Below are 57,671 nucleotides of genomic sequence, written 5' to 3' on the forward strand. Positions count from 1 at the left end.
ACGGGGGCCCGACGCATGCATTGGCAGCGCTCGGGCCCGTGGTGAACACGGCGTTGATGGCCGGTCTGCCGGCCAGTCCCGGTACCGCCAGCTACACCGCCTTCCAGCACGCCGCGCGTCGTACGTTCAAACGACTGCGCGAAATACGGTCCAGCCCAACATAATCCGCTGCGCCCGTCGTTGTTGGGCTCGGCGGGTCAGCGGCTGAAACTCACGGCGGATCAGCGCCAGTTCGGGTCCCACGGGCCGTTGTGCCAGTGCCCCTGGTCGTGGACTTCACCGTCATACCAGTGGTCACCGTGGCAACGACCCGCGTCCCAGTTACCGCCCCAGCCCGGATCCCACCATTGGCCAGGGCACCAGTGGTACTCCGGTGAGGGCGCGGGATGCGCGTGTGCGATGGCGGACGCCCCCGAACCGGCGAGCCCCAAACCGGCGGTCAATGCGACCACCGATGCTGCGATGCGCACGATCTTTTTCATGACAGGCAGTTACCCGCTCCGGCACTGCCTAATCCAGCTCGACGGCCATACTTGGCACGGCACCGCCCGGCTTGCCACATCCGCCGAGCGGGAACGGATTTGGCAGGAGGGCGCCGAGCTCCATCCCGGCCTCATCAAGGAGCGGGCGGGGGCCGGCAACCTGTGCTCCTGAAAGCCTGCTGAGAACCAGCTGCGACGCAGTTTGCGCAGCACGACCCGGGGTACACAGCCGTTGCGCTTCGGTCGCGACGCGTCGTCGAGACCACTTCGGTTGAAAGACACAGCTGGGCGCTTTCAGTTCTCTGGGCAGCTTTGGCAACCAGTGTTGTAGTGACAGCGCCGGGACCGAAGCCCGCCGGAGCGTGGTTTCAGCCGAAGGCGAGGTCGTTCATGGACACGACGACAGAATTCGTCGGCGGACCCAGCACCGAAAGCGTCAGCGGGTTCCCGCGGTCACCGAATGACGGCGCCGTCGGCGCACCGAACGCGGCCAATCTCCCCACCACAGAAACCAGCCGGCACGGGTAAACCCCGGTCCGGGCAAACGCGCGCGAGAAAGGACGACACATGTTGTTGCTGGGCGACGGCGGACGGCGAAAAGGCCGCACCGCCGGCAGCGACGGACTCGGCGAGGTACAGCATCTGGCCGGAAGGGCGTTGTACGACGTCGCGCACGGCCGTTTCGAACGCTCGCTGTCTGGGCTCACCGCCGTCGCGGCACTCGTCACGACGGCCGAAATCTACTTCGAGCACTACAAAGCCAGCTTCGGCAACAAGTGGATGTGGAGCCCGATCGTGGTGACCCCGCCGGTGGTCGTCGCCGGAGTCGGTGGGGTGTTCTCGCGGCGCTGGGCCAAAGTCTGGCTGCCGATCACCGCGGGCATCTACACGGCCAACGGGCTGCTGGGTGAATACCTGCACGCGCGCGGGGTTGCCCGCAAGCCGGGCGGGTGGAAGAACGCGTCGTACAACGTGCCGATGGGGCCGCCGATCGCGGCACCGGGACTGATGTGCATGGTCGGCGGGATGGGATTGCTGGCGTCGATCCTGCGCCGCGAGCGGTTCCGGGATTAGGGGCGCTGGGATTCCCGAGATGGCCAACACCTCACGCCCCGACCACCTGCCCAACCTGCGTCCCGATGGCAAGCCGCCGCACCCGTCCTGGCTGCCCAAGCAACGTCGCGGCACCACGCCGCAGATGATCGGGCGCTACCCCGATTACGACGTGCTCGAAACCGCCGACAACTGGGACGCTGCCACCAGGAAGGTGGTGCTGGCCCGGCTGGAACCGCCCGGGCCGCTACGGTTTTTCACTCCAGAAGAGGAGCCCTGCCTGCGCGCGTTCTGCGACACGGTGCTGGCGCAGGACGTCGAGCCGCGGGTTCCGGTGGCTGAGTCCGTCGACTCCAAGCTCGCCGACGGGCGCCTCGACGGCTACCAGTACGTCGACATGCCCGACGACCGCGACACCTGGCGGCTGGTGCTGCGCGGGCTCGACGAGACGGCGTCGGCCAAGCACGGCAAGCCCTCGTTCGCCGAAGCCGATCCCGCCACCCGCGAAGCGATCATCGACAAGTTCTCGCAAGGGGATCTGCAGGGCGGGGCGTGGGAGAGCCTGAACGTCAAGCGCGCGTGGTCGGTGTGCATGCGAGCGACGTTGTCCGGCTTCTACTCTCACCCCTGGGCGTGGAACGAGATCGGCTTCGGCGGGCCGGCCTACCCGCGTGGGTTCATGCGCCTCGGTGGTGCCACCGGGCCGGCCGCCGCGCGGGAACCGTACGAGACCCCCGGCGCCACCGACGAGGATCCGGTGCAGATCGTGAACAACGGGGAGCTGTGATGGGCGATCTGCTGCGCGGCCTCTTGAAAGGCGCGGTCGAACCGAAGGACAACGATTCGCGCTTCCTGCTCGACGTGCACTCGCGCGATCTGCCCGGTGAGAAGACCATGCGCCGCTACGCCGACGACGACGAGGTCGACCTGGTGGTAGTCGGGGCCGGGGCCGGCGGCTCGGTGCTGGCGCAGCGGCTGGCGCGGGAGGGCTGGCGGGTCGTGATTTTGGAGGCCGGCCCGTTCTGGCACCCGGACGAGGACTGGGTGTCCGACGAGGCCGGGTCCCATGCGCTGTACTGGACGCAAAAGCGCATCCTCGGCGGCGATGACCCGATCGAGCTGGGCAAGAACAACTCCGGGCGCGGAGTCGGCGGCTCCATGGTGCATTACGCCGGGTACACCCCGCGGTTTCACCCCAGCGACTTCGAGACGTACACCCGTGACGGCGTCGGGGCGGACTGGCCGATCCGCTACGAGGACATTCGCCGCCACTACGAACAGGTCGAACTCGAGCTGCCCGTGGCGGGCCAGAACTGGCCCTGGGGCGACCCGCATCGCTATCCGTTCGCACCGCACCCTATTTCGGGTGCCGCCGCCAAGATCTGGCGCGGAGCGCTCAAGCTCGGAATCGAGATGCGTGTCGGGCCGGTCGGCATCGTCAACGGCACGTTCGGCAATCGGCCGCATTGCATCTACCGCGGTTACTGCCTGCAGGGCTGCAAGGTCAACGCCAAGGCCAGCCCGTACGTCACGCATCTGCCCGACGCGCTGGCCCACGCCGTGGAGATCCGCGCCAACTGCATGGCCTCGCGGGTCGAGCTCGACGAGAACGGCGCGGCGCGCGGCGTGGTGTACTACGACGAGATCGGCGGCAAGGAGCGGCTGCAGCGCGCCAAAGTCGTTGCCATTGCCGGTTATTCGATCGAGACGCCGCGCCTGCTGTTGAATTCGGCCAGCAACCGCTTCCCGAACGGGTTGGGCAACAACGACGATCAGGTCGGGCGCTACGTCATGGTGCAGGGCGCCACCCAGTCCGCCGGCCGGTGGTCCGAGGAGGTCCGCATGTACAAGGCGCCTCCGCCGGAGGTGACCTCCGAACAGTTCTACGAGACCGACGTCTCTCGCGGCTTCGCCCGTGGCTTCGCCATCCAGACCGTGTCTCCGCTGCCCATCGGATGGGCCGAACACGTTCTTGCCGAAGGACACTGGGGCCGCGCGATGCGGGAATACATGCGCGACTACAACCACTGGGCGACCGTCGGCGTGCTCAACGAGCTGCTGCCGCTACCCGACAACCGCGTGACCCTGGCCGACGAGAAAGATCCGTACGGCATTCCGGTGGCCCGGTTCGACTACACGCTGTGCGACAACGACAAGGCCAACATGGCCTACTCCACCAAGGTGATCGGCGACATCCTGCACGCGGCCGACGCCCAGGATGTGCTCACCATCGAGCGCTTCGCCCACCTGATCGGCGGCGCCCGCATGGGCACCAGCCCGCAGCAGTCGGTCGTCGACTCCGATCAACGCGTGTGGGGGGTGCCGAACCTGTTTCTCGCCGACGGCTCGGTGTGCCCGACCCAGGGATCGGCGAACCCCGCGCTGACCATCATGGCGCTGGCCTCGCGGCTCGCCGAACGGCTGGCCGGTGGGAAGATCGATACCACCGCGGGACGGAGGTCGGAGGCGAGAGCCCGTGGCTGACCAGACAATGGACGTCGAGACTACCTTCGCGCCGCGGGTGCTGCGCGAGTACGCGCTGCTGGCGGACGGCGAGCGCGGCGCGCTGGTCGGGCCGCAGGGGGACGTGGCCTGGATGTGCGCGCCGCACTGGGACTCCGACGCCGTCTTTTCCAATCTCATTGGTGGCGGCGGAATTTACGCGATCACGCCGACGGACATCCGGCACGTGTGGGGCGGTTATTACGAGCCTGGCACCCTGATCTGGCGCAACCGCTGGATTACCCGCGACGGTACCGTGGAATGCCGTGAGGCGCTGGCCTTTCCGGGCGATCCCGACCGGGTGGTGCTGCTGCGGCGCCTCATGGTCTGCCGCGGCACGGCGCGGGTGCGGGTGCTGCTGGCGCCGAGTGCGGGATTCGGCCGGCACGGTCTGGGCCGGCCGAGTTGCGACGGTGGGGTGTGGAGCGGCCGGTCGGGCCGGTTGCGCTGGCGGTGGCAGGCCGGCTGCGACGCGCGCACCATCAAAGCCTCGCACGACAAATCCGAACTGCTCACCTGCGAGATCACCCTCGAGGAGGGCAGGCAGCACGACCTGGTGCTGGAGTTGTCCGAACGCGCCCTGCCCGATCAACCGCCCGACCCGGACCTGGCCTGGGACGCCACCGCGGCCGCCTGGCGGCGGAGCGTGCCCCAGCTCGACTGCACCATCGCCCCCCGCGACGGTCGCCACTCCTACGCGGTGCTGCGCGGGCTGACCAGCAGTGGCGGCGGCATGGTGGCCGCCGCCACGATGAGCCTGCCCGAACGCGCGCACACCAATCAGAACTACGACTACCGGTATGCCTGGATCCGGGACCAGGTCTATGCCGGGATGGCCGCAGCCACCGTCGGCACTATCGAACTGCTGGACCGGGCTGTCGAATTCGTCGGCGCCCGGTTGCTCGACGACGGCCCGAACCTCAAACCCGCCTACACCGTCACCGGCTGTGCGGTGCCCAGCGAAGAAACGCTCGACCTACCGGGCTATCCGGGCGGCACGGACAAGGTCGGCAACTGGGTCAATCAACAGTTCCAGCTCGATGTGTTCGGCGAGGCCCTGCAGCTGCTGGCCAAGGCGGGTGACGCCGACCGGCTCGACGCCGACGGGTGGCGAGCCGCGCAGACGGCCATCAAGGCCATCGAAAAGCGTTGGCGCGAACCGGACGCCGGGGTCTGGGAGATCGACGATGAGCACTGGGCGCAGTCGCGGCTGGCCTGTGTAGCGGGGTTGCGTGCCATCGCCAAGGTGGCCGGCGCCGGCCCCGAGGTGGCAGCCTGCGCTTCCCTGGCCGACGCGATCCTGGCCGAGACCGCCTCGAGCAGCCTGCACCCGCACGGCTACTGGCAGCGCAGTCCGCGGCGGACGGGGGTCGACGCGTCGCTGCTGCTTCCGCCGGTGCGCGGCGCCGTTCCCGCCGAGGATCCCCGCACCCGGGCCACCCTGGACGCCGTGCGGCGGGAACTCACGCAAGACGGGTTCGTGTACCGGTTCCGGCACGACGAGCGCGAACTCGGCGACGCGGAGGGCGCCTTTTTGCTCTGCGGATTCATGATGGCGCTGGCCGAAAACCAACTGGGACACGGCGATTGCGCGATGCGCTGGTTCGAACGCAACCGGGCCGCGTGCGGCCCGCCGGGACTGTTCTGCGAGGAATACGACGTGCGCCAGCGCCAGCTCCGCGGCAACCTGCCGCAAGCGTTCGCGCACGCGCTGATGCTCGAATGCACGGCAACTCTCACCGACGACGACGCCCACCATGACTGATTACTCGGACCGAGCGAAAGGCAGTACTGCGATGACACAGACAGTGGTGATCACCGGAGCCAGCGCGGGCATCGGCCGCGCGACCGCGAAGGCGTTCGGGCAGCGCGGCGACAACGTGGTCCTGCTCGCCCGCGGCGCCGCGGGGCTCGACGGCGCCGCTCGCGATGTCGAAGCCGGCGGCGGCAAGGCGCTGACGATTCCGACCGATGTGGCCGACCACTCGGCCGTCGAGGCCGCGGCCGATGAGGCCGAATCCGCCTTCGGTCCCATCGACGTCTGGGTCAACGTCGCGTTCACGTCGGTGTTCGCGCCGTTCAGTGAGATCAGCGCCGAGGAGTTCAAACGCGTGACCGAGGTGTCTTACCTCGGGTACGTGCACGGCACCATGGCGGCGCTGGGCAAGATGCGACCCCGCGACCGCGGCACCATCGTGCAGGTCGGCTCGGCGCTGAGCCAGCGATCGATCCCGCTGCAGTCGGCCTACTGCGGCGCCAAACACGCCATCAACGGGTTCACCGAGTCGGTACGCTGCGAGCTGTTCCACGAGGGTTCGAACGTGCGGATCACCGTCGCTCAGATGCCGGCGGTCAACACCCCACAATTCTCCTGGGTGCTGTCGCGGCTCCCCCGCCATCCGCAGCCCGTGCCGCCGATCTACCAGCCCGAGGTGGCCGCGCGCGGCGTCCTGTACGCCGCCGATCATCCAGGGCGCAAACAATATTGGGTCGGTGATTCCACCGCCGTTACGCTGCTTGGGCAGAAGTTCGTCGCGCCGCTGCTGGACCGCTACCTCGGCCGCACCGGATACGACTCGCAGCAGACCTCCGAACACGTCAGCCCCGACCGGCCCAACAACCTGTGGCAGCCGCTGGATCAAGAGCCGGGCACCGACCACGGCCCGCACGGCCAATTCGACAACCAGTCGCACACGCACAGCCCGCAGCTGTGGGCTTCCCAGCACCCGGTCGTCAGCGGCACCGGCGCGCTGAGCGCCACCGGGGTGGGTGCCTGGCTCGTGGCGCGGGCGGGACGACGGTGGGCGCGATGACGCCCGACGCGCAGATCGAAGAGGTCACCGCGCAGGTCTACGAAATCCCCACCGACGCACCGGAAGCCGATGGCACCCTGGCCTGGTCGTCGACCACGCTGGTGCTCGCCGAGGTTGCGGCCGGCGGCCGGCGCGGGGTCGGCTACACCTATGCCGACGGGGCCTGCGCCAAGCTGATCGGCGGCAAGCTCGGCAAAGCGCTCACGGGACACAGCGCCGTGGATATCCCGGCGCGGTGGGGGTCGATGGTCAGGGCGATGCGCAACAACGGGCGGCCCGGGCTGGCGTCGTGCGCGATCTCGGCGGTCGACACCGCGTTGTGGGATCTCAAGGGCAAACTGCTGGACCTACCGGTATGCCGGCTGATCGGCATGGCGCACCCCGAAGTACCCATCTACGGCAGCGGCGGCTTCACCACCTACGACGAGTCCACCACCCGCGCCCAACTCGAGCGCTGGGTCGACGAATGGAAGATCCCGCGCGTCAAAATCAAGATCGGTGAGTCATGGGGCTCCGACGTCAGCCGGGACCTGGATCGGATTGCATTGGCGCGCAAGGTGATCGGCCCCGATGTCGAACTGTACGTGGACGCCAACGGGGGTTACCGTCGCAAACAGGCGATCCGGGTGGCCCACGCCATGGCCGACCACGGGGTCACCTGGTTCGAAGAACCTGTGTCCTCCGACGACCTGGCCGGGCTGCGCGAAGTGCGCGACCAGGTCAGCCCGGACGTCACGGCCGGTGAGTACGGTTACGACCTGGCCTACTTCAAGCGGATGCTCGCCGCCGACGCGGTCGACTGCCTGCAGATCGACGTCACGCGCTGCGGGGGCATCACCGACTGGGTGCGCGCCGCGGCCGTGGCCGCCTCCTACAACGTGGACGTCTCGGGGCACTGCGCTCCCAACCTGCACGCCCACGTCGCCAGCACCATCGAAAACCTGCGGCATTTGGAGTACTTCCACGACCACCACCGCATCGAACACATGCTCTTCGATGGCGCGCTCTCGCCCGAGGGCGGCGCGCTACGACCCGATCAGCATCGCCCCGGGTTCGGCCTGGAGTTCAAACACCAGGATGCCGAGCGCTATCGGGTGGCCTGATCGTCGAGCAGCTTTCCAAATCCCCTGGCCGGGGCAGGAATGGACGCGCTCAAAAACGGGAATGATATGCCAAGGTTTTCACAGCGGGAATTGGGGAAACGGCGATGACGGTGAACTCCAACGACGAGACTGTTGAGCGCCGCGAGGCGCCGGCGTCCGACGTCGTCGAACACGACGACCTGAGCGCGGTCGACGAGGTGCTGGGTCTGGGCGATCCGCAGCGTGTCGGCCGGTTCCGGTTTTTTCTGGACGGCCATCGCTGGGAATGGTCGGACGCGGTGGCGCGCATGCACGGCTACAAGCCGGGACGGGTGCAGCCCACCACGGAACTCTTGCTGCAACACAAGCACCCCGAGGACCGCGAACGGGTGGCGGCCGTGCTCGAACGGGTGATGAAGGGAAAGCCGTTCAGCAGCCGGCACCGCATCATCGATACCGCCGGGCGCACCCACTGCGTCGTCGTCGCCGGCGATCGGATGGTCGACGACACCGGCGCGCTGGCCGGCACCTCCGGCTTTTACGTCGACGTCACCGACTCGCTGCACTCCGACATCACCAATGTGCTGTCGGCGGTCGCCGACGCCCGGGCCCGCATCGAGCAGGCCAAGGGCGTGCTGATGATCGCCTACGGCATTTCCGCCGAGCGTGCGTTCGACATCCTGGTGTGGCGTTCCCAGGAGACCAACCTCAAGGTGCGAGACGTCGCGAGCCGTTTCCTGGACGCCGTGGCCAGCAAGGCGTCAGCGGAAACGCAAAGCCACGTGGACCAGGCGCTGCTGACGCTCATGTAGCGCCAGTAGGGTCGGGCCGGTGGCGCACCTACTCGGAGCCGAGGCCGTACACCTCGAATACCCGACCCAGGTGGTGTTCGGGTCGATCACGGTCGGCGTCAACGACGGCGCGCGCATCGGCATCGTCGGGCGCAACGGCGACGGCAAATCCAGCCTGCTGCGGCTGCTCACCGGCCAGCAACGGCCCGATTCGGGCCGGGTCACCCGGCGCGGCGGGTTGCGGGTCGGCGCGCTGAGCCAGGCCGACACCCTGGACCCGGACCACACCGTGGGCTGGACCCTGGTCGGTGCGGCGGCCGAACACCAGTGGGCCGGTGACGCGCGGGTCCGCGACGTGGTCGCCGGGCTGGTCTCCGACATCGCCTGGGAGGCAACGGTTGCCACGCTGTCCGGCGGTCAGCGCCGCCGGGTGCAGCTGGCCAGGTTGCTGGTTGGCGAGTGGGACGTCATCGCGCTCGACGAGCCCACCAATCACCTGGACATCGAGGGCATCACCTGGCTGGCCGGCCACCTGCGCCAACGCTGGGCACGCAACACCGGCGGCCTGCTGCTGGTGACCCATGACCGCTGGTTCCTCGACGAAGTCGCCACCACCACGTGGGAGGTGCACGACGGCGTCGTCGAACCGTTCGACGGCGGATACGCGGCCTACGTCCTGCAACGCGTCGAACGGGACCGGATGGCCGCCGTCGCCGAGGCCAAGCGGCAAAACCTGATGCGTAAGGAGTTGGCGTGGCTGCGCCGCGGGGCCCCGGCGCGCACCTCCAAGCCCAAATTCCGGATCGAGGCGGCCAACCAGCTGATCGCCGACGTGCCGCCGCTGCGCAACACCGTCGAGCTGGCCAAGCTGGCCACCGCCCGGCTGGGCAAGGACGTGGTCGACCTGCTCGACGTGTCGGTCTCCTACCCACCTCTCAGTGGCCGCCCGGTGCTGCGCGACATCGAGTGGCGGATCGCGCCCGGCGAGCGGACCGGCATCGTCGGGGCCAACGGCGCCGGCAAGTCGACGCTGCTGGGCTTGATCGACGGCACCGTCACGCCGGACGCGGGGCGCGTCAAACGCGGCAAGACGGTGCGGCTGGCGGTGCTCGACCAGCAGGGCGATGCGCTGGCCGGCGTGGGCGGCGACCGGATCGCCGATGTGCTGGGCAGGCTGCAGGGCGGTTATCAGGTCGACGGACGCGAGGCCACCCCGGCGCAGCTGCTGGAGCGGCTCGGGTTCGCGCGCGGCCAGCTGTCCGCCCGCGTCGAGGATCTCTCCGGCGGTGAGCGGCGGCGGCTGCAGCTGATGCTGACGCTGTTGGCCGAGCCCAATGTGTTGCTGCTCGACGAGCCGACCAACGACGTCGACACCGACACCTTGGCCGCGATGGAGGATCTGCTGGACTCGTGGGCGGGCACCCTGATCGTCGTCTCGCACGACCGCTACCTGCTGGAGCGGGTCACCGATCAGCAGTACGCGGTGCTCGACGGCCGGCTGCGCCATCTGCCCGGCGGCGTCGACGAGTATCTGCAACTGGCCGGCCGGCGCACCGTTGCGGCGCCGGAACCCACGCCGGAACGCGCGCCGGCCGGTTCGTCGGAAATGTCCGGCGCGCAACGCCGCGCCGCGGAAAAAGAGGTGGCCTCCCTCGATCGCCAACTTGCGCGGTTGGCGGGCCGGATCGAGGACAAGCACACGGAACTCGCCGCGCACGACCAATCCGACCATGTCGGCATCACCCGGCTCACAGGCGAGTTGCGCGCGCTCCACGACGAGGTCGCCGAGACGGAGACCCGCTGGCTGGAGCTCTCCGAGCTACTCGAATGACAGTGATGCGCAGGGGATTTCGCGAGTCGATTAGCGAATTCAGTGCCAGCGCAGCAACACCAGTTCGGAGCCGAAGCCGGGACCCATCGCGAGCATGAGCCCGGGGCTGCCGCCGGGCGGCGGCTTGGCCATGGTGTCGCGCAGGATGTGCAGCACCGAGGCCGAGGACAGGTTGGCGACTTCCCCGAGCGAGCGCCAGGTCAATTCCTGCGCGTCGGGGGGCAGTTCGAGGCTCTTGGCGATCGTGGTGATCACCTTGGGGCCGCCCGGGTGGGTCACCCAGGCGCCGATGTCGTCCTTGGTCAGGCCATGTTGGGCGAGGAAACCGTTCACGTCGTCGGCCAGGTAACGGTCGATGATGTCCGGCAGTTCGGGCGACATCGTCAGTTGCATGCCGTCCGCGCCGATGTTCCAGCCCATGATGTGCAGCGATTCGGGGTATAGACGGCTGCGCGAATCCACGACGTCCGGCCCTGCGGAATTCAGCCGCTCGGCGCGACGGTCGCCGACGGCGACCACGGCCGCGGCGCCGTCACCGAACATGGCCGTCCCGACCAGTCCGGACACGGTCGGCCTGACCGTCGGAAAGGTGAGCGAACACAGCTCGACCGACAGCAGGGCGGCGACGCCGTCGGGCGCACCCCGCAGGTAATCGTGCAGCCGTCCGACGCCCGCCGCGCCGGCCGCGCAGCCCAGCCCGAACAGCGGGGCCCGGCGCACGTCCGGCCGCAGCCCGAGCCGCCCGACGATCCGGGCGTCGAGCGACGGGACCGCGATGCCGGTGACCGTCGTGGTGGCGATCATGTCGATGTCGTGCGGTTGTAGCCCGGCCTCGTCGAGAGCGCCCAGCAGTGCGTCGCAGCCCAAATCCACGGCTTTGTCGATGAAGATCTCGTTGGTCGCGTCGAAATCGGTCAACTCGCCGTACCGCTCGAGGGGCAGCACGAAGTGGCGCCCGTTGACCCTGGCGGCCGCGTGCAGGCGCCGGACGACGCCTTCATGCTCCTTCAATGCGGGCAATTCGACTAGCGCGTCGGTGATTTCACGTTGGCTATACCGATGTGGCGGCAACGCGCCGAATACACCCGCGATGACGCTCATCTTCTACCCTCATGATTGCCCAACAGAAAAGGTCCTCGTAATGCGAGGAAGTTTATGCGGTTCCGTTTGGTGGCGCAAAGACTCGCGTATTCAACACGTGTCTGATCACGCTGATCTGGGGTTCACGTAATCATATCCGCCAGAGCAGAATTCGTCATTCGGCGTCATCCTCGTCCGCCGGGCTGAGCGCCATCGCGATTAATGCCTCGGGGCTCAATGAGTCGATCTCGTCGGCACTGACATTTTCGTCGGGGACGGCAGTTTCCGGGGCGCCGGCGAGCAATAGCAGTTTCTCGAGCAATCCGGTTCTGCGAAGCTCGCGCACCGGAATCCTGCGCAGCGCCGACCAGATCTTCTCCTCCTCCGATTCGCCCGCCTCGTCATGCAGCAGCTGCCGGCGAAGATGGTCGGCCAGCGCTGCCGGCGTCGGGTAATCGAAGATCAGCGTTCGCGACAAAGCCAGGCCGGTATGGCCGGTGAGGCGGTTGCGCAGCTCGACCCCGACCATCGAATCGAAGCCGAGGTCGCCGAATGCGCGATCGGAGTCGATGGCGTCGCCGCCCGGATGCCCCGACACCGCCGCCGCATGCTCGCAGACCAGCTCCACCAGCAGCCGGTGCTGGTCGTCGGGCGCCAGTCCGTGCAGCCGGTGCGCCAGGTCGGGTGTTCGGGTGGACGGGGCCGGCGAACTCCCCGCCGCATCGGCGCCCAGCCAAAAACTATGCCGCGCAAAGCCATACGTCGGCAACTCGACCCGTCGCGCGTTGCGCCCGGCGAACAGGGCCGCCCAGTTCGGATCGAGGCCGCGGGTGAACAACTGGCCGACCGCGCGCATCAGCGATTCCGTCTCGGGCCGGTCCTTGGCCATCGTGGGCAGCGACAGGGCGCGCTCGGCGCTCAGCGATTGGTCCACCGCCGCGGTGAGCGAGGCGCCTGGACCCAGTTCCACGAAGAGTTCGGCGCCGGCCGCCTCGGCGGCGCGTACGCCCTCGAAAAAGCGCACCGGCTGACCGACATGCGCCGCCCAGTACTGCGGCGACCCATACCCGGCGTCCGCCAGCCGCCCGGTCACGTTGGACACCAACCCGATTCGCGGCGCCGCCACCTCGATGCCGGCCACCGCCGCGGAGAATTCCGCCATCATGGGCCGCATCAGGGCCGAATGAAACGCGTGCGACACGGCCAGCCGATGCACGCGCCGGCCCTCGCGGGCGAGCCGGTCCGCCACCGTTTCCACCGGCGCCTGCGCGCCCGAAAGCACCACCGCGTTGGGACCGTTGACCGCGGCGATGCTCACCTCGTCGGTCAGCAACCCAGCCACCTCGGCCTCACCGGCGCCGACGGCCACCATCACCCCGCCGGCGGGTAGCCCCGCCATCAACCGTCCCCGCGCCGCCACCATGCTCGCGGCATCCGCGAGCGACAGCACGCCGGCCACACATGCCGCGGCGATCTCGCCGACCGAGTGGCCCATCACCACATCCGGCGCTATGCCGACCGACCGCCACAACGCCGTCAGCGCGATTCCGAGCACGAACAACGCCGGCTGGGCAAACTCGGTGCTGCGCAACAACTCCGGGTCCGCTCCCCACATCACCTCACGAAGCGGCAGCCGCAGATGGGCGTCCACCGCGGCGACAGCCTCGTCGAAGGCCCGGGCGAACACGTCGAACCGGTCATAGAGCTGTCGTCCCATTCCCAACCACTGCGACCCCTGGCCCGGGAACACGAAGACGGTCTTGCCCGACGGCGTCTCCCGGCCCACCGCCACATCCGGCGATGACTCGCCCACCGCGAGGGCCGCCAAACCCCTTGCCAGCGTGGGGTGGTCGCCGCCGACTACCACCGCGCGGTGCTCGAAGGCCGTCCGGGTGCTGACCAACGACCAGGCGATGTCGAGGGGGCTCAGATCAGGCCGTTCGGCGGCATGGGCCGACAACCGTTGCGCCTGGTTGGCCAGCGCCTGCTCGGAGCGGGCCGACAGCACCCACGGCAATGCCCCGCCTGCGTCCGCCGGCGTTTCGGGTCGGCCCGATTTCTGCTGGACGGGAGGCTGCTCGAGGACGAGGTGCGCGTTGGTGCCGCCCATTCCGAACGAGGACACCCCGGCTCGCCGTGGATGGTCCGCCGGCGGCCACGGCGTCAGCGCGGTGTTGACCTGCAGCCCAAGGCTATTGAGGTCACCCTGGGACTCGGCGTAGTTGAGGCTGGGGGGGATGGCGCCATGTTCGATCGCCAGTACGGCCTTGAGCAGGCCCGCGATTCCCGCGGCGGCTCCGGCGTGGCCGGTGTTGGTCTTCACCGATCCCACCGGCACCCGATCGTGGGCGCGCTCGGCGAAGATCTCCCCCAGCGCCTGAGCTTCGACCGCGTCGCCGACCTTCGTCCCCGTGCCGTGGGCCTCGATGTAGTCGATGTCGCTGCCGCGCAGGCCGGCATCCGCGAGCGCGCGCCGGATCACGTCGGCTTCGCTGCGCGCCGACGGCACGGTCTGGGCGGTCGCGCTGTGTCCGGCATTGACGACGGCGCTGCCGCGAATGACCGCGCGGATGCGGTCACCGTCCTGCAGCGCAGACGGCAAGGGCTTCAGCAGCACCAGCCCGCCGCCTTCACCCCGCACGTAGCCGTCGGCGCGCCGATCGAACGCATAGGTGCGGCCCGACGCCGACACCGCGCCGAATTCCCGTTCCAGCATCGTGATTTCGTCGGCCAGGTTGAGCTGGACCCCGCCCGCGATCGCCAGCGTCGACTGACCGGAGGCCACGCTTTCGCAGCCGAGGTGCACCGCCACCAGAGATGACGACTGGCCGGAATCGACGGTCATGCTGGGCCCCTGCAGCCCGAAGGCATACGAGATACGGTTGGCGATCATCGCCCGGCTGATCCCGGTGAAGGTGTGGTGGTCCAGGTTGTCGGCGAGGTCGCGCAGCGTCAGCGCGGCATAGTCATCCGTCATCGCCCCGAGGTACACCGAAACCGGCTCTCCCCGAACCAGTTCCGGCAGCAGGAAGGCGTCCTCGAACAGCTCCCAGCTCAGTTCGAGGGCCAGGCGTTGGCGGGGATCCATCGCGCACGCCTCGCGCGGTGACACATTGAAGAAGTCGGCGTCGAATCCGCCGGGGTCACCGCTGAATTCAGTGGCCTCCCGCCCGTCGCGGATCAGGCGCCAGAACGCGCCGGGGCTCGCCGCGGCGGGGAACCTGCATGCCAGCCCGATGATCGCTACGTCTGTCGATGGCAAGATCAGGGGCCGACTTCATCGTCGAGGATTGCGAAAAGCTGGCTCTCGGTGGCGGTGGAGATGTCGTCGTCGAACGCGTCCTCGGGGGCCGGCAGGAGCGGCGCGGGTGACGCCACCGCCACGCCGCCTAACAGGCCTTCCAGCCGGGCGATGACCTGCGCCTTGTCGCCGGGACTCAGATCGGCCTGGTTGAGCAGCGCCTGCAGCTCTCGGGCGATGTCGTTGAAGCGGGTCATGCGATCGGGCGTCGTGACAGTCGCCCCTTCCGGGGCACTGGTGGCCAGCTGGGTCTCGAGGTGTTCGGCAAGCGCGCCCGGCGTGGGCTGGTCGAAGATCAGCGTGGGCGAAAGGGTAAGGCCGGTGGCGATTTTCAGCCGGTTGCGCAGTTCGACGGCGGTCAGCGAGTCGAAGCCGAGGTCGCCGAACGCATCGTCGGCGTTGACGTCCGCGGTGCTGTGGCCCAGTACCGCGGCCGCGTTGCTGCAGACCAGTTCGACCAATTCGCTGTGCCGCTGTTCGGGGGTCATGCCCTCCAGGCGCGCCCGCAGGCCCGTCAGGGACACCATGTCGGTGTGTTCCAGGACGCGACGCGCCGGCCGGGCGGCCAACTGGCTCAGCAACGGCGGCAGCGTGTCGCTGTGGTGGGCCAGCGCTCCCCTGTCCAGTCGGGTGCCCACCACCATGGGGTGTTCGGTCAGCAGCGCAGCGTCCAGCAGGTCCAGCGCCTGCCGAGTGGACAACGCGCTCAGACCGGCCCGGGTCATCCTGGCCTTGTCACGCTCACCGAGGTGTCGGGTCATCGTGGAGGTCTCCTCCCACATCCCCCACGCCACCGACAGGCCCGGCAGGCCGTGGGCGCGGCGATGCGCCGCCAGCGCGTCGAGGAAGCTGTTGGCCGCGGCGTAATTGGCTTGGCCCGGCGCGCCCACGATGCCCGCCATCGACGAAAACGCCACGAACGCAGACAAATCCAGCTCTTTGGTGAGCTCGTGCAGGTTCCAGGCGCCATCCACTTTGGCCCGCAACACCGTGTCGATGCGCGCGGGCGTCAGCGACGCGATCACCGCGTCGTCGAGCACGCCGGCCGCGTGGAACACCGACCGCAGCGGGTATCGTTCCGGCACTTGTGCCAGCAACGCCGCGACGGCGTCGCGGTCGCCGACATCGCACGCCACTACCGCCACCGAGGCTCCCGCCTCGCGCAATTCGGCGGCGAGCCCGGAGATGCCGTCGGCGCGTTCACCGCTGCGGCTGACCAGCATCACGTGGGGCACCCGGTGCCGCCCGACGAGGTGCCGCGCCACCGCAGAACCCGCCATGCCGGTGCCGCCGGTGATCAGCGCGGTGCCGCCGGCCAGCCCGGCGGGCCCGTCCGGCATGGTGAGCACGACCTTGCCGATGTGGCGGGCCTGGCTGACGAACCGGTAGGCGTCGGCGGCGCTGCGGGCGTCGAAAACTTTGACGGGCAACGGCGCCAGGACACCCGCCGCGAACAGCCCCATCAATTCCGCCAGCATCTCGGCGATGCGGTCCGGGCCGGCCTCCATGAGATCGAACGCGCGATACATCACCCCGGGGTGCGCCGATGCGACGGCATCCGGGTCACGCAGATCGGTTTTGCCCATCTCGATGAAGCGCCCGTCGGGCCCCAGCAGGCGCAGCGACGCGTCGTTGAACTCCCCGGCAAGGGAGTTGAGCACCACGTCCACGCCGGCGGCGAATTTCTGTTCGAAATCCAGCGTCCGGGAATCGGCGATGTGCGCATCGTCGAATCCCATGGCGCGCAACGTGTCCCACTTGCCCTGGCTGGCGGTCGCGAACACCTCCGCGCCCCAGTGCCGGGCCAGCTGCACCGCCGCCATGCCCACGCCGCCGGTGGCGGCGTGCACCAGCACTCGCTGCCCGGCCCGCAGGCCCGCCAGCACCCACAGCCCGTAATAGGCCGTCAAGAACACCACCGGCACGGCCGCGGCCTGAGCCGTCGACCAGCCCTGCGGCGCCCGGGTCACCAACCGGCGATCCACCACTGCCTCGGAGCCGGCCAGCCCGAAGATCCCCATGACCGCGTCCCCGACGGCCACATCGGTCACGCCCGCGCCGAGTTCGGTGACGATTCCCGCGCCCTCGGCGCCCAGCTGCGCGGCCCCCGGGTACATGTTCAGCGCCACCAGCACGTCGCGGAAGTTCACCCCGGCCGCGCCGACCGCCACCCGCACCTGACCGGCCTGCAACGGCGCCGGCCCGGTCTCCTGCACCGCCAGATCCTCGAGCGTTCCGGCGTCGCCGGCGGCCAGCCGCCACACCGACGGCGGGTCGGGCAGCTGCAGCAGGGGTCGCCGGTCGGCCGGTTTCAGCCGGGCGCTGTAGGCCACACCCGCGCGCACCACCAATTGCGGCTCGCCACAACCGATCACCGTTGCGACATCGAGTGTGCCGTCGGTGTCGACCAACACGACGCGGCCCGGGTTTTCGGCCTGGGCGGACCGCGTCAGCCCCCATACCGCGGCACCGGCCAGGTCCGCGACGTCCTCGCCCGTCAGGCTCACCGCCCCGCGGGTCACCACCGCCAGGACGCCGGCCGCCTCACCCGTCAGCCACGATTGCAGCGCACCCAGGGCCTGGTGGGTCGCGGCGTAGACGGAGCGCACGGTGCCCGAGCCCGTGGCCGGTGGCTCCCAGACGGTGAACTTCTCGCCAAGGTCGTCGCCGGGCAGCGGGACCGGCGACCACACCACCTCGAGCAGTTCCCCGCTGCCGGAGCGGGCCGCCGCGGCCGCGGTCAGCTGATCGGCCGACACGGGGCGCGTCACCAGCGCGCCCACCGACAAGACGGGCAGCCCGGACGAGTCGGCCAGCTCGACCGACACGGCACCCGAACCGACCTGCGCCAGCCTGACCCGGACCCGCGATGCGCCGGCCGCATACAAACTCACTTGCTGCCACGAAAACGGCAACACGGTCTCGACCTGCGCGTCGGCCACTCCCAGCGCATGCAGCGCCGCATCCAGCACCACCGGATGGATGCCGAAGCCAGCGGTCGACACTCCGGCCTTCTGCGGCAGCTCCACCTCGGCGAAAGTCTCGGTCCCCCTTCGCCAGACGGCCCGCAACCCCCGAAAGGCCGGTCCATATCCGTAGCCCCGGGCCGCCAGGCCGTCGTACGCACCGGTCACATCCACCGGGTCCGCACCCGGCGGCGGCCACACCGACAGGTCGGCGCCCGGCGCGGGTGCACCGTCGCTCAGCACGCCTTCGGCGTGCAGCACCCAATCAGATTGCGCGGCACGCGAATACACCGCGACCGAACGCATTCCGGCCTCGCCGGCGGCGGCAACGACCACCTGGAGGTGCACCACACCGGCCGCCGGCACCGACAGCGGCGCGGACAGCGTCAACTCCTCGACCACCGAGCAGCCGACCTCGTCGCCGGCCCGCAACGCCAACTCGACGAAGCCGGCCCCCGGAAACAGCACCGTGCCGGCGACCGCGTGGTCGGCCAGCCACGGCTGAGCGGCCAGCGAAAGCCGGCCCGTCAACACCACACCGCCGGAATCCGGGCGGTCCACCACCGCGCCCAACAGCGCGTGTTCGGCCTCGGCCAAACCCAGGCTGGCGATGTTGGCCGAGCCCACCGAATCGCTGGATAGCCAAAAGTGGCGCCGCACAAAGGCATACGTCGGCAGCTCGACGCGCTGGGCGTTGGAGTCGGCGAAGGCCGCGGCCCACCGCACCTCGGTCCCGGCCGTGAACAGCTGGCCGGCCGCCCGCAGCAGCGACTCCACTTCGGGGCGCCCCTTGGCCATGGTCACCACCGAGGCCGCGCGGTCGGTCGTCAGGGATTGCTCCACCGCGGACGTCAACGCCGCGCCCGGACCCACCTCCAGGAAGACACCGGCACCCAGGGATTCGGCCACCCGCACCCCGTCGACGAATCGCACCGGCTGGCGCACGTGGTCGACCCAGTACCCGGTGGACCCGTAGCCGGGGCCGGCCAGCTGCCCGGTCAGGTTGGACACCAACCCGATTCGCGGCTCGCCCGCCGCCACGCCGTCGGCCACCGCCGCGAAGTCCCGCGTCATCGGCTCCATCAGCGGCGAGTGAAACGCGTGCGAGACCGCCAGCCGGTGCACCCTGGCGCCGGCGGCCGCCAGCCGGTCCGCGATCGCCGTCACCGCGGATTTTTCGCCGGAGAGCACCAGCGATCGCGGGCCGTTCACCGCGGCGATGCTCACCGCGCCGTTGAGCAACGGGGCCACCTCCGCTTCCGTCGCGGTCACGGCGACCATCACGCCGCCGGCGGGCAGCGCGGCCATCAACCGGCCGCGCGCCGCCACCAGCCGTGCCGCATCGGGCAGCGACAGCGCCCCGGCCACGTGCGCCGCGGCGATCTCGCCGACCGAATGGCCGATCACCACGTCCGGTGTCACACCGAAGGACTGCCACAACGCGGCCAACGCGACTTCCAGGACGAACAACGCCGGCTGGGCAAACTCGGTGCTCTGCAACAACTCCGGGTCGCTGCCCCACATCACCTCGCGCAGAGGTAACCGCGCATGGGCGTCGACCGCCGCGACGGCTTCGTCGAAAGCGCGGGCGAATACGGGAAATCGCCCGTACAGCTCGGCGCCCATCCCGAGCGACTGCGAGCCCTGGCCCGGGAACACGAACACCCGCTGGCCCACCGACCGAGTCCGGCCGACCAGCGCGCCCGCGTCCGGCCGCCCGGACGCCAGCCCCGCCAACCCCGCCGCCAGGGCCTCGCGGTCGGCGCCCAGCAGCACCGCCCGATGCTCGAAGGCCGCCCGGGTGGTCGCCAGCGACACACCCACGTCGACCGGCCGCACGCCCGCATCGGCGTCGAGCCGATCCAGCAGTCGCTGCGCCTGACCGGCAAGGGCTTCGGGCGAGCGCGCCGAAATCACCCACGGGATAACCGGATTCGCATCGTCAGGCGCAGGCTCCGGGACCGGTTCGGAAGGCGCTTGCTCGACGATCACGTGCGCGTTGGTGCCGCTGATCCCGAACGACGACACGCCCGCCCGCCGTATCCCGCTGTGCTGCGGCCACGGCCGCGGCTCGGTCAACAGCGACACCGCCCCGGCCGACCAATCCACGTGCGGTGACGGGATATCCACGTGCAGCGTCTTGGGCAGCACCCCGTGCCGGATCGCCTGCACCATCTTGATCACCCCGGCCACACCCGCCGCGGCCGAGGTGTGCCCGATGTTGGATTTGATCGAGCCCAACCACAGCGGCCGGTCCGCGGGACGTTCCTGCCCGTAGGTCGCCAGCAGGGCCTGGGCCTCGATGGGGTCCCCGAGCACCGTTCCGGTTCCGTGGCCCTCGACCACATCCACGTCCGCCGCCGCCAGTCCGGCGTTGGCCAGCGCCGCCCGGATCACCCGCTGCTGTGAGGGCCCGTTGGGAGCGGTCAACCCGTTGGACGCGCCGTCCTGGTTCACCGCCGTGCCGCGCAGCACCGCCAAGACGGGATGGCCCAGGCGCCGCGCGTCGGCCAGCCGCTCAAGCACCAGCACACCCGCGCCCTCCGACCACGAAGTCCCGTCCGCCGCACCGGCGTACACCTTGCAGCGACCGTCGGGGGCCAGCGCGCGCTGGCGGCTGAACTCGACGAAGGCCGCGGGCGTGGCCATGACGGTCACCCCGCCGGCCAGCGCCAAATCGCACTCCCCGGACCGCAGCGACTGCGCGGCCAGATGCATGGAGACCAACGACGACGAACACGCGGTGTCCACCGACACGGCCGGGCCTTCCAGGCCCAACACATAGGACACCCGGCCCGAGGTCACGCTCAGCGTCGAACCGGTCAGCCCGTAGCCCTCGAGCTCTCCCTTGACCTCGCCGCCATAGCCGGCGTGAATGACCCCCGCGAACACCCCGGTCGCCGAGCCCCGCAACGCGAACGGGTCAATGCCCGCGCGCTCCAACGCTTCCCAGCAGATCTCCAGCATCACCCGCTGCTGGGGATCCATGGCGAGCGCCTCGCTGGGCCCGATGCCGAAGAAACCGGCGTCGAAGTCGCCCGCGCCCTGCAGGAAGCTGCCCTGGCGGGTGTACATCTTTCCCTTGCTATCGGGGTCGGGGTCGTACAACCCCTCGACGTCCCAGCCACGGTCGGCGGGGAAATCCGACACCGTGTCGCGGCCCTCGATCACCAGTTGCCACAAGTCTTCTGGCGACTGGACACCACCGGCGTAGCGGCACGCCATGCCCACCACGGCGACGGGCTCGGAAAGCCGGTCTTCCAATTCCGCGACGCGCCGCCGGGTCCGCCTGAGATCCGCGGTGAGGCGTTTCAGGTAGTCGACGTGCTGCGTGGTGCCCGGCATCGTTGCTCCTTGTGGGGTGTCAGCGGCCGAGTTCTTCATCGAGGATCGCAAAGAGTTGGCTTTCGGTGGCGGCGTCGAGGTCGTCGTCGAGGTGTTCGGCGTCGGAATGATCGTCCGGGCCGAGCGCGGCGAGCAGGTTGTGAATGCGGGCGCGCAGCACCGACTTGTCGTCGGCGGTCCAGTTCGGGGCGCCGAGCAGCGCCTGCAGTTCCCGGGTTATGTCGTTGAAGCGACTCAGGCTCGGCTGATCGACGGCGCCGGCGCTGCCGGCCAGTTGGGTGTCCAGCTGCGTCGCCAGCACGGCCGGCGTCGGGTAGTCGAATATCAAAGTCGGTGAAAGGGTAAGGCCCGTCGCGTTTTTGAGGCGGTTCCGCAGTTCGACCGCGGTCAGTGAATCAAACCCCAGCTCCTGGAAGGCGCGGCCGGCGTCGATGTCCGCCGGATTGGGCACGCCCAGCACCATCGCCGCGTTGCCGCAAACCAGGTCGACCAGCTCGCGCTGCCGCGCCTCGGGAGTCAGGCCGTGCAGACGCGCCGATAGCCCGCTCGTCGAGGCGGCGACGTCCGTGTCGTCGATGACGCGCCGGGCCGGCGCGGCCACGAGTTCCCGCAGCAGCCCAGGCAGCGCGGCGGCGTTCTCGGCCAGGGCGGCCCGGTCCACCCGGGCGGCAACCAGCACCGGCCTGTCGACCAGCATCGCGGCGTCGAAGGCCGCCAGCGCCTGTTCGGTGGACAGCGGTGCCAACCCGATCCTGCTCATCCGGGCCTTGTCGCGATCGCCGAGGTGCGCGGTCATCGCCGAGGCCTGCTCCCACAGGCCCCAGGCCAGCGACAGTCCCGGAAGTCCGTGGGCGCGCCGGTAGGCGGCCAGCCCGTCGAGGAAACTGTTGGCCGCCGCGTAGTTGGCCTGGCCCGGGGTCCCCACGATCCCGGCCATCGACGAAAACACCACGAACGCCGAGAGATCCAGGTGCCGGGTGAGCTCGTGCAGGTTCCAGGCCCCGTCGACCTTGGCGCGCAGCACCGCGTCCACCCGATCCGGGGTCAGCGACGAGATCAACCCATCGTCGAGAATGCCCGCGGCATGCACGATTCCGCGCAGCGGATACTGCGCCGGTATCTCGGCCAGCATCGCCGACGCCGCTTCGCGGTCCGCGACATCGCAGGCCACCACCGACACCTGCGCGCCGGCCTCCTCCAGTTCCGCCACCAGGTCGGCGACCCCGGCGGCCCCGGTGCCGGCGCGGCTGACCAGCACCACGTGGGCCACTGCGTAGCGGTCAACGAGGTGGCGGGCCAGCGCCGAACCGGCCATCCCGGTGCCACCGGTGATCACCACGCTGGCCCCCGCCAGCCCGCCACCGCAGCCGCTGAGCGCTCCGCCCGGCCCGGACGGGACGGTCAGCGCGACCTTGCCGATGTGACGCGCCTGGCTGACATACCGATAGGCCGCCGAGGCGCAGCGAACGTCAAAGGTCTTCAACGGCAACGGTTTCACGACGCCTTCGCCCAACAGTGCCACGATCTCGGCCAGCATGGCCGCCGTGCGCTCGGGGCCGGCCTCCATCAGGTCGAACGCCCGATACCGCGCGCCCCGAAATTGGGCGGCGACGGCGTGCGGATCGCGCACGTCGGTCTTACCCATCTCGATGAATCGGCCGCCGGGAGCCAACAGCCGCAACGACGCGTCGGTGAGCTCGCCGGCCAGGGAGTTGAGCACGACGTCGAACCCGGCGCCGCCGGTGGCCGACGCGAATTTCGCCTCGAAATCCGTCGTGCGCGAATCTCCGACGTGATCGTCCTCGAAACCCATCGCGCGCAGGGTGTCCCACTTGCCGCGGCTGGCGGTGACGAACACCTCGGCGCCCCAGTGCCTTGCGAGCTGTACCGCGGCCATGCCCACCCCGCCGGTGGCGGTGTGCACCAGGACCCGTTCGCCGGCGCGCAGCCCGCCCAGGACCGACAGCCCGTACAGCGCCGTCAGGAAGACCACCGGCACCCCCGCGGCCGCGACCAGCGACAGTCCCGGCGGCACCGGTGTCACCACCCGCTGATCCACCACCGCCTCGGAACCGACGACCCCCAGCAAGCCCATCACCGCGTCGCCGACGGCCAGACCGGTCACGCCGGGCCCCACCTCGACGACCACGCCGGAGCCCTCGGCCCCCAGCTGCCCGCCCCCCGGGTACATGCCCAGAGCCACCAGGACATCCCGGAAGTTGACCCCGACCGCGGCCACCGCCACCCGCACCTGCCCGCCGGTCAATTCGGTTCGCGGGCAAGAGCTTACGACCAGATCCTCCAGCGTTCCCTCCCGGCCGGCATCCAGCCGCCAGCCCGCGTCGGGCAGCCCGACGGCGGCGTGAACCGGGCGCAACCGCGCCGCATACGCCACACCCTGCCGGATCACGACTTGCGGCTCGCCACAATCGATCACCGCGCGGGGATCGATCGAGCCGTCGGAGTCGATCAGCACCATCCGCCCCGGGTGCTCGGCTTGCGCGGAGCGCACCAGGCCCCACACCGCGGCGCCGGCCAGGTCCGAAACATCCTCCCCGGCAAGGGCGACCGCGCCGCGCGTCCGCACGGCCAGCATCGCGCCGCTTTCGTCACGCATATGGGACTGCAGCGCCGCCAATATCTCGGTGGCCGCGGCGTGCACCGCCTTCACGACGTCGCCCCCGTGATCACCGAGTTCCCACACCGAGGCCTCGGCGCCGCCGGCGCCGCCGCCCAGCGCGATCGGCGACCACGTCACGTCGAGCAATCCCTCGAAGCGCTGCGCGGGAGCCGCCGTCAACTGCTCGGCCGAGACCGGACGCATCGCCAGCGATCGCACCGTCAGCACCGGGAGCCCTGTCCCGTCGGCCAATTCCACCGAGACCGAGCCGGCGCCGGCCGGTGCGATGCGGACCCGCGCGCGCGACGCACCCGATGCGTGCAACGACACACCCTGCCACGAGAACGGCAACACGGTCTGATCCTGCTCGGTGGCGACGCCGACCGCATGCAGCGCGGCATCCAGGAGCACGGGGTGCACTCCGAAGCCGCCGTCCTGGGCGCCGGCCTCGGGCACCGCGACCTCGGCGAAGACCTCGTCGCCGCGCCGCCACACGGCCCGCAGACCCTTGAAGGCGTCACCGTATTCGTAGCCCCGCTGCGCCAGCCGCGCATAGGCCCCGGCGACGTCCACCGCGGTCGCCCCGGCGGGCGGCCATACCGAAAGGTCCGCGGCCGGCGTCACCGCGCCGGGCCGCAACGCCCCCTGGGCATGCAACACCCAGTCCGAATCCGGCTGGGCGCCAGCGGAATACACCGACAACCGCCGCGCGCCCGACTCGTCGGCCGCGCCGACCACCAGTTGTACCCGCACACCCTCGGCGGCCGGCAACAGCAGCGGAGCCGACAGGGTCAGCTCGTCGAGCACCGCGGCGCCGACCTCGTCGCCCGCGCGGATGGCCAACTCGACGAATCCGGCCCCCGGGAACAACACGGTCGCGCCCACCGCGTGATCGGCCAGCCACGGATGGTCCGCCGTCGACAAGCGGCCCGTCAGCACCACACCGCCGGAATCGGGCCGCGGTACCACCGCGCCGAGCAATCCGTGCTCGGCGGCGGCCAGCCCCAAGGTGGTGACGTCTTGCGAGCCCGTCGCACCACCGGGAAGCCAAAAGTGTTGGCGGACAAACCCGTACGTCGGCAGGTCGACGACCCGGCCACCCAGGCCGGCCATCGCGGCGCGCCAGTCCACGGCCACGCCCGCGACGTGGGCTTGGGCGACCGAGAGCCAGAAGCGGTCCAGGCCACCGTCATCGCGGCCGAGCGAGGGGATGACGCACCCCCGCTCGCCGTCGGGCATGGTTTCTTCGATGGCGGCCATCAGCACCGGATGCGGGCTGCATTCGATGAACGTGCTATTGCCCGCGTCGCACGCGCTGCGTACCGCGCGCTCGAATTGCACGGTGCGCCTGATGCTTTGGAACCAGTAGTCGGCGTCCAGGCGCGCGGTGTCCATCGGTTCGCCGGTGACCGTGGAGAAGAAGGCGACCGTGGCGGACCGCGGCTCGAGGCCGTGCAGCGCCTCGGCGAGGGGCTCGCGAATCGCGTCCACCTGCGCGGAATGCGATGCGTAGTCGACGTCGATCCGGCGGGCACGGAGATTCTCGGCTTCGCACCGTTGCATCAGTTCGCCCAGTGCATCCACCTCGCCGGACACCACCACCGCCGCAACACCGTTGACTGTCGCGATATTCAGTCGTTCGCCCCAACCGGCGATCAGCTGCTCGGCGCGCGCCAGACTGCACGCCAACGAGACCATGCCGCCGCGGCCCGACAACCGCACCAGCAGCCGGCTGCGCAGCGCGACCACCCGGGCGGCGTCCTGAAGCGACAGCGCCCCCGCCACATAAGCCGCCGCGATCTCGCCCTGCGAATGGCCGATCACCGCATCGGGGACCACTCCCACCGAGCGCCACAGTTCGGCCAGCGACACCATCACCGCCCACAGCGCCGGCTGCACCACGTCCACCCGGTCCAATCCGGGTGCGCCCGGGGCGCCGCGGATCACGTCGATCAGCGACCAGTCGACGTAGTCGGACAGCGCGTCAGCGCAGCGCTGCAGGTGCTCGGCGAACACCGTTGAACTGTCCAGCAATTGAGCGCCCATGCCGGCCCACTGCGACCCCTGGCCGGGGAACACGAACACCGTCTTGCCCACCGGCTGCGCCCGGCCCGTCACCAGGCCCGCACCCTGCTCACCGCCCGCCAGCGCCGTCAGCCCACGCAGCAACTGCGCGCCGTCGGCGCCCACGACGACCGCGCGGTGCTCGAAGCTCGACCGCGTCGCGATCAGCGACCAGCCCACGTCCAACACCCGCACCCCGGGATCGGCCTTCACCCGGGCCAGCAGGCGCGCGGCCTGATTCGCCAGCGCCTCGCCCGAGCGGGCCGAGAGCACCCACGGCACCACCACGTCATCATTTGGGCGCGTGCCGATTTCCGGCTCCGGGACATACTGCTCCACGATGACGTGCGCATTGGTGCCGCTGATGCCGAACGAGGAGACACCCGCGCGGCGCGGCCGGTCCACCGCCGGCCAGGGCAGCTGCTCCGTCAGCAGCGACACCGCCCCGGCGGTCCAATCCACGTGCGGCGTCGGCTCATCCACGTGCAGCGTCTTGGGCATCACGCCGTGGCGGATCGCCTGCACCATCTTGATCACCCCGCCGGCACCCGCGGCCGCCGAGGTATGGCCCATGTTCGATTTGATCGATCCCAGCCGCAGCGGCCGATCCGCCGGACGGTCCTGCCCGTAGGTCGCCAGCACCGCTTGGGCCTCAATGGGATCGCCGAGCGTGGTGCCGGTGCCGTGGCCCTCGACCAGATCGACGTCGGCCGTGCCCAGCCGCGCATCGGCCAGCGCCGCCCGGATCACCCGTTGCTGCGACGGCCCGTTGGGAGTCGCCAGGCCGTTGGACGCGCCGTCCTGATTCACCGCGGACCCGCGTATGACGGCCAGTACCGGATGCCCGTGCCGCCGGGCGTCGGACAGCCGCTCCAGCACCAGCACACCGACGCCTTCGGAGAACCCGGTGCCGTCGGCGGCACCCGCATAGGCCTTGCACCGGCCGTCGGCGGCCAGGGCGCGTTGCCGGCTGAACTCGATGAACATCGCCGGTGTGGCCATCACCGTCACTCCGCCGGCCAGCGCCAGATCGCATTCGCCGCCACGCAACGACTGCGCCGCCAAATGCAGGGCCACCAGCGACGACGAACACGCCGTGTCCACCGAGACGGCCGGCCCTTCGAACCCCAGCGAATAGGCCACCCGGCCCGAGGCCACGCTCAAAGTCGAGCCGCGCAGGCCGTATCGCTCCAGGTGTCCCGGGACCCGTCCCTGCCCCCCGTAGGAGCCGTGGAATATCCCGGCGAACACACCGGTCGCCGACCCGCGCAGGGTGGCGGGGTCGATCCCGGCCCGCTCCAGCGCCTCCCAGGACACCTCGAGCAGCAGCCGCTGTTGCGGGTCCATGGCCAGCGCCTCGCTGGGGGCTATCCCGAAGAACGCCGCGTCGAAATCCGCGACATCCGAGAGGAACCCGCCGCACCGCGCGTAGGACTTGCCCACGGCGTCGGGATCCGCATCGAACAAACCCGTCAAGTTCCAGCCACGGTCCGCCGGGAACTCCGAGACCACATCGCGGCCGTCGACCACCATCTGCCACAACGCCTCCGGCGAGTCCACGCCGCCCGGGTACCGGCAGCCCATGCCGACCACCGCCACCGGTTCGGTCGCTCGTTCGGCTAACAAGCCAAGGTATTCGCGGTTCTCGCGCTTGAGCCGCTCGGTTTCTTTCAGCGATTGGCGAAGAGCCTTGATCAGCTCTTCGGTGTTGCCGTTCATCGAAGGCGGCCTCTCGTGTCACTCACAGCGATACTCCCGCGACGGGCCTGTCCCACGCCGGCCCGCATCCCCTCGCCAAACTTTCAAGCCCAAGAAGCGACGCCTTGCGGTAGAAGTGCACGGGCCAAAATCAGTGCCAACGCAACAACACCAATTCGGAACAGAACCCTGGACCCATCGCGAGCATCAGGCCGGGGCTTCCACTCGCCGGCGGCTTGGCCATGGTGTCGCGCAGCACATGCAACACCGACGCCGACGAGAGGTTGCCGATCTCGCCGAGCGAACGCCAGGTCAGTTCGAGTGCCTCCGGCGGGAGGCCGAGTGCGGAGTTGATGGCCTCGATGACCTTGGGGCCGCCGGGGTGGCTCACGAAGGCGCCGATGTCCGCCGTGGTCAAGCCGTGCGCGGCGAGGAACTGCGTGACATCGGCTTCGATGTACTGCTCGACGACGGCCGCGACGTCCTTGGACAGCACCAGCTCGAAGCCGGTGGCGCCCACGTCGAAGCCCATGGTGCGCAGCGAGTCGGGATACAGGTGGCTGCGCGAGTCGAGGATGGTGGGCCCGCTCGGCGCCAGTTGTTCGGCACGCCGCTCGCCGACGGCCACCACCGCCGCGGCGCCGTCGGCGAACAGGGCGCTGCCGACCAGGCCGGCCAGCGACGGGGTGTAGCCGGGATAGGTCAGCGAGCAGAGCTCGACGGAGATCAGGGCGGCCACGGCGTCGGGTGCGCCGCGCAGATAGTCGTTCACGCGGGCCACGCCCGCGGCGCCGGCGACACACCCGAGGCCGAACAGCGGCACCCGGCGCACGTCGTCGCGCAAGCCGAGTTGCGCGGCGATCCGGGCGTCCACGGAGGGCACGCTGAGGCCGGTGACGGTGGTGGTGATGAGCACGTCGACGTCCCGCGGCCGCAGCCCCGCCTCGTCGAGGGCGCCGGACAGCGCTTCGCAGCCCAGTTTCACGGCGTGCTCGGTGAAGATCCGGTTCGCCATGCCGAAGTCGGTCAGCGCGGGGTACTGCTCCAGCGGCAGCACCAGGTGGCGGCTGCCGACCTTGGAGCTGGCATGCAGCTGCCGGACGATGTCTTCGTAGCCCTCGAACTCCGGGATGCTCACGAAGAAGTCGGTGAGCTCGCGCTGCGAGTATCGGTGCGGCGGCAACGCACCGAAGACGCCGGCGACGACGCTCATCGTTCTTCCACCCCTTGATGACGAGGACCCGGCCCCAAATGTTCAAGCCGATCGCTGTGAGGCCGAAGTCTAGTCTGCCTGTCACGGCCCGTCAGGGAAAACAAGCCCATCTCAATCGTCGTCGCGCAGCTGGCTTTTGAGCCTATCGGCGCTGGCCAGGACGGTTTTGATCTGCTCGGCGACCCGATCCGGCGCGGTGCCGCCTCGCGCGTCGCGCGACGACACCGAGCCCTCGATCGTCAGCACCTCACGGACCTGTGGCGTGAGATCAGGGCTGATGGCGGCCAATTCGTCGTCGGTCAGTTCGTCGAGTCCGACGGCCCGCCGCTCCGCGGCGCGCACCGCGGCCCCGGCGGCCTCGTGCGCGGAGCGGAACGGCACCCCCTGTCGCACCAGCCACTCGGCGATGTCGGTGGCCAGCGTGTAGCCGGCCGGGGCCAGGGCGGCCATCCGCTCGACGTCGAAGGTCAGGCTGCGCAGCAGCCCGGCCATCGCCGGCAACACCAGTTCCAGCTGGGCGACGGAATCGAACACCGGTTCCTTGTCTTCCTGCAGGTCGCGGTTGTAGGCGAGCGGCTGGGCCTTCAGCGTGGCCAGCAGGCCGGTCAGGTTCCCGATCAGGCGGCCGGACTTGCCGCGCGCCAGCTCGGCGATGTCGGGGTTCTTCTTCTGCGGCATGATCGAGCTGCCGGTCGACCACGAATCGTGCAGGGTGACGTAGCCGAATTCCGTCGAGCTCCACAGGATGACGTCCTCGGCCAGACGGGACAGGTCGACACCGATCATGGCGAACACGAACGCGGCCTCCGCGGCGAAATCCCGGGCGGCCGTCGCGTCGATCGAGTTGTCGGCCGCGGCGGTGAAACCGAGCTCCGCGGCGATCGCGTCGGGATCCAGGCCCAGCGACGAGCCGGCCAGCGCGCCCGAGCCGTACGGGGACACTCCGGCGCGCCTGTCGAAGTCGACGATCCGGTCGACGTCGCGCAGCAGGGGGTGGGCGTGCGCCAGCAGGTGGTGGGCCAACAGCACCGGTTGCGCGGACTGCAGATGGGTCTTACCCGGCATGATGGCACCGGGGTGGGCGGCGGCCTGGGCGGCCAGCGCGGCAACGACGTCCAGCGCCCCGGCGGCGACCCGGCGCACCGCGTCGCGCAGCCACATCCGGAACAGCGTGGCCACCTGGTCGTTGCGCGACCGGCCGGCGCGCAGGCGGCCGCCGAGGTCGGGTCCGACCCGGTCGATCAGCCCGCGTTCCAGCGCCCCGTGCACGTCTTCGTCGGTGACCAGGGGCGCGAAGCTGCCGTCGGCGACGTCCGAGGCGAGCTGGTCCAGGCCGGCCAGTAACCCGTCGCGCTGTTCTTCGTTCAGCAGCCCGGCCCGGAACAGGATCACGGTGTGCGCCCGCGAGGCGACGATGTCGTAGGGGGCCAGCACCCAGTCGAAGTGGGTGGACTTGCTCAGCGCGGCCAGCGCATCCGCCGGGCCGTCGGCGAACCGCCCGCCCCACAGCGACCCCTCGCGAGTGCTCACGCGTCGGCCGGGCCCGTTGCGGTCTGGTCCCGGCGGGAGGCGATCTTCGACGACAGCCCGTGCACGTAGACGAAACCCTTTGCGGCCGACTGGTCGAAGCTGTCGCCCTCGTCGTAGGTGGCCAGGTTGAAGTCGTACAGAGATTCCGCGCTGCGGCGGCCGTTGACCGCGATGTGGCCGCCGTGCAACACCATGCGCACTTCACCCGACACGTGCTCCTGGGTCCTGGCGACGAAGGCCTCCAGGGCGTCCTTGAGCGGTGAATACCACAGCCCGTCATAGACCAGCTCGGCCCAACGCTGATCAGTGTGCCGCTTGAACCGGCCCAGTTCCCGCTCCAGCGTGACGTGTTCGAGTTCGGTGTGCGCGGTGATGAGCACCATGGCGCCGGGCGCCTCGTAGATCTCGCGGCTCTTGATTCCCACCAGCCGGTCCTCGACCACGTCGAGGCGGCCGACGCCCTGGGCGCCCGCGCGGGTGTTGAGTTCCTCGATGGCGCCCAGCACCGAGACGCGCTTGCCGTCGATCGTCACCGGCACGCCGCGCTCGAACCCGACGATCACCTCGTCGGGCGTGCTCCAGTTCAGCGTGGGGTCCTCGGTGTAGGCGTACACGTCCTTGGTCGGCGCGTTCCAAAGATGTTCCAGGAAACCGGTTTCCACCGCACGACCCCACACGTTCTGGTCGATGGAGAACGGCGAGCGCTTGGTCACGTTGATCGGGATGGCGTTCTCTTCGGCGAACGCGATCGCCTTCTCCCGCGTCCACGCGTAATCGCGAACCGGCGCCAGCACCTCGAGATCCGGTGCCAGCGAACCGAATCCGACCTCGAACCGGACCTGGTCGTTGCCCTTGCCGGTGCAGCCGTGGGCGACGATGCTGCCGCCGTGCTCGCGCGCCGCCGCCACCAGGTGCTTGACGATCAGCGGCCGGCTGATCGCCGACACCAGCGGGTAGCGGTCCATGTAGAGGGCGTTGGACAGGATCGTGGGCAGGCAGTATTCGTCGGCGAACTCGTCGCGGGCGTCGACCACGACGGCTTCCACCGCGCCGCAGTCCAGGGCCCGCTGGCGAATGACCTCCATGTCTTCGCCGCCCTGGCCGAGGTCGATCGCCACCGCTACGACCTCACGGCCGGTCTCCTTGCCGATCCAGCTGATGGCCACCGAGGTGTCCAGACCGCCGGAATACGCCAGGATGACGCGTTCTGACATAAATCTCCTTAGGTTGAAACGCTTTACGTGAGTTTTTCCAGGGTGGCGGCCAGCTCGGCGCCGGTCATCGGCTCTCGAGCGGCCACGAAGACGGTGTCATCGCCGGCGATGGTGCCGACGACGTACGGGAGCGCCGCGCGGTCGATCGCGCTGGCCAGGTAGTCGGCGGCGCCGGGCGGGGTGCGCAGCACCGCGAGGTTGGCGCTGGCGTCGGCCGACACCAGCAGTTCGCTCAGCAGCCGGGACAGCCGTGCGGTGCCGCCGGATACCCCGCGCACCGGGTTGCCGTCCTCGGGAACCATGTAGACGCCGACGCCGCCGTCGGCGCCGCGCAGCTTCACCGCGCCCAGCTCTTCCAGGTCCCGCGACAGGGTGGCCTGGGTGACGTCGATGCCCTCGTCGGCCAGCAGCGCGGCCAGTTCGTTCTGGCTGCGCACCTCGGCCGACGACAGGATGGCCACGATGCGCGCCTGCCGGCCGGCCCGGGTGGTTTCGGGCGTGGTCTTCGAGCGGGTCACGAGTGGCGCTCCAAAAGCCATGCCAGCAAGGCCTTTTGGGCGTGCAGCCGGTTTTCGGCCTCGTCCCAGACCACGCTGGCCGGGCCGTCCATCACCTCGTCGGTGATCTCGTCGCCGCGGTGAGCCGGAAGGCAGTGCAGCACAATCGCTTCCGGGTCTGCCAGGGACAGCAGCCGGGCGTTGATCTGGTAGGGCCAAAACGGTGTGCGGCGGTCCAGCCCGTCGTCCTCCTGCCCCATCGACGTCCAGGTGTCGGTGACCAGGACGTCGGCGCCGCGCGCGGCCGCGTCGGCGTCGGGGGTGACGGTGACCGAGGCGCCGGTGTCTTCGGCGCGCCGCCGGGCCGCTGTCACGAACGCCGGGTCTGGGGCGAAGCCGTCCGGCGCGGCAATGGTGACGTGCAGGCCGGCCGTGACGCCACCGAGCATCAGCGAGTGGGCCATGTTGTTGGCGCCGTCACCGAAATAGGTCATCCGCAACCCGGTGAGCGCGCCCTTGCGCTCGGCGATGGTCTGCAGATCGGCGAGCACCTGGCACGGATGGAATTCGTCGGAGAGCGCGTTGACCACCGGCACCGTCGCGGTCGCGGCCATGGCCTCGAGGCGCTCCTGGCCGAACGTCCGCCAGACGATGGCCTCGACGTAGCGCGACAGCACCCGCGCGGTGTCCTCCAGGGTTTCGTCGCGGCCCAGCTGGGTGCTGCGGGCGTCGACGACGACGGCGTGCCCGCCGAGCTGGGCGATGCCCATCTCGAACGAGAACCGGGTGCGGGTGGAGTTCTTGTCGAACAGGACCGCGACCCCGCGCGGGCCGTCCAGCGGGCGGGCGCTGAAGGGATCCTTTTTCAGTTCGGCGGCCAGTTGCAACACCTCGGCCTGCTCGGTGGGCGACAGGTCGTCGTCGCGAAGGAAGTGCCTCGTCATGCGGCGGCTCCGGCGGATTCATCGAGGATGCCCGGCAGCGCCGCGACGAAGCCGTCGATCTGCGCCTCGGTGATGATCAGCGGCGGCGCCAGCCGCAGGACATCGGGTGCGGCCGCGTTCACCAGGAACCCGGCCCGGCGTGCGGCCGCTTCGGCGTCTTTGGCGCGCGGCGCGGTGAGCGCCACCCCGCAGAGCAGGCCGCGGCCGCGCACGTGGTCGATCAGCGGGTGGGCATGCGCCTCGATGCCGTGGCGCAACGACTTGCCCAGCGTCTCGGCGTGCCGGACGAGGTCCTGCTCGGCCAGCACCCGCAGCACCGCGAGCGCCGCCGCCGCGCAGATCGGATTGCCGCCGAAGGTGCTGCCGTGCAGCCCGGGGGTCATCAGGTCGGCGGCCGGGCCGACGGCCAGGCAGGCCCCGATGGGCAGGCCGCCGCCGAGCCCCTTGGCCAGCGTCACCACGTCCGGGGTGATGCCGTCGTGCTGGTGGGCGAAAAACGTTCCGGTGCGGCCCATCCCGGTCTGCACCTCGTCGAGCACCAGCAGCGCCCCGTGCCGCGCGGTGATGTCGCGCGCGGCGACGAGGTATCCCTCGGGCGGGACGACGACACCGCTCTCCCCCATGATCGGCTCCAAGAACACGGCGGCGGTGGCGTCGTCGACCGCGGCGGCCAGCGCGTCCGCGTCGCCGTAGGGCACGTGCGTGACGTCGCCGGGCAGCGGCGCGAACGGCGCCTGCTTGCTCGGCTGGCCGGTCAGCGCCAGCGATCCCATGGTTCGGCCGTGGAAAGCCTCTTGTGCGGCAATCAGTTTCGTGCGCCCGGTGAGTCGCGACAGCTTGAACGCCACCTCGTTGGCCTCGGCCCCGGAGTTGCAGAAGAACACCCGCGCGGGCACCTCGGTCCCGAGCAGCGCGACCAGTTGCTCGGCCAGCGCGACACCGGGTTCGGTGGCATACAGGTTGGAGGTGTGCCCCAGCGTCGACATCTGGTGGGTGACGGCCTCGATGATCGCGGGGTGGCGATGGCCCAGGACGTTGACCGCGATCCCGCCGAGCAGGTCGAGGTAGGTCTTGCCGTCCACGTCGGTGACCACGGCGCCGTCCCCCCTGGCCAGGGCCATCGGCGGGGTGCCGTAGTTGTTCATCATCACGGCTTCCCACCGCTGTTTGATGGCGTCGGTATGGCTCACAGGCGCACCACCTTGGTGCCGGTGCCCGCATCGGTGAACAGCTCGACCAGCACGCAGTGTTCGACGCGTCCGTCGATGACGTGCGCGCTGGGCACGCCCGCGGTCACCGCCCGCAGGCAGGCCTCGACTTTGGGAATCATGCCCGCCTCCAGCGTGGGTAGCAGTTGCGACAAAGTGCCGGCGTCGATTTCGCTGACCAGCGAACCGCGGTCCGGCCAGCTGGTGTACAGGCCTTCGACATCGGTGAGCATCAACAGCTTTTCGGCGCGCAGCGCTTCGGCCAGCGCCGCCGCGGCGGTGTCGGCGTTGATGTTGTGCACCACGCCTTCGGCATCCGGGGCCAGCGTCGAGACCACCGGAATACGCCGTGCGGCAATCAGATCCAGCACCGCGGCGGTGTTGACCCGTTCGACATCGCCGACCAGGCCGATGTCGGTGGCCACGCCGTCCACGGTGACGCTGCGCCGCACGGCGGTGAAGAGCTGGGCGTCCTCGCCGGTGATGCCGACGGCATACGGTCCGTGGGCGTTGATCAGGTTGACCAGTTCGCGGCCGACCTGGCCGAACAAGACCATCCGCGCCACGTCGAGCACTTCCGGTGTGGTGACCCGGAATCCACCCTTGAAGTCCCCGGGGATGGCGAGCCGGCGCAGCATCGCGCTGATCTGGGGGCCGCCGCCGTGCACCACCACGGGGTGAACGCCACAGTTGCGCAGGAAAGCCATGTCAGCGGCGAAGGCGTGCCGCAGCGTGTCGTCGGTCATGGCGTTGCCGCCGTACTTGATGACGACGACCTTGCCGTGCAGTTGCTTGAGCCAGGGCAGGGCTTCGGCGAGCACCTGCGCCTTGACCGCGGTAGGTAGGGCTTCCGTTGAGGCGCTCATGAGCTGTAGGCCGAATTCTCTTCGACGTAGCCGTGGGACAGGTCGGTGGTCCGGATGGTGACCCCACCGTCGCCGAGCGCCAGATCGACCGTGATGTCGATGTCGGGTCCCGAGAGGTCCACCGCACGCGCGCCCGGGGCCCCGGCCCCCTCGGCGAAGACCTCGAAGCCGTTGAACGACACGGTGATCCGGTCGGGGTCCAGGGCGACGGGCGCCATGCCGACGGCGGCGAGCACCCGGCCCCAGTTGGGATCCGAGCCGAACACCGCCGTCTTGACCAGGGAGTCGCGGGCGATCGTCCGGGCCGCGACCAGCGCGTCGTCCTCGGAGGCGGCCCCCTGCACGGTGACATTGACCCGCTTGGTGACGCCTTCGGCGTCGGCCTGCAGCTGGGCGCACAGGTCATCGCACACCCGCAGCACCGCCTCGTCGAGATCGGCCTGGCTGGGAGCGATTTCGCTGGCGCCCGACGCGAGCAGCAGCACCGTGTCGTTGGTCGAGCACGCGCCGTCGATGTCGAGCCGGTCGAAGGTGCGGGCGCTGGCGTTCCGCAGAGCGGAGTCCAGGGCCGCGGCGTCGACGGCCGCGTCGGTGGTCAGCACACAGAGCATCGTGGCCAGCGACGGCGCGAGCATGCCGGCGCCCTTGGCCATCCCGCCGACCGTCCAGTTGCCCGGATGGTGCAGCGCAACCTGTTTGGGCACCGTGTCGGTGGTCATGATCGCCTGGGCCGCCTCGTCGCCGCCGGACAGCCCACCGGCCATCTCCTGCACGATCGCGCGCACCCCGGCGAGCACCTTGTCCATCGGCAGCCGGTCACCGATCAACCCCGTCGAGCACACCGCGACCTCGACGGCGCCGGTCTCGGTTCCCCAATCCGACAGCGCGGCCGCGACGGCTTCCGCGGTGGCGTGCGTGTCCTGAAACCCGCCCGGTCCGGTGCAGGCGTTGGCGCCGCCGGAGTTGAGGATCACCGCGCGCAGCGCGCCGGTGCTCAGCACCTGCTGGCTCCACAGCACCGGCGCGGCTTTGACCTTGTTGCGGGTGAACACCCCGGCCGCCGCGTAGTCGGGTCCTTCGTTGAGGACCAGGGCCAGGTCGCGATTGCCCGAGGCCTTGATCCCGGCGGCGATGCCGGCGGCCCGGAATCCGGCCGGCGCGGTGACGCCTTGTTCGCGCAGCAACCGCGCCTCGGCCGCGGTGGACGTCATGGCGCCACCCCGATCACCGAAAGGCCGTCGGTCTCCGGCCAACCCAGCGCCAGGTTCATCGATTGCACGGCGGCTCCGGCCGTTCCCTTGACCAGGTTGTCGATCGCGGCGATCGCCACGAACGTGCTCGCCGCCTCGTCGACCGCGACGGCGATGTGAGCCGCGTTGCTACCGATCACGGCCCCGGTGCGGGGCAGTTGTCCTTCGGGCAGCAGGTGGATGAAAGGTTCTGCGTGGTAAGCTTTTTCGTAGGCTTCGCGCAGCCGCGGCAGCGGCGCCCGAGTGCGTGCGGTGCATGTCGCCAGGATGCCGCGCGACGTCGGGATGAGCACCGGGGTGAACGACACGGTGACGTCGCGACCCGTGACGGCGCCCAGGCCCTGGGCGATCTCGGGGGTGTGCCGGTGCGCCCCGGCGATGTTATAGGCCCGCGCCGAGCCGATGACCTCCGCGCCCAGCAGGTCGGTCTTGGCGGCGCGGCCGGCCCCGGAGGTGCCGCTGACGGCGACCACGGTGACGGCGGGCTCGATGAGGTCGGAGGCCACCGCGGGCAGCAACGCCAGCAGCGCCGCCGTCGGGTAACAGCCCGGTACCGCGATGCGCCGCGCGCCGCGCAGCCGCTCGCGCGCGCCGGGCAGCTCCGGCAGCCCGTACGGCCAGCTGCCGGCGTGCGGCGATCCGTAGAACCGCTCCCAGGCGGAAGCGTCGGTGAGCCGGAAGTCGGCGCCGCAGTCGATGATCAGCGTGTCGGGGCCGAGCTGCTGCGCCAGCGCGGCCGAATGGCCGTGCGGCAGGGCCAGGAACACGACGTCGTGGCCGGCGAGCGCGGCGAGGTCGGTCGGTTCGACCACGCGCTGGCCCAGCGGTGTCAGGTGCGGGTGGTGCTCGCCGAGCGTGCTGCCCGCGCTGGCGGCCGCGGTCACGGCGCCGATCGTCAGGCGCCCGTGCGCGTAGGCCGGGTGCCCGAGCAGCAGGCGTAGGATTTCACCGCCGGCGTATCCGCTGGCACCGGCAACCGCCACCTTCATCCCGTCGGCCATTCCGCCGATTCTGCATGGTTATGCAGTGGTTTGCAAATCCATTCCACTAGGCGCGCAACTCCGCGCCGACCGCCTCGGCCGCGCGGCGGACCGCCGCATCGCGGGCCGCGGTGGCGTCGTCCTCGGTCAGCGTGCGGTCGGGCGCGCGGAACCGCAGCGCGAACGTCAGCGACTTGCGGTCCTCGCCGATCTGCGGGCCGGTGAACACGTCGAACAATTGAAGGTCTTCGAGCAGCTCGCCCGCGCCCTCGCGTACCGCGTCGGCCACCGCCTGGGCCGGTACGTGTGCGGGCACCACCAGGCTGAGGTCCTGGAACACCGCCGGGAACGGCGACACCCGGGGCGCGGGCAGGGTCAGCGGGATGGGCATCGCGTCCAGGTTCAGCTCGAGGGCGCAGGTGCCCCTGGGCAGCCCGGAGCGTTCGGTCACCGCGGGATGCAGCTGGCCCGCATGACCGACCGGGGTATCCCCGACGAGCACTTCGGCGCACCGCCCCGGATGCCACGGCAGGTACTGCGCCGCGCGCAACCGTACGTCGATCCCGCCGGCGCGGGCGATGATGCGCACCGCCTCGAACGCGTCGGCGGCCTCGGCGCGGCGGCCGGGACCCCAGGGTCCGCGGCGCTCGCGCAGGCCGGTCAGGACCGCCGCGACGTGCTGCGGTTGCCGCGGCAACGACGCGTCGAGCGCGGCGATTTCGCCGTCGGTGGGCCGGCGGTCGACGGCAATGAGCTCCACGGCGCGGGTTTCCGCCGTCGGCTGGACCACCTGCGCCACGGCATACAGCGAGATGTCGACCAGGCCGCGAGAGACGTTGCGCACCAAGGCTTCCAGCAACGCGGGCAACAGCGTGGTGGCCAGCTGCGGGCGGTCGGCCTCGAGCGGGTTGAGCACGTCGGTGGTGGTCCGCCGTGGGTCGTCGGCCGCCAGGCCCCACAGGTCGAAGACACCGGCGGGCAGAAACGGGGTCGGCAGGATCTCGACGTACCCGGACTGTGCCAAAGACCTGCCGATGGCGCGGCGGCGCTTCTGCACCGCGGACAGGCCCCGGCCGGCCGGCGCCGACGGTAGCACCGACGGAATGACTTCCAGCCCCTCGAGCCGCAGCACCTCCTCGACGAGGTCGGCCGGCTGCACGAGGTCGGGCCGCCAGCTCGGTGGGGTCACCGTCAGAATGCCGTCGCGCTCCGCCACGCCGGCGCCGATCTGGGTGAGCCGCTTGGCGGTCGTACCCGGCGCATAGCCCACGCCGGCGACGCGATCCGGCAGGTCGACGGCGATCTCGAGGGGCGAAAGCGACCAGTCGTCGCGCGGCGGGTCACCGCGCCAATCGGTCAGGCCGTCGCCGACCTCCCCGCCGGCGATGTCGGCGAGCAGCGTGGCGCACCGGTCGAGCGCGGCTACCGAGATGGCCGGGTCCACGCCGCGCTCGTAGCGACGCGCGGCTTCGCTGGGCAGGTGCAGCCTGCGCTGGGTGCGCGAGACGGCGGCGGGATCCCAGACCGCGGCCTCGAGCAGCACGTCGGTCGAGTCGGCGCGCACCTCGGTGCTCGCCGCGCCCATCACGCCGCCGATCGCGGTGGTCGCCGTGTCGTCGACGATGAGGACGTCAGCCGGCTCGAGTTTGCGCTCGATGTCGTCGAGGGTCACCACGGTCTCGCCGGGCCGGGCGAACCGCACGCCGAAGCTCCCGGTGATTCGCTTGCGGTCGTGGGCGTGCATGGGGTGGCCGAGCTCGAGCATCACGTAATTGGTCACGTCGACCGCCGGGGAGGTCGCGCGGATGCCGGACAGCAGCAGCCGGCGCTGCAGCCACCACGGCGACACGGCCGCGGGGTCGATGCCGATGACCGGTCGCAGCGCGAAACGCCGCACCCCGGTGCCGGGCTGCACGGTCAGCGGCCACGCCTCCCCGTCGACCGGCAGCGGCTTGACCACCTGGCTGCCGGCGGGATCGACGTAGTCCAGGTCGTAGGCGCAGGCGATCTCGCGGGCCAGGCCGCGCAGCGACATGCAGTAGCCGCGATCGGGCGTGATCGCCAGGTGGAAGATCACGTCGCCGAGTCCAAGCACCGCCGCGCCGCCGGCTCCCGGATCGGCGGTGCCCGGGGGCAGCACCAGGATCCCCGAGTGGTCGGCGCCCATGCCGAGTTCTGCTGCCGAGCAGATCATTCCGTCGGAGTTGCGGCCGTAGGTCTTGCGGGCGGCGATGGTGAAGTCACCGGGCAATGTGGTGCCCGGCAGCGCCGCGACGATGAGGTCGCCCACCACGAAGTTGGTTGCACCACAGACGATTTCGCGGACGCTGCCCGCGCCGACGTCGACGTGGCAGAACCGGATCGGCTTCTTGAAACCGGTGAGTTCTTCGATGGCGGTGACCCGGCCCACGGTCAGCGGGCCCTCGACCGGCCCGAGGATGATCACCTCTTCGACCTCGTGGCCGATGCGCACCAATGTCTGTTCGAGCTCGTCTGGGGTGACGTCCCACTCCGGCGCCCCAGCCGCCACGATCTCACGTAGCCAGCTGTACGGAACGCGCATCAGGCACCCACCCCGAACGGCAGCGAGAAGCGGACGTCGCCCTCGACCATGTCGCGCATGTCCGGAATGCCGTTGCGGAACTGCAACGTCCTTTCCAGCCCCATGCCGAATGCGAAGCCGGAGTACGCATCCGGGTCAATCCCGGCGGCGCGCAAGACGTTCGGATGCACCATCCCGCAGCCGCCCCACTCCACCCAGCCGGGGCCGCCCTTCTTGCCGACGAACCAGACGTCGACCTCGGCGGACGGTTCGGTGAACGGGAAGAAGTGCGGCCGGATCCGGGTGCGCGCCTCGGGACCGAACTCGGCGCGTGCGAATGCGTCCAGCGTTCCCCGCAGGTGCGCCATGGTCAGGCCGCGGTCCACCGCCAAGCCCTCGACCTGGTGGAAGACCGGCGTGTGGGTGGCGTCGAGTTCGTCGGTGCGAAACGTCCGGCCGATCGACACGATGTAGACGGGTAGCTCGCGGGCGAGCAGGGTGCGGACCTGCACGGGCGAGGTGTGGGTGCGAAGCAGTTGGCGGGAACCGTCGGGCGCGACGTAGAAGGTGTCCTGTTCGCTGCGGGCGGGGTGGTCGGCCGGGAAGTTGAGCGCGTCGAAGTTGAACTGCTCGGTCTCGACCTCCGGGCCCTCCGCCAGTTCCCAGCCCATGGCGATGAAGGTGTCGGCGATGTGCTCGGCCAGGATCGTGATCGGGTGCCGGGCGCCGGCCGGCTGCCGCGTCGAGGGCAGCGTGACGTCGATGCCTTCGGCGACCAGCACCGCGGCGTCGCGTTCGGCGCGCAAAACCGCGAGTCGCTCGTCGTAACCGTGTTGGGCTTCGGTTCGGGCGGCGTTGACCCGCTTGCCCGCGTCGGCGCGCTCGTCCTTGGGGACGCCGCCCAGGGCCTGGCGCGCCAGCGCCAGCGGTGAGCGGTCACCGAGGTGCTCGGTTTTGACGCGCGCCAGAGTGTCGAGATCGCCGGCACGCGTGAATGCCTCCCGGGCCGCGCTGACCGCTTGGGCCAGGGCTTCCGGCGACAGGTCGACGGGTCGATCGGCCACGCGGCGACACTCTCCTTGCTTCAAGGTTGGCTGCACGTTGCCCGCAGCAAGTGCTGATCATAGTGATTCGGCGCGTGGCGCCTGGCGGGCGCTAGCAGCTAAGCCGGGCGCAGCGGCCGGCCGGGAGCTGGCTTAACCGGCGACGGCCGGCTGCGGACCGCCCAGCGCGTCGTCGACGTCGAACGGCACGGCCGTCAGGCGGCGGCCGCCGGCCAACTTCGCCACCTGGTAGGCCACGAACGCGCCGACGAGTCCGAACACCGGTGTCGACGCAAGGGTCCCCCAGTGGTGGGCCAGCATCAGGAAGCCGAAGCCCGAGGACGCCGCCAACATCAGGTACCGCGCCGGCGTCCAGTGGATCGGCTGCCGGAACCGGGCGGAGACCAGCACGCCGAGGATCACGGCGACGGTGTGCCCGGCGTCGGTGAAATCACCGCCCACGATCGCCGAAACGATGCCCGCCGATACCCACCAGCCGACCCAGGCGGCCCGCCAGCGGGAGGGAATCACGGCCGTCATCGCGCCAAGCACGGCCAGGGCGCCGTAGCTCATTCCGACGTCGCTGGCCCGGGTGATCGACAAGGGCAACCACCCGAATTCGACCGACGCGGCCAGCGCGGCCGCCACCAGCAGCGTCGCACCGATGTGGCCGACGACGAAGGCCACCACCAGCCGAATGGTGCGCAGGTGCAGCTCGGCGAGCGCCAGCAGGCAGGTCAGGAAGGGCAGCCAGAAGTAGAGCGGGCCGGCGTCGACCACCAGCGCACTGCCCAGCAGCGTGCCGAGGTGGCCGTGCGCGAGGTTGTGCACGTTGGTGCTGGCGCGCGCAACGATGACGTCATGTGCCTGCGGGCCCAGGGCCAGGATGGCGCAGCTGATGGCAAGCAGCAGCGCCGCGTACCCGAGCGTGAATCGCACCCGGGCGAGCCGGGAGAAGATGCCCCCTAACATTGGCGTCCATTATGGCTGCGGTGTCGCTTCTTCTGTGTCATCAGAGCCTGACAACTCCTTAAGAGTCTTGAGGCGATAGATCGCCAAATCGTCGGGAATGCCGGCGGGCTTCGGCGCGAAGACCGGCTTCCTCGTGCGTTTGGCCTCGACGCCCAACGCGTCCAACTCGCTTTGCGGTATGAGATCCAACGTTGAACTCGACACCATGATTCCACCCTTGGTGGCTCTTTCCATAACTCGTGCGGCGATGTTCACATCGACACCAAGCCAGTCCGCGGCCAGTCGCTGCGGTCGCCCGGTGTGGATGCCGACCCGCATCCGCGGCGTGTGACCGGCCACCTCGACCGATTTCAGCGCCTTCTTGGCGGTCAGCACGGCCCGCACGGCGACGGTCGGATCGCCGAAGACCGCCATGAGGCCGTCGCCCATTCGCTTGACGATGTGTCCGCCCGCGTCGAGCAGCGGTGGCTCGAGGGCCCGCGCCACCTGCCGAAGCAGCGCCAGCGCCGCGTCATCGCCGACCTCCAGGGACCAGGTGGAGAAGCCGACCAGGTCGGTGAAGACCAGCGTCACCTCCGGATTGGCCGGCCGGCGCGACACTCCCTCTGTCAACGCCTGCCAGAGCTGCAGCACACCGAGGCTGACCTCGCGGGACACCGCGTCGCCGTCTCCCAGTAGCCGATCGGCCGCACGCGCCGCGGCGCGCGGACCGCCCTCGCCCGCCGTGGACAGCGGATCGCCGAAGTCGGGGTCGCCGGGCAGCAGCCGGCGCGCACGCCGGACGAACGCGACCGCCCCGGGGCTGCGGTTGCGGCTGTGCAGCCATTGGGTCGCGCTGTGTACCGGAGAGCGTTGCGGAGCGGATTGCGCTTGGGTCTCGTCGGGCTCACCCGGGTCCAGATCGCGACGCGCGAGTTCCACCAGGCCAGGTTATTTGGTTTCGTCGAAGGCAGGCAACGACGGTCCCGGCCGGGTCCGGCGGATGTGTCACATCTCGCATCAAAGCGCCTGATCACGATGGCGCCACACCGATGTGGAAGCTCGATAACACCCGAGCGAACACATCCCCGAAATCATAGACAACGTTCGTTGTCAAAGTTATCGTGAGCGCAACTGGAGCAGGAGGCCGCGATGACTGGCACTGTGCACGCTTCCGGGTCGGAAGCCGTCGATCCGCTCGGCCCAGATTCCCTGACCTGGAAGTACTTTGGCGATTTGCGCACCGGAATGATGGGCGTCTGGATCGGGGCGATCCAGAACATGTATCCCGAACTCGGCGCGGCGGTCGAGGAGCATTCGATCCTGCTGCGGGAGCCGCTGCAGCGGGTGGCGCGGTCGGTCTACCCGATCATGGGCGTCGTCTACGACGGCGACCGGGCATCGCAGACCGGACGCCAGATCACCAGCTACCACCACACCATCAAGGGGACCGACGCCGCAGGGCGGCGCTATCACGCGCTCAACCCGGAGACCTTCTACTGGGCGCACGCCACGTTCTTCATGCTGATCGTCAAGGTGGCCGAATACTTCTGCGGCGGTCTGACCGAAGCCGAGAAGCGGCAGCTGTTCGCCGAGCACGTGCAGTGGTACCGGATGTACGGGATGAGCATGCGGCCGGTGCCCGGATCGTGGGAGGAATTCCAGGAGTACTGGGAGCGGGTCTGCCGCGAGGAGCTGGAGATCAACCGGGCGACACTGGACATCTTCGAGATACGCATCCCGAAGCCGAAGTTCGTCCTGGTCCCCACCCCGATCTGGGACCAGCTCTTCAAGCCGCTGGTCGCCGGCCAGCGCTGGATCGCGGCCGGGCTCTTCGAACCGGCGGTGCGCGAGAAGGCCGGCATGCGCTGGACCCCGGGCGACGAGGTGTTGCTGCGGCTGTTCGGCAAGGCCGTCGAGTTGGCTTTCCTGGCGGTGCCCGACGAGATCCGGCTGCACCCGCGCGCGCTGGCGGCCTACCGGCGCGCCGAGGGACGGCTGCCCAGCGACGCCCCGCTGGTCGAGGCGCCGCCGTTCATGGCGCCGCCGCGCGACCGGCGCGGCCTGCCGATGCATTACTTCCCGCCGCCGCCCAGGTCGCCACTCGAACCCGCCCGCGCGCTGATGGAACGCGCGGGTTCCCTGGTGCACACGACCCTGTCGCTGGCCGGCCTGCGCGCCGGGCGGGGCAGGCCCAAACGGCCGGCTAAGGCCGCGTAGGCAGGCCCAGCGCCCGCGCGCTCTGATACAGACAGATGGCCGCGGCCGACGCCACGTTCAGGCTCTCCGCGCCGCCGGACATGGGGATGCGCATCCGGTGGTCGGCCACCGCCGCGATTTCGGTTGGCAGACCGTGTGATTCGGGGCCGAACAGCCACGCCGTCGGCGCGCCGAGCAGTTCGGCGGCCTCGTCGAGCCGTGTCTCACCGTCCACGGTGGTGGCGAGCAGCTGCAGGCCCGCCGCACGCACCGCGTCGAGGGCGGCGGCCGTGTCGGGCGCGACGGCGACCGGAAGCGAGAAGATGCTGCCCGCCGACGCGCGCAGGCACTTGCCGTTGTACGGGTCGACGCTGTGGCCGCCGAAGATGACGCCGGACGCACCCATCGCGTCCGCGAGGCGAATGAGGGTGCCCGCGTTGCCCGGCTCGCTGATCTCGACCGCGACCGCGACCAGCCGAGGCGAGCCGGCCAGCGCGTCCTGAAGGCGGGTGGCCGGCGTTTCGCACACGGCGACCAGCCCGGCCGGGGTGACGGTGTCGGACAACGCTTTCGCCGCGCGCTCGGTGACCGGGTGCACCGGGCACCGCGCGGAATCCAAGGTCGCCAGCAGCGACGCATGACGCTGCTGGGCGGCCTCGGTGACGAAGACGTCGCGAACCAGCCCGCGGCGGGCGGCGGCCGCCACGAGGTTGGGGCCCTCGGCGAGGAACCGGCCCGCCCGCCGGCGGGCGACGTGGCGGTGCAGCTTGACCGCCGCGGCGACCCTGGCCGAACGTTCGGTCAGCACCTGGCCGGTCCGCGCGCAGTTAGGCCGCTTCTCCCGAATCCGAGGGAGCGTTGACATCCTCGGGCAGTGCCGCCCGCGCGATGTCGACCAGCGCCGTGAACGCGGCCGGGTCGGCGATCGCGATGTCGGACAGGTTCTTTCGGTCCACTTCCACACCGGCGGCCTTGAGGCCCTGGATCAGCCGGTTGTAGGTGATGTCATTGGCGCGTGCCGCCGCGTTGATCCGCGAGATCCACAGTTTACGGAACTCGCCCTTGCGCGCGCGACGGTCGCGGTAGGCGTAGTTCAGTGAATGAAGTTGCTGCTCTTTGGCCTTGCGGTAGAGCCGGGATCGCTGGCCGCGATAGCCCTTCGAGGCCTTGAGGATGCTGCGCCTCTTCTTGTGGGCGTTGACCGCCCGCTTCACGCGTGCCATTGGATGTTCCTACTCTCGTTCACAAATTAGTTGGTCGGGTCGCCGTGCGAGCTCGCAATTACGGGTCTGGCCGGCGTGGTGGTCAGCCGTTCAGCAGGCTGTTAACACGCTTGGTGTCGTTGGCCGACACCGTCGTCCGGCCGTCGAGGCGGCGGGTCCGCTTGGTCGGCTTGTGCTCGAGCAGATGCCTACGGTTGGCCTGCTGGCGCACGATCTTGCCGGTACCGGTGCGCCGGAACCGCTTTGACGCCCCGCTGTGGGTCTTGGCTTTGGGCATGTTTCCTCTGTTCTGTGGAGTACTCGAGCTCTTACGGAGTCTCGCGTGGGTCAGTTCGACGAAGGTTCGGCTTCGGCGGCCGCATCGTCCGGGACCGGGCCGGCCCCGGGTCCCTCCGGATGCCGCGCCTTGGCGCGAGTCTTCGCGCCGCGATGCGGTGCCAGCACCATCGTCATGTTGCGGCCGTCCTGCTTGGCGGACGTTTCGACGAAGCCGTATTCGGCCACGTCCGCACCCAGGCGCTGGAGCAATCGATAGCCCAGCTCGGGCCGCGACTGCTCACGTCCGCGGAACATGATGGTGACCTTCACCTTCGATCCCGCTTCCAGGAAGCGGATGACGTGACCCTTTTTGGTCTCGTAATCATGATCGTCGATCTTCGGTCGCAGCTTTTGTTCTTTGACGACGGTCTGCTGCTGGTTCCGGCGGGATTCGCGCGCCTTTTGCGCCGCTTCGTATTTGAACTTGCCGTAGTCCATGATCTTGCAGACCGGGGGTCTGGCATTAGGGGCAACTTCGACGAGGTCGAGATCGGCGTCCGCAGCGACGCGCAGTGCGTCTTCGATGCGCACGATGCCTACCTGCTCTCCCCCTGGGCCGATCAACCGGACTTCAGGTACGCGAATGCGCTCGTTGACGCGGGTCTCAGTGCTGATGGGGCCTCCCTTGTTGGGCTTCTCTATGTCCTGCGGTGACGACTGCCTGGGTCGGTCCGGGAATCAGCGGCGGAGACACCACACCACTAGCAAAAAAGCCCTGCATCAGCAGGGCCCAATGCCGACCGATCGCGGCTGGAACTACTCGAGCCGCCCGCGTTGCCCGCGGAACAGGCATCCGCGATGCCTGTGACCGGACCGCCAAACCTTCGAAGATCCGCACAGGGATTTCGTCGGCTCGCGGTGGGAGTGGGACTCCACTTAACTGTTCCTGGCATTCGCCGGGATGGTCGCAGGCGCTAGTTTAGCAGCCTTGAGGTGCCGCTTAGCACTTCGGCCGGGCGCACGGGCCCGAACCGGCCGGGGCCGGGTCCGAAAACGTGTCCAACTAGTGCCCGCCACACTTAACGGTTACACAAGCTTTTCCCGGATTGAGCGCATATCCTCGCGGTCTGTGACTCTCGCATCTCCTCGTTCGGGGCCGCGTGTGGGACCCGGCGGTCGGTCGAACTCGCGGTACCGCTGGGTGCCGGCGGCGGCGGGGTGGACCGTGGGCGTCATCGCCACGGTCTCGCTGCTCGGGAGCGTGTCCCCGCTGATCAGGTACTTGATCAAAGTGCCGCGCGAGTTCATCAACGACTATCTCTTCAACTTCCCGGACACCAGCATCGCGTGGTCGTTCATCCTGGCCCTGCTGGCCGCGGCCCTGACCGCGCGTAAGCGCATCGCCTGGGTGCTGTTGCTGGCCAACATGATTCTGGCCGCGGCGCTCAACGCCGCCGACATCGCCGCGGGCGACAACACCGCCGCCCAGATCTTCGGCGAGAACCTCGGGTTCGCCCTGCATATCGTGGCGATCGTCCTGCTGGTGTTGGCCTACCGGGAGTTCTGGGCCAAGGTCCGCAAGGGCGCTCTGGTCAAGGCCGCCGCGGTACTGGTCGCCGGCGACGTGGTGGGGATTCTGGTGTCCTGGGGTCTGGTCGAGTTGTTTCCGGGCACCCTCGCCCGCCAGGACCGCCTGCCTTACGTGGCCAACCGGGTGGTCGGTTTCGCGCTGGCGGATCCGGATCTGTTCACCGGCCGGCCGCACGTGTTCCTCAACGCGATCTTCGGGTTGTTCGGTGCGCTGGCGCTGATCGTGGCGACGATCGTGCTGTTCCAATCCCAGCGCGCGGAGAACGCGTTGACCGGTGAGGACGAATCGGCGATCCGCGGGCTGCTCGAGCTGTACGGCAAGAACGACTCGCTGGGCTACTTCGCCACCCGCCGCGACAAGTCGGTGGTCTTCGCCCAGAGCGGGCGCGCCGCGATCACCTACCGGGTCGAGATCGGCGTCTGCCTGGCCAGCGGCGACCCGATCGGTGATCCGAGGGCGTGGCCGCAGGCCGTCGACGCCTGGCTGGGTCTGTGCCAGACCTACGGCTGGGCGCCCGGTGTGATGGGCGCCAGCACCCAGGGGGCGCGGGCGTATCGCGAAGGCGGTCTGAACGCGCTCGAGCTGGGCGACGAAGCCATCCTGCGGACTTCCGATTTCAAACTGTCCGGGCCCGACATGCGCGGGGTGCGTCAGGCCGTAACCCGGGCCCGCCGGGCGGGGCTGACCGTGCGGATCCGGCGGCACCGCGACATCACCGCTGACGCGATGGCCGACACCATCTCCCGCGCCGACGCCTGGCGGGACACCCAGACCGAGCGTGGCTTTTCCATGGCCCTGGGCCGGCTCGGTGATCCCGCCGACGGGGACTGCCTGCTGGTCGAAGCGCTGGACCGCGACGGCAACGTCGTGGCGATGCTGTCGCTGGTTCCCTGGGGCACCACCGGCGTTTCCCTGGACTTGATGCGTCGTTCGCCGCAATCCCCCAACGGCACCATCGAGCTGATGGTCAGCGACCTGGCATTGGGCGCCGAAGCCCTTGGCATCACCCGCATTTCACTGAACTTCGCGATGTTCCGCTCGGCGTTCGAACAGGGCGCTCAGCTCGGCGCCGGTCCCGTCGCCCGGCTGTGGCGGGGGCTGCTGCTCTTCTTCTCGCGGTGGTGGCAGCTGGAGACCCTCTACCGCTCGAACATGAAATACCAACCGGAGTGGGTGCCGCGCTACGCCTGTTACGAGGACGCCCGCCTGATTCCCCGGGTCGGCGTCGCTTCGGCCCTCGCGGAGGGCTTCCTGGTGTTGCCGTTCGGCCGGCGCAAGACGCACACCGGCCACTACCCCGCCGTCCCGCCGCGCTTGGCGGAATCCGGGCTGCTCCATCACGACGGCAGCGCCCCGGACGTCAGCGGGCTGCGGGAGCGCCGCGAGTCCGCCGACGAGGAGGAGTTCAGGTCCCGCCTGCCCGAACAGGTTCGAGTGCGGCTGGCCAAGCTGAAGATCTTGCAGCGCGAGGGGGTCGACGCGTATCCGGTCGGAGCTCCGCCCAGCCACACCGTCGCCAGGGCGCTCGACGCAGACGATGACGCCGACATCACCGTCTCGGGCCGGATCTTGCGGATCCGTGACTACGGCGGGGTGCTGTTCGCCCACCTGCGCGACTGGTCGGGGGAAATGCAAGTGCTGCTGGACAATTCGCAGCTGCAGCGGGGCCGGACCGCCGACTTCACCGCGGCCATCGACCTGGGCGACCTGGTCGAGGTGTCCGGCCACATGGGCTTTTCCAAGAAGGGCAGCCGCTCGCTGATCGTCGCCGACTGGCGAATGATCGGTAAGTGCCTGCGGCCTTTGCCGAACAAGTGGAAGGGGCTGACCGACCCGGAGGCGCGGGTGCGGACGCGCTACGTCGACCTGGCCGTCAATCCCGAGTCGCGTGAGTTGATCAAGGCGCGCAGCGAGGTGTTGCGCTCGGTCAGGCAGACGCTGTTCGCCAGGGACTTCATCGAGGTCGAGACCCCGATCCTGCAGCAGATCCACGGCGGGGCCACCGCGCGGCCCTTCGTCACGCACATCAACACCTACGACCTGGACCTGTTCCTGCGCATCGCGCCGGAGCTCTACCTGAAGCGGCTGTGTGTCGGCGGCGTCGAGCGAGTCTTCGAGCTGGGCCGGGCTTTTCGCAACGAGGGTGTCGACTTCAGCCACAACCCGGAATTCACCCTGCTGGAGGCCTACCAGGCGCACGCCGACTACAAGGTGTGGATCGACGGATGCCGCGAGCTCATCCAGAATGCCGCCCAGGCCGCGCACGGCGAGCAGACCGTGCTGCGCGCCGGGGCCGAAGGGCGGCTGGAACCGGTCGACATCTCCGGGGTGTGGGCGGTCAAGACCGTCCATGACGCCGTGTCCGAGGCGCTGGGCGAGCGCATCGACCCGGCCACTCCGCTGTCGGTCCTGCGGAAGTTCTCCGACGCCGCGCACGTTCCCTATCGGGCGCACTGGGATGCCGGCGCGGTGGTGTTGGAGCTGTACGAGCACCTGGTCGAGGACCGGACCGAGGAGCCGACGTTCTATATCGACTTCCCGACGTCGGTGTCGCCGTTGACGCGGCCGCACCGCACCCAACCGGGCGTCGCCGAGCGGTGGGACCTGGTGGCGTGGGGCGTCGAGCTGGCCACCGCCTACAGCGAGCTCACCGACCCCGTCGAGCAGCGCCGCCGCCTGCAGGAGCAATCGCTGTTAGCTGCCGGCGGCGATCCCGAGGCGATGGAGCTCGATGAAGACTTCCTGCAGGCGATGGAATACGCGATGCCGCCCACCGGCGGGCTCGGGATGGGCATCGATCGGCTCGTCATGCTCATAACGGGACGCAGCATCCGCGAGACGTTGCCATTCCCGCTGGCCAAACCGCATTAGCGGCGGCCACATCCGTCCAGAAAGCCCAAAGCGAACATTCGGCAAACAGGTTCCGGGCAGGTTACCGATAGATCACAATGAGTCACGTGACAGCCCCGATGGACAGCGCGCCCGCGCAGTTCCTGGCAAGTAGCCACACCTCGCTGATGCACGGCTGGGTGCCCGCGACGGTCCAGGTGCTCGCCGCGGTGATGCTGACGTCGGCGATCGGCTGGCGGTCGCGCCGGTGGCGCACGGTGTGGCTGCCGGGGGCCGCGCTGGCCGGCGGGGTCGCGGCCTACCTCACGCACTGGTACATCGTCGACCGCGGGCTTTCCGATGACCCCGCCCCGGCGGCGCTGTGGATCTGGATCGCGCTGACGGGCATGGCGGCGGCGGTGCTGGTCCTGGGCTGGCGCACCGCGCGCCGCTGGCGGCGTGGCGCCGCGGTGCTGGCCGTGCCACTGTGCCTGCTCAGCACGTCTCTGATGCTCAACCTCTGGGTGGGCTACTTCCCCACCGTGCAATCGGCGTGGAGCCAGCTGACGTCGGGCCCGCTGCCCGATCAGACCGATCAGGCCACCGTTACCGCCATGGCCGCCAAGGGGACCCGGCCGCCGCACGGCACCGTGGTGCCGGTGGCGATCCCCTCCGACGGATCGCACTTCAAACACCGGGGCGAGCTGGTCTACCTGCCGCCCGAGTGGTTCGCCACCACGCCGCCTCCGCCGCTGCCGACCGTGATGATGATCGGCGGGCAGTTCAACACGCCGGCGGACTGGACCCGAGCGGGCAACGCGGTCAAGACGATTGACGACTTCGCGGCCGCGCACGACGGCAAGGCGCCGGTGCTGGTGTTCGTGGATTCGGGCGGCGCGTTCAACAACGACACCGAATGCGTCAACGGTGTTCGCGGCAACGCTGCCGACCATCTGACCAAAGATGTTGTGCCTTTTATGATTTCGACTTTCGGCGTCAGCCCGAGGCGGGCCAACTGGGGCGTCGCCGGCTGGTCGATGGGCGGGACCTGCGCGGTGGACCTGACCGTCATGCACCCCGATATGTTCAGCGCGTTCGTCGACGTGGCCGGCGATTTCTTCCCCAACGCCGGGAACAAGGCCCAAACCATCGCCAGGCTGTTCGGCGGAAACGCCGACGCCTGGGCGGCTTTCGATCCGAGCACGGTGATTAACCGGCACGGGCCCTACCGCGACGTGGCCGGCTGGTTCGCGATCTCGTCCGACGGCCCGCCCGCCGCACGGCGCGACCTCCAGCTGGCCGACAGCGGCGCGATCCGCGTCGCCGGGCGCGACGCGGCCGCCAATCCGGGCAATCAGACCGCGGCGGCCTATTCGCTTTGTGCGCTGGGCCGCTCCAACGGAATCGACTGCGCGGTGGTGCCCCAGCCCGGCAAGCACGACTGGCCGTTCGCGGACCGCGTGTTCGCGACGTCGCTGCCCTGGCTCGCCGGCGAGCTGGGCACTCCGGGGATACCGCGGACGCCGTTGCCCGCCGCGTCCGCGCCCGCCGTCGGCACCCCGGTGGTCGTCCCGGCCGAGCACTCCAACACCCGATAGTGCCTGCGCTGTCCGTCGCGCGCGTCCGGCGTGCCGTCTTCGCTCGGCACTGCCATCCGTGCAGCGCATGGAGCCGATGGGCGAGCACACCGCTGATCCTGGTCCCGATCTGGACGCGGCGATGGGCGCATGCGGTGTGGATTGCGTTGTGGCTGACGGTAAATCCGTTGGTATTCGGCAAGCCCGCGCATCGACGCGCATGGTCGACGCGCGCGATGCTGGGCGAAGAGCTGTGGATCAGCCGTCGGCCCCGCGACGCGGCGATGGCGGTCAGCGCGGCGGCGTCGGCGGCCGCGCTGATAGCGCTGTTCGCCGCGCGCCGGCATCGGCTGCGGCCGGCGCTGATCGCGGTCGCGGTACAGATGGCGCTGACGCTGGTGTATTGGCAACAGATGGTTCGGTACTTCGAGCGCCAGCCGCTATAGCGTGGCGGCATGCCCGACGAAGGATCCGCTTCCAGCTCCACCGGGCCCGTCCCGGAATACGACGACGCCGGTGTGCCGACCTTCGAGTCGGTGCGCGACCAGATCGAGTCCCGCTACGCGACCGCGCAGGGCGCCGCCGAACTCGACGCGGAATCACCCGAGGGCCGGTCGGTGCAGGAACAGTACGACGAACGCCAGCGCGCGGCGGCCGAGCGGCTCGCCCAGATCCGGGAGTCGATGCGGCCCGACGAGGGTTGAGCCGACTCAGGCGGTGACTTTGCGACGCCTGTTCGATCGTGGCGGCGCACTGGATGACGCGGGGGTGCGCCCGATCACCTCGGCGAGGAATTTCCCGGTATAGCTTTCGGGCACGGCCGCGACGTCCTCCGGGGTTCCTTCCGCGACAACGGTTCCGCCCTCGGCGCCGCCTTCCGGGCCCATGTCCACGATCCAGTCCGAGGTCTTGATCACGTCCAGGTTGTGCTCGATGACGATGACCGTATTGCCTTTGTCGACAAGGCCGTTGATGACCTTCAGCAGCTTGCGGATGTCGTCGAAATGCAGGCCCGTGGTGGGCTCGTCGAGGATGTACACGGTGCGCCCGGTCGAGCGCTTCTGCAGTTCCGCGGCCAGCTTGACGCGCTGCGCCTCGCCGCCGGACAGCGTGGGCGCGGGCTGGCCGAGCCGCACGTATCCCAGCCCGACGTCGACCAGGGTGCGCAGATAGCGGTGGATGCCGGTGATCGGCTCGAAGAACTCCGCGGCCTCCTCGATGGACATGTCGAGCACTTCGGAGATGGTCTTGCCCTTGTAGTGCACCTCCAGCGTTTCCCGGTTGTATCGAGCGCCATGGCAGACCTCGCAGGGCACGTACACGTCGGGCAGGAAGTTCATCTCGATCTTGATGGTGCCGTCGCCGGTGCACGCCTCGCAGCGGCCGCCCTTGACGTTGAACGAGAACCGGCCCGGTTGGTAGCCACGGACTTTGGCTTCGGTGGTGGCGGCGAACAGGGTGCGGATCTTGTCGAACACCCCGGTGTAGGTGGCCGGGTTGGACCGCGGCGTCCGGCCGATCGGTGACTGATCCACCCGCACCAGCTTGTCCAGGTGGTCCAGCCCGGTGACCCGGGTGTGCCGGCCGGGGACCTGGCGCGCGCCGTTGAGCCGGTTGGCCAGCACCGCGGCCAGAATGTCGTTGACGAGCGTGGATTTGCCGGATCCGGACACCCCGGTGACCGAGGTGAGCACGCCGAGCGGGAACGAGACGTCGATGCCGCGCAGGTTGTGCTCGCGGGCGCCGACGACGGTCAGCTGACGCTTGCGGTCCACCGCGCGGCGCTTCGCGGGCATCTCGATGCGTTCCTTGCCGGACAGGTAGGCGCCGGTGATCGAATCGTCGTTCGCCAGCAGCTCGCTGTAGGTGCCGCTGTGCACGATCTCGCCGCCGTGCTCGCCGGCGCGCGGGCCGATGTCGACGATCCAGTCGGCGTGCGCGATGGTGTCCTCGTCGTGCTCGACGACGATCAGCGTGTTGCCCAAACCCCTTAGCCGCGTGAGGGTTTCGATGAGTCGACGGTTGTCGCGCTGATGCAGCCCGATGGACGGTTCGTCGAGCACGTACAGCACACCGACCAGACCGGACCCGATCTGGGTTGCCAGCCGAATGCGTTGTGCCTCACCACCGGACAGGGTGGCCGCGGCGCGCGACAGCGACAGATACTCCAGCCCGACGTCGAGCAAAAACCCCAGCCGTGACTGGATTTCCTTGAGCACCTGCCCGGCGATCGCCTTCTCGCGATGGCCGAGGGTGAGCCGGTTCAAAAATTCCGCGCAGTCCGAGATCGACAGTTCGCAGACCTCGGCGATGGACTTCGCACCCCGGTCCCCCGCGGTCAGCGTGACCGCCAGGATCTCCGGCTTGAGCCGGGTGCCGTCGCACTCCGGGCAGGGCACGTCACGCATGAAGCCCTCGTAGCGCTCCTTCATCTGCTCGGACTCGGTGTGGGCCATCTTGCGTTGCAGGAAAGCCAGCACGCCTTCGAAATCCGCGTAGTAGGACCGGGTGCGGCCATACCGGTTGCGGTATCGCACGTGCACCTGGTGGTCGGAGCCCTCGAGAATCGCCTTGCGGGCCTTGGCCGGCAGCTTGCGCCACGGGGTGTCGACGTCGAAGCCCAGCTCGTCGCCCAGCCCGGCCATCATCCGAATGAAGTACTCCGCGGTGTGGCCGTTGGACCACGGCGCCACCGCGCCCTCGGCCAGGGTGCGCTCGGGGTCGGGCACCACCAGGTCCGGGTCGACCTCCTTGCGGATGCCCAGGCCGCTGCACTCGGGGCAGGCGCCGTAGGGCGAGTTGAACGAGAACGACCGCGGTTCCAGGTCGTCGACCGCCAGGGCGTGCCCGTTGGGGCAGGCCAGCTTCTCGGAGAACCGCTGCTCCCGGTTGTGCGCGTCGTGTTCGTGGTCGACGAACTCGAGCACGACGATGCCGTCGGCCAGGTTCAGCGCGGTCTCCACCGAATCGGTGAGCCGCTGCTTGGCGGACGCCTTGACGGTCAGGCGGTCCACCACCACCTCGATGTCGTGCTTCTCCTGTTTCTTCAGCTTCGGCGGATCGGTCAAGGGGTGCACGACGCCGTCGACCCGCACCCGGCTGTAGCCCTGGGCGTTGAGCTTCTCGAAGAGGTCGGCGAACTCGCCCTTGCGGGTGCGTACCACCGGCGCGAGCACCAGGAAGCGGGTGCCCTCCGGCATCGCCAGCACCTGGTCGACGATTTGCTGCGGGGTCTGGCGGGCGATTCGCTCGCCGCAGATCGGACAGTGCGGCGTACCCGCCCGCGCGTAGAGCAGCCGCAGGTAGTCATAGACCTCGGTGATGGTCCCGACGGTCGAGCGTGGGTTGCGGTTGGTCGATTTCTGGTCGATGGACACCGCCGGGGACAGCCCCTCGATGAAGTCCACGTCCGGCTTGTCCATCTGCCCCAGGAACTGGCGGGCGTAGGCGGACAGGGACTCCACATAGCGGCGCTGCCCCTCGGCGAAAATCGTGTCGAAGGCCAGCGACGATTTTCCCGAACCCGACAGCCCGGTGAAGACGATCAGCGCGTCGCGGGGCAGGTCGAGATCGACGCCGCGCAGGTTGTGTTCGCGGGCGCCCTTGACGATCAGACGGTCAGCCAACGCTGCCCCTCTCAGAACTTTCCGGCAACTTCTCGTGGCCTCCTGGTAGCCCCGTGTGCATCCCGAACCGGAATTGCGCACGGCGCATTCCATGCTATGTGCCCACACCGACAAGCGAGTTTTGACCAGTAGCGTGACCGGTATGACTGCAGTGGACGACAACTACACCGGACACGTTGAGCCCGGTACCGCGGCCCGCCGGACCCTACCCGGCGCCACGATCCTAAAGGTCTCGGTGGGCCCCATGGACAACAACGCCTATCTGGTCACGTGTTCCGCTACCGGCGAAAGTCTGCTGATCGACGCCGCCAACGACGCGGACGTGCTGCTCGATCTGATCCAGCAGCACGCGCCGAAGCTGTCCCTGATCGTGACCAGCCACCAGCATTTCGACCACTGGCAGGCGCTGGAGGCGGTGGCGGCCGCCACCGGGGCGCCGACCGCGGCCAACGAGATCGACGCGGAGCCGCTGCCGGTCAAGCCGGATCGTTTGCTGGCGGGCGGTGACACCGTGCGCCTCGGCCAGCTGACGTTCGACGTCATCCACCTGCGCGGGCACACCCCGGGCTCGATCGCGCTGGCGCTCGACGGGCCCGCGACCGGCGGGGTCACGCAGCTGTTCACCGGCGACTGCCTGTTCCCCGGCGGCGTCGGGAAGACGTGGCAGCCGGGTGATTTCAGCCAGCTGATCGAGGACGTCTCCGCCCGGGTGTTCGACGTGTATGACGACTCAACCGTCATCTACCCCGGCCACGGCGACGACACGGCGCTGGGCGCCGAGCGCCCCCACCTGAGCGAATGGCGCGAGCGGGGCTGGTAGCGCGGTGCTACGTGGTGGTGTGCACGATCAACACGTCGGTCTTGGCCCGACGCGAGACGTTGGCCGGCACCGATCCCAGCAGCCGACCGGCGATCGTGCTCAAGCCGACGTTGCCGACCACGAGTAGATCGGCCTGCTCCTCCTCGGCGAGCTGCACCAGCGCATCGACCGGCGCCCCGACAACGGGTCGCTCGTCGATGTTCTTCGCGCCTGCGGCGTGGGCACGGTCCTTGGCGTCGCGCAGAATCGCGTAAATGGGTGCGGTGCCCGAAACCTTGTAGCTTTCCTCCCGCAGGGCGTCGGCCGCCCGGGCGTCCTCATGTTGGGGCAGATATGCCGACGCCACGATCAGCTTGGCGTCCTCTCCGGCGATCTGCGCCGCCTTCTCCACAGCGCGCATCGACGAGTCCGAGCCATCGGTTCCTACCACCACAGTCCGATAGGCGCCCATTTACCCTCCCAGTTTCGGTTGGTCAGCCAACCCAAGACAGTAGCGCGTTTGCTCGATACAGAGGAGACAGATCAACGACACGACGCGGCGTGGCGCGTCCGCAATTTGCGGGTTTTGGCTGCGGCAACGGAGGATATCGACAATGGCAGAACATTCACCTGCACGCGCCCGGCGTGGAAGGCATTGCATTACGCCGCTTTTCGTGAATCAACACCCGCATAGCGAATGCGCCGGACGCTTTGTGACCGACTGCATGACCAGCGACTTAAAGTAACAAGCATCATGTCCATGCCCACCGTCGAGCCCACTTTGCAACCGCGTGCCGGGGCTGTTGGCTCCCAACCGGTGTGCGGGCCTGCGCGCGGCAGATTGCTCGATCCCTGGGCGAACGCGCTGTTCGCCACCGTCGTCAGCGCCGCCTGGGCCTGCCGGCCGTCGCTCTGGTTCGACGAGGGCGCGACGATATCGGCTGCGGCCAGCCGGACGCTGCCAGAGCTGTGGCGGTTGCTGGGCCACATCGACGCCGTCCATGGCGCCTACTACCTGCTGATGCACGGTTGGTTCGCCATCTTCCCGCCCACCGAGTTCTGGTCGCGCGTTCCGAGCGCGTTGGCAGTCGGGGTCGCCGCGGCCGGCGTCGTGGTGTTGACCAGGCAGTTCACCCCCAGCCGCGGTACCGCGGTGTGCGCCGGAGTCGTCTTCGCGATCCTGCCGCGCATCACGTGGGCGGGCATCGAGGCCCGCTCGTATGCGATGTCGGTGGCCGCGGCGATCTGGCTGACGGTCCTGTTCGTCGCCGCGGTGCGGCGGCGCCGGCCCTGGCTGTGGGTCGGCTACGCCGTGGCGCTGATGGCGTCGATTCTGCTGAGCCTCAACCTGATCCTGCTCGTCCTCGTCTACGCGGCGATGCTGCCGCTGGTGGCCGCCAAAGGATCCCGCAGGTTTCCAACGATCTGGTGGGCGGCCAGCACGGCCGTCGCGCTGGGTGCGATGACGCCGTTCATCCTGTTCGCGCACGGGCAGGCGTTCCAGGTCAATTGGCTTTTCCCGGTCAGCTGGCACTACGCCTTCGACATCACCCAACGCCAATACTTCGACCACAGCGTTCCGTTCGCGGTGCTCAGTGCGGTCATCATGGTGGCCGCGGTCGCCGCTCGACTGGCCGGCGCGCCCGCCCCGCCGGGCGACATAGCTCGCCTGCTGACCAGCTGCATCGCGTGGGTGGTATTGC

At 69.6% G+C, this 57,671-nt stretch carries 40 protein-coding genes and 1 pseudogene (1 of these 41 running past the window's edge); 17 read left to right on the plus strand and 24 right to left on the minus strand.

Going from position 1 to position 57,671, the window contains the following annotated elements; genetic code table 11:
* Positions 1–221: 221 nt before the first annotated feature.
* Positions 222–482 (minus strand): Mtp family mycobacterial-type pilin, encoded by a 261-nt coding sequence (locus tag AC5Y4T_RS21025; protein ID WP_499921751.1) that lies wholly within the window; start codon positions 480–482, stop codon positions 222–224.
* Here AC5Y4T_RS21025 and AC5Y4T_RS21030 point away from each other — a divergent pair.
* From AC5Y4T_RS21030 to AC5Y4T_RS21075, 10 genes are all read left to right on the plus strand, one after another.
* Positions 481–654, plus strand: coding sequence for a hypothetical protein (locus AC5Y4T_RS21030; RefSeq protein WP_499955195.1), 174 nt, complete (start codon positions 481–483; stop codon positions 652–654). The genes AC5Y4T_RS21025 and AC5Y4T_RS21030 overlap by 2 nt on opposite strands.
* Positions 655–872: 218 nt before the next feature.
* Entirely contained in the window at positions 873–1,010 is a 138-nt protein-coding gene (locus AC5Y4T_RS21035; RefSeq protein WP_499955197.1) for a hypothetical protein, read from the plus strand.
* A 39-nt stretch (positions 1,011–1,049) separates the two neighbouring features.
* Positions 1,050–1,556, plus strand: a complete 507-nt coding sequence (locus AC5Y4T_RS21040) for a hypothetical protein (RefSeq protein ID WP_499955199.1) — start codon at positions 1,050–1,052, stop codon at positions 1,554–1,556.
* A gap of 19 nt (positions 1,557–1,575) precedes the next feature.
* On the plus strand, positions 1,576–2,322 hold the full coding sequence (locus AC5Y4T_RS21045; protein ID WP_499955201.1) for a gluconate 2-dehydrogenase subunit 3 family protein: 747 nt from the start codon (positions 1,576–1,578) through the stop codon (positions 2,320–2,322).
* Entirely contained in the window at positions 2,322–4,019 is a 1,698-nt protein-coding gene (locus AC5Y4T_RS21050; protein WP_499955203.1) for a GMC family oxidoreductase, read from the plus strand. The genes AC5Y4T_RS21045 and AC5Y4T_RS21050 overlap by 1 nt, the downstream gene beginning before the upstream one ends.
* Positions 4,012–5,802, plus strand: coding sequence for a glycoside hydrolase family 15 protein (locus tag AC5Y4T_RS21055; RefSeq protein ID WP_499955205.1), 1,791 nt, complete (start codon positions 4,012–4,014; stop codon positions 5,800–5,802). The genes AC5Y4T_RS21050 and AC5Y4T_RS21055 overlap by 8 nt, the downstream gene beginning before the upstream one ends.
* A 31-nt stretch (positions 5,803–5,833) precedes the next feature.
* A complete protein-coding gene (locus AC5Y4T_RS21060) occupies positions 5,834–6,850 on the plus strand; it encodes an SDR family oxidoreductase (RefSeq protein ID WP_499955207.1) in 1,017 nt (338 codons plus the stop codon).
* Positions 6,847–7,953, plus strand: a complete 1,107-nt coding sequence (locus AC5Y4T_RS21065) for an enolase C-terminal domain-like protein (protein ID WP_499955209.1) — start codon at positions 6,847–6,849, stop codon at positions 7,951–7,953. The genes AC5Y4T_RS21060 and AC5Y4T_RS21065 overlap by 4 nt, the downstream gene beginning before the upstream one ends.
* Positions 7,954–8,057: 104 nt before the next feature.
* Positions 8,058–8,744, plus strand: coding sequence for a PAS and ANTAR domain-containing protein (locus tag AC5Y4T_RS21070; RefSeq protein ID WP_499921767.1), 687 nt, complete (start codon positions 8,058–8,060; stop codon positions 8,742–8,744).
* A 19-nt stretch (positions 8,745–8,763) separates the two neighbouring features.
* Entirely contained in the window at positions 8,764–10,554 is a 1,791-nt protein-coding gene (locus AC5Y4T_RS21075; protein WP_499955211.1) for an ABC-F family ATP-binding cassette domain-containing protein, read from the plus strand.
* A gap of 39 nt (positions 10,555–10,593) precedes the next feature.
* Here the strand turns inward: AC5Y4T_RS21075 and AC5Y4T_RS21080 are convergent, their stop codons facing one another.
* The 17 genes and pseudogenes from AC5Y4T_RS21080 to AC5Y4T_RS21160 all read right to left on the minus strand — a co-directional run bounded on the left by AC5Y4T_RS21080 (position 10,594) and on the right by AC5Y4T_RS21160 (position 42,808).
* A complete protein-coding gene (locus AC5Y4T_RS21080) occupies positions 10,594–11,655 on the minus strand; it encodes a type III polyketide synthase (RefSeq protein WP_499955213.1) in 1,062 nt (353 codons plus the stop codon).
* A gap of 154 nt (positions 11,656–11,809) precedes the next feature.
* A complete protein-coding gene (locus AC5Y4T_RS21085) occupies positions 11,810–14,896 on the minus strand; it encodes a type I polyketide synthase (protein ID WP_499955215.1) in 3,087 nt (1,028 codons plus the stop codon).
* Between the two features lie 2 nt (positions 14,897–14,898).
* Positions 14,899–21,246 (minus strand): SDR family NAD(P)-dependent oxidoreductase, encoded by a 6,348-nt coding sequence (locus AC5Y4T_RS21090; RefSeq protein WP_499955217.1) that lies wholly within the window; start codon positions 21,244–21,246, stop codon positions 14,899–14,901.
* A gap of 19 nt (positions 21,247–21,265) precedes the next feature.
* On the minus strand, positions 21,266–27,649 hold the full coding sequence (locus AC5Y4T_RS21095) for an SDR family NAD(P)-dependent oxidoreductase (protein WP_499955219.1): 6,384 nt from the start codon (positions 27,647–27,649) through the stop codon (positions 21,266–21,268).
* 130 nt (positions 27,650–27,779) lie between these two features.
* Positions 27,780–28,841: a type III polyketide synthase gene (locus AC5Y4T_RS21100; RefSeq protein WP_499955221.1), complete on the minus strand. Its 1,062-nt coding sequence runs from the start codon at positions 28,839–28,841 to the stop codon at positions 27,780–27,782.
* A gap of 111 nt (positions 28,842–28,952) precedes the next feature.
* Entirely contained in the window at positions 28,953–30,371 is a 1,419-nt protein-coding gene (argH, locus tag AC5Y4T_RS21105) for an argininosuccinate lyase (RefSeq protein ID WP_499921781.1), read from the minus strand.
* Positions 30,368–31,585, minus strand: coding sequence for an argininosuccinate synthase (locus AC5Y4T_RS21110; protein WP_499921783.1), 1,218 nt, complete (start codon positions 31,583–31,585; stop codon positions 30,368–30,370). Before AC5Y4T_RS21110 ends, argH begins: the two co-directional genes overlap by 4 nt.
* 23 nt (positions 31,586–31,608) lie before the next feature.
* Positions 31,609–32,124 (minus strand): arginine repressor, encoded by a 516-nt coding sequence (locus AC5Y4T_RS21115; protein ID WP_499921785.1) that lies wholly within the window; start codon positions 32,122–32,124, stop codon positions 31,609–31,611.
* Entirely contained in the window at positions 32,100–33,026 is a 927-nt protein-coding gene (gene argF, locus AC5Y4T_RS21120) for an ornithine carbamoyltransferase (RefSeq protein WP_499921787.1), read from the minus strand. Before argF ends, AC5Y4T_RS21115 begins: the two co-directional genes overlap by 25 nt.
* The gene (locus AC5Y4T_RS21125) at positions 33,023–34,216 is read right to left on the minus strand and encodes an acetylornithine transaminase (protein ID WP_499921789.1); all 1,194 of its coding nucleotides are present in this window, start codon (positions 34,214–34,216) and stop codon (positions 33,023–33,025) included. The genes argF and AC5Y4T_RS21125 overlap by 4 nt, the downstream gene beginning before the upstream one ends.
* Positions 34,213–35,100: an acetylglutamate kinase gene (argB, locus tag AC5Y4T_RS21130; RefSeq protein WP_499921791.1), complete on the minus strand. Its 888-nt coding sequence runs from the start codon at positions 35,098–35,100 to the stop codon at positions 34,213–34,215. The genes AC5Y4T_RS21125 and argB overlap by 4 nt, the downstream gene beginning before the upstream one ends.
* Entirely contained in the window at positions 35,097–36,311 is a 1,215-nt protein-coding gene (argJ, locus tag AC5Y4T_RS21135) for a bifunctional glutamate N-acetyltransferase/amino-acid acetyltransferase ArgJ (RefSeq protein ID WP_499921793.1), read from the minus strand. Before argJ ends, argB begins: the two co-directional genes overlap by 4 nt.
* A pseudogene (argC, locus tag AC5Y4T_RS21140) lies at positions 36,308–37,367 on the minus strand (N-acetyl-gamma-glutamyl-phosphate reductase). Before argC ends, argJ begins: the two are co-directional and overlap by 4 nt.
* Before the next feature lie 30 nt (positions 37,368–37,397).
* Positions 37,398–39,893: a phenylalanine--tRNA ligase subunit beta gene (pheT, locus tag AC5Y4T_RS21145; protein WP_499921795.1), complete on the minus strand. Its 2,496-nt coding sequence runs from the start codon at positions 39,891–39,893 to the stop codon at positions 37,398–37,400.
* Positions 39,893–40,936 (minus strand): phenylalanine--tRNA ligase subunit alpha, encoded by a 1,044-nt coding sequence (gene pheS / locus AC5Y4T_RS21150; RefSeq protein WP_499921797.1) that lies wholly within the window; start codon positions 40,934–40,936, stop codon positions 39,893–39,895. The genes pheT and pheS overlap by 1 nt, the downstream gene beginning before the upstream one ends.
* A 132-nt stretch (positions 40,937–41,068) precedes the next feature.
* Positions 41,069–41,887, minus strand: coding sequence for a rhomboid-like protein (locus AC5Y4T_RS21155; RefSeq protein WP_499921799.1), 819 nt, complete (start codon positions 41,885–41,887; stop codon positions 41,069–41,071).
* Positions 41,888–41,896: 9 nt separating this feature from the next.
* A complete protein-coding gene (locus tag AC5Y4T_RS21160) occupies positions 41,897–42,808 on the minus strand; it encodes an adenylate/guanylate cyclase domain-containing protein (RefSeq protein ID WP_499921801.1) in 912 nt (303 codons plus the stop codon).
* A gap of 210 nt (positions 42,809–43,018) precedes the next feature.
* On the opposite strand from AC5Y4T_RS21160, the gene AC5Y4T_RS21165 reads away from it, so the two are divergent.
* Positions 43,019–44,086 carry an oxygenase MpaB family protein gene (locus AC5Y4T_RS21165; protein WP_499921803.1) on the plus strand — a complete coding sequence of 356 codons (1,068 nt, stop codon included), beginning with the start codon at positions 43,019–43,021 and terminating at the stop codon, positions 44,084–44,086.
* Here AC5Y4T_RS21165 and AC5Y4T_RS21170 read toward each other — a convergent pair.
* From AC5Y4T_RS21170 to infC, 4 genes are all read right to left on the minus strand, one after another.
* Complete coding sequence (locus AC5Y4T_RS21170) at positions 44,073–44,873, minus strand: TrmH family RNA methyltransferase (RefSeq protein ID WP_499921805.1); 801 nt, start codon at positions 44,871–44,873, stop codon at positions 44,073–44,075. The genes AC5Y4T_RS21165 and AC5Y4T_RS21170 overlap by 14 nt on opposite strands.
* Before the next feature lie 19 nt (positions 44,874–44,892).
* Entirely contained in the window at positions 44,893–45,288 is a 396-nt protein-coding gene (rplT, locus tag AC5Y4T_RS21175; RefSeq protein ID WP_007776071.1) for a 50S ribosomal protein L20, read from the minus strand.
* A gap of 82 nt (positions 45,289–45,370) precedes the next feature.
* The gene (gene rpmI / locus AC5Y4T_RS21180) at positions 45,371–45,565 is read right to left on the minus strand and encodes a 50S ribosomal protein L35 (protein WP_066882282.1); all 195 of its coding nucleotides are present in this window, start codon (positions 45,563–45,565) and stop codon (positions 45,371–45,373) included.
* Between the two features lie 50 nt (positions 45,566–45,615).
* A complete protein-coding gene (infC, locus tag AC5Y4T_RS21185) occupies positions 45,616–46,221 on the minus strand; it encodes a translation initiation factor IF-3 (protein ID WP_499921844.1) in 606 nt (201 codons plus the stop codon).
* 454 nt (positions 46,222–46,675) lie between these two features.
* Between infC and lysX the strand changes: the two genes are divergently transcribed.
* From lysX to AC5Y4T_RS21205, 4 genes are all read left to right on the plus strand, one after another.
* Positions 46,676–50,008 carry a bifunctional lysylphosphatidylglycerol synthetase/lysine--tRNA ligase LysX gene (lysX, locus tag AC5Y4T_RS21190; protein WP_499949221.1) on the plus strand — a complete coding sequence of 1,111 codons (3,333 nt, stop codon included), beginning with the start codon at positions 46,676–46,678 and terminating at the stop codon, positions 50,006–50,008.
* A 77-nt stretch (positions 50,009–50,085) separates the two neighbouring features.
* Positions 50,086–51,564: an alpha/beta hydrolase gene (locus AC5Y4T_RS21195; protein ID WP_499921809.1), complete on the plus strand. Its 1,479-nt coding sequence runs from the start codon at positions 50,086–50,088 to the stop codon at positions 51,562–51,564.
* Positions 51,564–51,989 (plus strand): DUF6653 family protein, encoded by a 426-nt coding sequence (locus AC5Y4T_RS21200; RefSeq protein WP_499921810.1) that lies wholly within the window; start codon positions 51,564–51,566, stop codon positions 51,987–51,989. The genes AC5Y4T_RS21195 and AC5Y4T_RS21200 overlap by 1 nt, the downstream gene beginning before the upstream one ends.
* 9 nt (positions 51,990–51,998) lie before the next feature.
* Entirely contained in the window at positions 51,999–52,247 is a 249-nt protein-coding gene (locus AC5Y4T_RS21205; RefSeq protein WP_499921812.1) for a hypothetical protein, read from the plus strand.
* A 6-nt stretch (positions 52,248–52,253) separates the two neighbouring features.
* Here the strand turns inward: AC5Y4T_RS21205 and uvrA are convergent, their stop codons facing one another.
* Positions 52,254–55,169, minus strand: coding sequence for an excinuclease ABC subunit UvrA (uvrA, locus tag AC5Y4T_RS21210; protein ID WP_499921814.1), 2,916 nt, complete (start codon positions 55,167–55,169; stop codon positions 52,254–52,256).
* Between the two features lie 142 nt (positions 55,170–55,311).
* On the opposite strand from uvrA, the gene AC5Y4T_RS21215 reads away from it, so the two are divergent.
* Positions 55,312–55,989: an MBL fold metallo-hydrolase gene (locus AC5Y4T_RS21215; RefSeq protein ID WP_499921816.1), complete on the plus strand. Its 678-nt coding sequence runs from the start codon at positions 55,312–55,314 to the stop codon at positions 55,987–55,989.
* A 7-nt stretch (positions 55,990–55,996) separates the two neighbouring features.
* On the opposite strand, the gene AC5Y4T_RS21220 is transcribed toward AC5Y4T_RS21215, so the two are convergent.
* Entirely contained in the window at positions 55,997–56,440 is a 444-nt protein-coding gene (locus tag AC5Y4T_RS21220; protein WP_499921818.1) for a universal stress protein, read from the minus strand.
* Positions 56,441–56,722: 282 nt separating this feature from the next.
* Between AC5Y4T_RS21220 and AC5Y4T_RS21225 the strand changes: the two genes are divergently transcribed.
* Positions 56,723–57,671 carry the 5' portion of a mannosyltransferase gene (locus AC5Y4T_RS21225; RefSeq protein ID WP_499921820.1) on the plus strand. Its footprint extends 638 nt past the window's final position, so only the first 949 of its 1,587 coding nucleotides appear in the window; it begins with the start codon at positions 56,723–56,725; its stop codon lies off the right edge, out of view.

The sequence above is a fragment of the Mycobacterium sp. NGS11 genome, from assembly GCF_059813315.1.

Excerpts from the sequence above, each read along its gene's own strand:
- AC5Y4T_RS21090 (WP_499955217.1), bottom strand. The coding sequence starts at position 21,246 with ATGCCGGGCACCACGCAGCACGTCGACTACCTGAAACGCCTCACCGCG.
- AC5Y4T_RS21025 (WP_499921751.1), bottom strand. The coding sequence starts at position 482 with ATGAAAAAGATCGTGCGCATCGCAGCATCGGTGGTCGCATTGACCGCC.
- AC5Y4T_RS21220 (WP_499921818.1), bottom strand. The coding sequence starts at position 56,440 with ATGGGCGCCTATCGGACTGTGGTGGTAGGAACCGATGGCTCGGACTCG.
- argB (WP_499921791.1), bottom strand. The coding sequence starts at position 35,100 with ATGAGCGCCTCAACGGAAGCCCTACCTACCGCGGTCAAGGCGCAGGTG.
- rpmI (WP_066882282.1), bottom strand. The coding sequence starts at position 45,565 with ATGCCCAAAGCCAAGACCCACAGCGGGGCGTCAAAGCGGTTCCGGCGC.
- AC5Y4T_RS21080 (WP_499955213.1), bottom strand. The coding sequence starts at position 11,655 with ATGAGCGTCATCGCGGGTGTATTCGGCGCGTTGCCGCCACATCGGTAT.
- AC5Y4T_RS21205 (WP_499921812.1), top strand. The coding sequence starts at position 51,999 with ATGCCCGACGAAGGATCCGCTTCCAGCTCCACCGGGCCCGTCCCGGAA.
- AC5Y4T_RS21115 (WP_499921785.1), bottom strand. The coding sequence starts at position 32,124 with ATGGCTTTTGGAGCGCCACTCGTGACCCGCTCGAAGACCACGCCCGAA.
- pheT (WP_499921795.1), bottom strand. The coding sequence starts at position 39,893 with ATGCGCGTTCCGTACAGCTGGCTACGTGAGATCGTGGCGGCTGGGGCG.
- AC5Y4T_RS21030 (WP_499955195.1), top strand. The coding sequence starts at position 481 with ATGACAGGCAGTTACCCGCTCCGGCACTGCCTAATCCAGCTCGACGGC.
- AC5Y4T_RS21100 (WP_499955221.1), bottom strand. The coding sequence starts at position 28,841 with ATGAGCGTCGTCGCCGGCGTCTTCGGTGCGTTGCCGCCGCACCGATAC.
- AC5Y4T_RS21110 (WP_499921783.1), bottom strand. The coding sequence starts at position 31,585 with ATGTCAGAACGCGTCATCCTGGCGTATTCCGGCGGTCTGGACACCTCG.
- AC5Y4T_RS21195 (WP_499921809.1), top strand. The coding sequence starts at position 50,086 with ATGAGTCACGTGACAGCCCCGATGGACAGCGCGCCCGCGCAGTTCCTG.
- AC5Y4T_RS21060 (WP_499955207.1), top strand. The coding sequence starts at position 5,834 with ATGACACAGACAGTGGTGATCACCGGAGCCAGCGCGGGCATCGGCCGC.
- argF (WP_499921787.1), bottom strand. The coding sequence starts at position 33,026 with ATGACGAGGCACTTCCTTCGCGACGACGACCTGTCGCCCACCGAGCAG.
- rplT (WP_007776071.1), bottom strand. The coding sequence starts at position 45,288 with ATGGCACGCGTGAAGCGGGCGGTCAACGCCCACAAGAAGAGGCGCAGC.
- AC5Y4T_RS21215 (WP_499921816.1), top strand. The coding sequence starts at position 55,312 with ATGACTGCAGTGGACGACAACTACACCGGACACGTTGAGCCCGGTACC.
- argJ (WP_499921793.1), bottom strand. The coding sequence starts at position 36,311 with ATGACGTCCACCGCGGCCGAGGCGCGGTTGCTGCGCGAACAAGGCGTC.
- AC5Y4T_RS21070 (WP_499921767.1), top strand. The coding sequence starts at position 8,058 with ATGACGGTGAACTCCAACGACGAGACTGTTGAGCGCCGCGAGGCGCCG.
- AC5Y4T_RS21095 (WP_499955219.1), bottom strand. The coding sequence starts at position 27,649 with ATGAACGGCAACACCGAAGAGCTGATCAAGGCTCTTCGCCAATCGCTG.
- AC5Y4T_RS21155 (WP_499921799.1), bottom strand. The coding sequence starts at position 41,887 with ATGTTAGGGGGCATCTTCTCCCGGCTCGCCCGGGTGCGATTCACGCTC.
- AC5Y4T_RS21050 (WP_499955203.1), top strand. The coding sequence starts at position 2,322 with ATGGGCGATCTGCTGCGCGGCCTCTTGAAAGGCGCGGTCGAACCGAAG.
- AC5Y4T_RS21165 (WP_499921803.1), top strand. The coding sequence starts at position 43,019 with ATGACTGGCACTGTGCACGCTTCCGGGTCGGAAGCCGTCGATCCGCTC.
- AC5Y4T_RS21065 (WP_499955209.1), top strand. The coding sequence starts at position 6,847 with ATGACGCCCGACGCGCAGATCGAAGAGGTCACCGCGCAGGTCTACGAA.
- AC5Y4T_RS21040 (WP_499955199.1), top strand. The coding sequence starts at position 1,050 with ATGTTGTTGCTGGGCGACGGCGGACGGCGAAAAGGCCGCACCGCCGGC.
- AC5Y4T_RS21045 (WP_499955201.1), top strand. The coding sequence starts at position 1,576 with ATGGCCAACACCTCACGCCCCGACCACCTGCCCAACCTGCGTCCCGAT.
- AC5Y4T_RS21035 (WP_499955197.1), top strand. The coding sequence starts at position 873 with ATGGACACGACGACAGAATTCGTCGGCGGACCCAGCACCGAAAGCGTC.